The 55,602-nt window shown below is 63.0% G+C and carries 55 protein-coding genes and 1 riboswitch (1 of these 56 only partly in view); of the genes, 21 read left to right on the forward strand and 34 right to left on the reverse strand.

Features of this window, described 5'->3' with window-relative positions:
• Positions 1-6: 6 nt before the first annotated feature.
• From ampE to APH27_RS08140, 3 genes are all read right to left on the reverse strand, one after another.
• Complete coding sequence (gene ampE / locus APH27_RS08130; RefSeq protein ID WP_027918356.1) at positions 7-837, reverse strand: regulatory signaling modulator protein AmpE; 831 nt, start codon at positions 835-837, stop codon at positions 7-9.
• Complete coding sequence (gene ampD / locus APH27_RS08135; protein WP_027918355.1) at positions 834-1,406, reverse strand: 1,6-anhydro-N-acetylmuramyl-L-alanine amidase AmpD; 573 nt, start codon at positions 1,404-1,406, stop codon at positions 834-836. Before ampD ends, ampE begins: the two co-directional genes overlap by 4 nt.
• 89 nt (positions 1,407-1,495) lie before the next feature.
• Positions 1,496-3,640, reverse strand: a complete 2,145-nt coding sequence (locus APH27_RS08140) for a DUF1631 domain-containing protein (RefSeq protein WP_060484520.1) — start codon at positions 3,638-3,640, stop codon at positions 1,496-1,498.
• A 244-nt stretch (positions 3,641-3,884) separates the two neighbouring features.
• Here APH27_RS08140 and nadC point away from each other — a divergent pair, with 244 nt between their 5' ends.
• Positions 3,885-4,733 carry a carboxylating nicotinate-nucleotide diphosphorylase gene (gene nadC, locus APH27_RS08145; protein WP_027918353.1) on the forward strand — a complete coding sequence of 283 codons (849 nt, stop codon included), beginning with the start codon at positions 3,885-3,887 and terminating at the stop codon, positions 4,731-4,733.
• A gap of 55 nt (positions 4,734-4,788) precedes the next feature.
• Here nadC and trxB read toward each other — a convergent pair whose 3' ends face one another.
• Positions 4,789-5,751: a thioredoxin-disulfide reductase gene (trxB, locus tag APH27_RS08150; RefSeq protein ID WP_008097075.1), complete on the reverse strand. Its 963-nt coding sequence runs from the start codon at positions 5,749-5,751 to the stop codon at positions 4,789-4,791.
• A gap of 311 nt (positions 5,752-6,062) precedes the next feature.
• On the opposite strand from trxB, the gene cysZ reads away from it, so the two are divergent.
• Positions 6,063-6,794 carry a sulfate transporter CysZ gene (gene cysZ / locus APH27_RS08155; RefSeq protein WP_027918352.1) on the forward strand — a complete coding sequence of 244 codons (732 nt, stop codon included), beginning with the start codon at positions 6,063-6,065 and terminating at the stop codon, positions 6,792-6,794.
• Positions 6,795-6,877: 83 nt separating this feature from the next.
• The gene (locus APH27_RS08160; RefSeq protein WP_060484521.1) at positions 6,878-7,267 is read left to right on the forward strand and encodes a hypothetical protein; all 390 of its coding nucleotides are present in this window, start codon (positions 6,878-6,880) and stop codon (positions 7,265-7,267) included.
• Between the two features lie 66 nt (positions 7,268-7,333).
• Here the strand turns inward: APH27_RS08160 and APH27_RS08165 are convergent, their stop codons facing one another.
• Entirely contained in the window at positions 7,334-8,653 is a 1,320-nt protein-coding gene (locus tag APH27_RS08165; RefSeq protein ID WP_027918350.1) for a PAS domain-containing methyl-accepting chemotaxis protein, read from the reverse strand.
• A gap of 178 nt (positions 8,654-8,831) precedes the next feature.
• Here APH27_RS08165 and APH27_RS08170 point away from each other — a divergent pair, with 178 nt between their 5' ends.
• Positions 8,832-10,046, forward strand: coding sequence for a glycosyltransferase family 1 protein (locus APH27_RS08170; protein ID WP_060484522.1), 1,215 nt, complete (start codon positions 8,832-8,834; stop codon positions 10,044-10,046).
• Here the strand turns inward: APH27_RS08170 and APH27_RS08175 are convergent.
• From APH27_RS08175 to APH27_RS08185, 3 genes are all read right to left on the reverse strand, one after another.
• The gene (locus APH27_RS08175; protein WP_060484523.1) at positions 10,015-11,118 is read right to left on the reverse strand and encodes an NADH:flavin oxidoreductase; all 1,104 of its coding nucleotides are present in this window, start codon (positions 11,116-11,118) and stop codon (positions 10,015-10,017) included. The two genes, APH27_RS08170 and APH27_RS08175, sit on opposite strands and share 32 nt — an antisense overlap.
• A 187-nt stretch (positions 11,119-11,305) precedes the next feature.
• Entirely contained in the window at positions 11,306-11,788 is a 483-nt protein-coding gene (locus APH27_RS08180) for a glutathione peroxidase (protein WP_027918347.1), read from the reverse strand.
• A 145-nt stretch (positions 11,789-11,933) separates the two neighbouring features.
• Positions 11,934-12,419, reverse strand: a complete 486-nt coding sequence (locus tag APH27_RS08185; RefSeq protein ID WP_027918346.1) for a peptidylprolyl isomerase — start codon at positions 12,417-12,419, stop codon at positions 11,934-11,936.
• Here APH27_RS08185 and APH27_RS08190 point away from each other — a divergent pair.
• Entirely contained in the window at positions 12,418-12,720 is a 303-nt protein-coding gene (locus tag APH27_RS08190) for a DUF3565 domain-containing protein (protein WP_027918345.1), read from the forward strand. The genes APH27_RS08185 and APH27_RS08190 overlap by 2 nt on opposite strands.
• A gap of 31 nt (positions 12,721-12,751) precedes the next feature.
• On the forward strand, positions 12,752-14,839 hold the full coding sequence (gene pta / locus APH27_RS08195; protein WP_027918344.1) for a phosphate acetyltransferase: 2,088 nt from the start codon (positions 12,752-12,754) through the stop codon (positions 14,837-14,839).
• 136 nt (positions 14,840-14,975) lie between these two features.
• Here pta and APH27_RS08200 read toward each other — a convergent pair whose 3' ends face one another.
• The 8 genes from APH27_RS08200 to APH27_RS08235 form a co-directional block, all read right to left on the reverse strand.
• Entirely contained in the window at positions 14,976-15,701 is a 726-nt protein-coding gene (locus APH27_RS08200) for an OmpA family protein (protein ID WP_027918343.1), read from the reverse strand.
• Positions 15,702-15,810: 109 nt separating this feature from the next.
• The gene (locus APH27_RS08205; RefSeq protein ID WP_027918342.1) at positions 15,811-16,455 is read right to left on the reverse strand and encodes an MBL fold metallo-hydrolase; all 645 of its coding nucleotides are present in this window, start codon (positions 16,453-16,455) and stop codon (positions 15,811-15,813) included.
• Between the two features lie 329 nt (positions 16,456-16,784).
• Complete coding sequence (locus APH27_RS08210; protein WP_060484524.1) at positions 16,785-17,477, reverse strand: sensor histidine kinase KdpD; 693 nt, start codon at positions 17,475-17,477, stop codon at positions 16,785-16,787.
• Positions 17,474-19,081 (reverse strand): tetratricopeptide repeat-containing response regulator, encoded by a 1,608-nt coding sequence (locus APH27_RS08215; protein ID WP_027918340.1) that lies wholly within the window; start codon positions 19,079-19,081, stop codon positions 17,474-17,476. The genes APH27_RS08210 and APH27_RS08215 overlap by 4 nt, the downstream gene beginning before the upstream one ends.
• Positions 19,082-19,256: 175 nt before the next feature.
• Positions 19,257-21,974 carry a LuxR C-terminal-related transcriptional regulator gene (locus APH27_RS08220; RefSeq protein WP_060484525.1) on the reverse strand — a complete coding sequence of 906 codons (2,718 nt, stop codon included), beginning with the start codon at positions 21,972-21,974 and terminating at the stop codon, positions 19,257-19,259.
• Between the two features lie 252 nt (positions 21,975-22,226).
• Positions 22,227-23,591 (reverse strand): DUF1329 domain-containing protein, encoded by a 1,365-nt coding sequence (locus APH27_RS08225; RefSeq protein ID WP_060484526.1) that lies wholly within the window; start codon positions 23,589-23,591, stop codon positions 22,227-22,229.
• A 25-nt stretch (positions 23,592-23,616) separates the two neighbouring features.
• A complete protein-coding gene (locus tag APH27_RS08230) occupies positions 23,617-25,536 on the reverse strand; it encodes a DUF1302 domain-containing protein (protein WP_027918337.1) in 1,920 nt (639 codons plus the stop codon).
• A 329-nt stretch (positions 25,537-25,865) separates the two neighbouring features.
• The gene (locus APH27_RS08235; protein WP_027918336.1) at positions 25,866-27,548 is read right to left on the reverse strand and encodes a fatty acid--CoA ligase; all 1,683 of its coding nucleotides are present in this window, start codon (positions 27,546-27,548) and stop codon (positions 25,866-25,868) included.
• A 163-nt stretch (positions 27,549-27,711) separates the two neighbouring features.
• Between APH27_RS08235 and APH27_RS08240 the strand changes: the two genes are divergently transcribed.
• From APH27_RS08240 to APH27_RS08250, 3 genes are all read left to right on the forward strand, one after another.
• Positions 27,712-28,677, forward strand: coding sequence for a 2-hydroxyacid dehydrogenase (locus tag APH27_RS08240; protein WP_060484527.1), 966 nt, complete (start codon positions 27,712-27,714; stop codon positions 28,675-28,677).
• 53 nt (positions 28,678-28,730) lie between these two features.
• The gene (locus APH27_RS08245) at positions 28,731-29,729 is read left to right on the forward strand and encodes a class I SAM-dependent methyltransferase (protein ID WP_060484528.1); all 999 of its coding nucleotides are present in this window, start codon (positions 28,731-28,733) and stop codon (positions 29,727-29,729) included.
• 39 nt (positions 29,730-29,768) lie between these two features.
• Positions 29,769-29,889: riboswitch (yybP-ykoY riboswitch) on the forward strand.
• A 91-nt stretch (positions 29,890-29,980) separates the two neighbouring features.
• Positions 29,981-30,562: a TMEM165/GDT1 family protein gene (locus tag APH27_RS08250; RefSeq protein WP_177326694.1), complete on the forward strand. Its 582-nt coding sequence runs from the start codon at positions 29,981-29,983 to the stop codon at positions 30,560-30,562.
• A gap of 124 nt (positions 30,563-30,686) precedes the next feature.
• Here the strand turns inward: APH27_RS08250 and APH27_RS08255 are convergent, their stop codons facing one another.
• The 4 genes from APH27_RS08255 to APH27_RS08270 form a co-directional block, all read right to left on the reverse strand.
• A complete protein-coding gene (locus APH27_RS08255) occupies positions 30,687-31,502 on the reverse strand; it encodes a M48 family metallopeptidase (protein WP_027918332.1) in 816 nt (271 codons plus the stop codon).
• 79 nt (positions 31,503-31,581) lie between these two features.
• Positions 31,582-32,202, reverse strand: coding sequence for an SOS response-associated peptidase (locus tag APH27_RS08260; RefSeq protein ID WP_060484529.1), 621 nt, complete (start codon positions 32,200-32,202; stop codon positions 31,582-31,584).
• 15 nt (positions 32,203-32,217) lie between these two features.
• Positions 32,218-32,478 carry a putative signal transducing protein gene (locus APH27_RS08265; protein ID WP_027918330.1) on the reverse strand — a complete coding sequence of 87 codons (261 nt, stop codon included), beginning with the start codon at positions 32,476-32,478 and terminating at the stop codon, positions 32,218-32,220.
• Complete coding sequence (locus APH27_RS08270) at positions 32,478-32,660, reverse strand: CPXCG motif-containing cysteine-rich protein (RefSeq protein ID WP_027918329.1); 183 nt, start codon at positions 32,658-32,660, stop codon at positions 32,478-32,480. Before APH27_RS08270 ends, APH27_RS08265 begins: the two co-directional genes overlap by 1 nt.
• A gap of 123 nt (positions 32,661-32,783) precedes the next feature.
• Between APH27_RS08270 and APH27_RS08275 the strand changes: the two genes are divergently transcribed.
• The gene (locus tag APH27_RS08275) at positions 32,784-33,953 is read left to right on the forward strand and encodes a 1-acyl-sn-glycerol-3-phosphate acyltransferase (RefSeq protein WP_082435058.1); all 1,170 of its coding nucleotides are present in this window, start codon (positions 32,784-32,786) and stop codon (positions 33,951-33,953) included.
• 34 nt (positions 33,954-33,987) lie between these two features.
• On the opposite strand, the gene APH27_RS08280 is transcribed toward APH27_RS08275, so the two are convergent.
• Positions 33,988-34,248 (reverse strand): hypothetical protein, encoded by a 261-nt coding sequence (locus tag APH27_RS08280; protein ID WP_027918327.1) that lies wholly within the window; start codon positions 34,246-34,248, stop codon positions 33,988-33,990.
• Positions 34,249-34,408: 160 nt separating this feature from the next.
• On the opposite strand from APH27_RS08280, the gene APH27_RS08285 reads away from it, so the two are divergent.
• The gene (locus tag APH27_RS08285) at positions 34,409-34,615 is read left to right on the forward strand and encodes a hypothetical protein (protein WP_060484531.1); all 207 of its coding nucleotides are present in this window, start codon (positions 34,409-34,411) and stop codon (positions 34,613-34,615) included.
• Between the two features lie 69 nt (positions 34,616-34,684).
• Here APH27_RS08285 and APH27_RS08290 read toward each other — a convergent pair whose 3' ends face one another.
• Positions 34,685-35,269, reverse strand: coding sequence for a YajG family lipoprotein (locus APH27_RS08290; protein WP_027918325.1), 585 nt, complete (start codon positions 35,267-35,269; stop codon positions 34,685-34,687).
• A gap of 145 nt (positions 35,270-35,414) precedes the next feature.
• Between APH27_RS08290 and APH27_RS08295 the strand changes: the two genes are divergently transcribed.
• Both APH27_RS08295 and mqo read left to right on the forward strand, forming a co-directional pair.
• Positions 35,415-35,648 carry a hypothetical protein gene (locus APH27_RS08295; RefSeq protein ID WP_060484532.1) on the forward strand — a complete coding sequence of 78 codons (234 nt, stop codon included), beginning with the start codon at positions 35,415-35,417 and terminating at the stop codon, positions 35,646-35,648.
• Between the two features lie 604 nt (positions 35,649-36,252).
• Positions 36,253-37,758, forward strand: a complete 1,506-nt coding sequence (gene mqo, locus APH27_RS08300; RefSeq protein WP_027918323.1) for a malate dehydrogenase (quinone) — start codon at positions 36,253-36,255, stop codon at positions 37,756-37,758.
• A gap of 194 nt (positions 37,759-37,952) precedes the next feature.
• Here mqo and APH27_RS08305 read toward each other — a convergent pair whose 3' ends face one another.
• The 4 genes from APH27_RS08305 to APH27_RS08320 form a co-directional block, all read right to left on the reverse strand.
• Positions 37,953-38,243, reverse strand: a complete 291-nt coding sequence (locus APH27_RS08305) for a PA4642 family protein (RefSeq protein ID WP_027918322.1) — start codon at positions 38,241-38,243, stop codon at positions 37,953-37,955.
• Positions 38,244-38,310: 67 nt separating this feature from the next.
• Positions 38,311-38,781, reverse strand: coding sequence for a hypothetical protein (locus APH27_RS08310; protein WP_027918321.1), 471 nt, complete (start codon positions 38,779-38,781; stop codon positions 38,311-38,313).
• Between the two features lie 52 nt (positions 38,782-38,833).
• Positions 38,834-39,307: a WbuC family cupin fold metalloprotein gene (locus APH27_RS08315; RefSeq protein WP_060484533.1), complete on the reverse strand. Its 474-nt coding sequence runs from the start codon at positions 39,305-39,307 to the stop codon at positions 38,834-38,836.
• Positions 39,308-39,318: 11 nt separating this feature from the next.
• On the reverse strand, positions 39,319-39,876 hold the full coding sequence (locus APH27_RS08320) for a hypoxanthine-guanine phosphoribosyltransferase (protein ID WP_027918319.1): 558 nt from the start codon (positions 39,874-39,876) through the stop codon (positions 39,319-39,321).
• A 161-nt stretch (positions 39,877-40,037) separates the two neighbouring features.
• Here APH27_RS08320 and upp point away from each other — a divergent pair, with 161 nt between their 5' ends.
• Positions 40,038-40,676, forward strand: a complete 639-nt coding sequence (gene upp / locus APH27_RS08325) for a uracil phosphoribosyltransferase (protein ID WP_012316249.1) — start codon at positions 40,038-40,040, stop codon at positions 40,674-40,676.
• Between the two features lie 2 nt (positions 40,677-40,678).
• Entirely contained in the window at positions 40,679-41,953 is a 1,275-nt protein-coding gene (locus APH27_RS08330) for a uracil-xanthine permease family protein (RefSeq protein WP_027918318.1), read from the forward strand.
• A gap of 131 nt (positions 41,954-42,084) precedes the next feature.
• Here the strand turns inward: APH27_RS08330 and hemH are convergent, their stop codons facing one another.
• Together hemH and APH27_RS08340 are read right to left on the reverse strand one after the other, a co-directional pair.
• Complete coding sequence (gene hemH, locus APH27_RS08335; protein ID WP_060484534.1) at positions 42,085-43,098, reverse strand: ferrochelatase; 1,014 nt, start codon at positions 43,096-43,098, stop codon at positions 42,085-42,087.
• Positions 43,099-43,111: 13 nt separating this feature from the next.
• Positions 43,112-44,017 (reverse strand): TIGR01777 family oxidoreductase, encoded by a 906-nt coding sequence (locus tag APH27_RS08340; RefSeq protein ID WP_060484564.1) that lies wholly within the window; start codon positions 44,015-44,017, stop codon positions 43,112-43,114.
• Between the two features lie 187 nt (positions 44,018-44,204).
• Here APH27_RS08340 and APH27_RS08345 point away from each other — a divergent pair, with 187 nt between their 5' ends.
• The 5 genes from APH27_RS08345 to APH27_RS08365 all read left to right on the forward strand — a co-directional run bounded on the left by APH27_RS08345 (position 44,205) and on the right by APH27_RS08365 (position 49,284).
• Complete coding sequence (locus APH27_RS08345; protein ID WP_027918315.1) at positions 44,205-45,191, forward strand: NAD(P)/FAD-dependent oxidoreductase; 987 nt, start codon at positions 44,205-44,207, stop codon at positions 45,189-45,191.
• 107 nt (positions 45,192-45,298) lie between these two features.
• Positions 45,299-46,267 carry a DUF523 and DUF1722 domain-containing protein gene (locus tag APH27_RS08350; protein WP_060484535.1) on the forward strand — a complete coding sequence of 323 codons (969 nt, stop codon included), beginning with the start codon at positions 45,299-45,301 and terminating at the stop codon, positions 46,265-46,267.
• Positions 46,257-47,135 (forward strand): MerR family transcriptional regulator, encoded by an 879-nt coding sequence (locus APH27_RS08355; protein WP_060484536.1) that lies wholly within the window; start codon positions 46,257-46,259, stop codon positions 47,133-47,135. The genes APH27_RS08350 and APH27_RS08355 overlap by 11 nt, the downstream gene beginning before the upstream one ends.
• 11 nt (positions 47,136-47,146) lie before the next feature.
• On the forward strand, positions 47,147-48,568 hold the full coding sequence (gene phrB, locus APH27_RS08360; protein WP_060484537.1) for a deoxyribodipyrimidine photo-lyase: 1,422 nt from the start codon (positions 47,147-47,149) through the stop codon (positions 48,566-48,568).
• A 17-nt stretch (positions 48,569-48,585) separates the two neighbouring features.
• Positions 48,586-49,284 carry an SDR family oxidoreductase gene (locus APH27_RS08365; RefSeq protein ID WP_082435060.1) on the forward strand — a complete coding sequence of 233 codons (699 nt, stop codon included), beginning with the start codon at positions 48,586-48,588 and terminating at the stop codon, positions 49,282-49,284.
• 44 nt (positions 49,285-49,328) lie between these two features.
• Here APH27_RS08365 and APH27_RS08370 read toward each other — a convergent pair whose 3' ends face one another.
• The 6 genes from APH27_RS08370 to hemA form a co-directional block, all read right to left on the reverse strand.
• Positions 49,329-49,847, reverse strand: a complete 519-nt coding sequence (locus APH27_RS08370; protein ID WP_027918310.1) for an acyloxyacyl hydrolase — start codon at positions 49,845-49,847, stop codon at positions 49,329-49,331.
• 104 nt (positions 49,848-49,951) lie between these two features.
• Positions 49,952-50,749: a glutamate racemase gene (gene murI, locus APH27_RS08375; protein WP_060484538.1), complete on the reverse strand. Its 798-nt coding sequence runs from the start codon at positions 50,747-50,749 to the stop codon at positions 49,952-49,954.
• Positions 50,742-51,497, reverse strand: a complete 756-nt coding sequence (locus tag APH27_RS08380; RefSeq protein WP_027918308.1) for a molybdopterin-synthase adenylyltransferase MoeB — start codon at positions 51,495-51,497, stop codon at positions 50,742-50,744. Before APH27_RS08380 ends, murI begins: the two co-directional genes overlap by 8 nt.
• Entirely contained in the window at positions 51,491-52,321 is an 831-nt protein-coding gene (prmC, locus tag APH27_RS08385; protein WP_027918307.1) for a peptide chain release factor N(5)-glutamine methyltransferase, read from the reverse strand. The genes APH27_RS08380 and prmC overlap by 7 nt, the downstream gene beginning before the upstream one ends.
• The gene (gene prfA, locus APH27_RS08390) at positions 52,321-53,403 is read right to left on the reverse strand and encodes a peptide chain release factor 1 (protein WP_027918306.1); all 1,083 of its coding nucleotides are present in this window, start codon (positions 53,401-53,403) and stop codon (positions 52,321-52,323) included. The genes prmC and prfA overlap by 1 nt, the downstream gene beginning before the upstream one ends.
• On the reverse strand, positions 53,400-54,677 hold the full coding sequence (hemA, locus tag APH27_RS08395) for a glutamyl-tRNA reductase (RefSeq protein WP_027918305.1): 1,278 nt from the start codon (positions 54,675-54,677) through the stop codon (positions 53,400-53,402). Before hemA ends, prfA begins: the two co-directional genes overlap by 4 nt.
• A 457-nt stretch (positions 54,678-55,134) precedes the next feature.
• Here hemA and APH27_RS08400 point away from each other — a divergent pair, with 457 nt between their 5' ends.
• Positions 55,135-55,602, forward strand: partial view of a type VI secretion system tube protein Hcp gene (locus APH27_RS08400; protein ID WP_027918304.1) — the 5' portion only. The gene runs 21 nt beyond the window's last position; 468 of the gene's 489 nt are visible here — the first part of the coding sequence; its start codon is at positions 55,135-55,137; the stop codon falls past the right edge of the window.

The following is a 55,602-nucleotide window of genomic DNA, read 5'->3' on the forward strand; positions in this document are numbered from 1 at the left end:
AACCTACTACATCAAAACTGTCCACAGGGCGAAGCCTGCGTACCACAACACGGCACAACGCAGCAGCAGGTCCCACAGGCTGTCCAGTCGCCCCAACCCGCGCTGGGCATCTTCTTCCTCGGGGATGTCATCGGCAATGCGCCCGACCCTGGTCACCAGGTGCCCGGCGCTGATGTGCCAGTTGAGCAGCTCGTGCAGCATCACCCGCATTACCGCGACGAAATTGCCGACCAGCGCGAAGCTCATGGCGAGCACCCGCACCGGCAGCCAGTCCATGACATGCCGCAGCTGTTCGGCACGGGCCTTGAGCGCAGGCTGGCGGCTATGCTCCCCCGTCAGCGCCAGCAAGCGGTAGGCCAGCGCCGCGCCAGGGCCAAGCACGAAGTACCAGAAGATCACCGCGAAAAAGCTCTGATAGGCCTGCCACAACAGGTAACCCTGCACACGCACCAGCAAGCTGTGCGGCTCGTCGGCCGCCAGGCCCAGGTCGCGTTCGGCCACCCGCAGCGCAGCCTGGTCGTCGCCACGCCGCCAGGCATCGCGCAAGGGCCCGAGTGAAGCCTTGGCATCGCCGCGCCCCAGGCTGTAGATCACCACCAGCAAGTGCAGCGGCAAGGCCAGCAAGCCATACGCCACCGGGTCCAGTACGTGCAGCAACAGCACCAGCACGGCCACCGGCGCCAGCACCAGGATCGCCAGTGTCCACCAGGGGTGTACCTTGCCACTGCGCTCCAGGCGCACCAGTTCGCCCAGAAAGAAACCGTCCCGTTGTACCTGATGGCGCAGCGCAGAGAACTTCTCTACCCACAGCACCAGTATCAGCACCAGAAAACTCATGCGTTGTCCTCGTTATCCTTCATGGCCTTGCGGTAACGCGCCCAGTCGAACGCCGGGCCAGGGTCGGTCTTGCGCACCGGGGCAATGTCGCTGTGGCCCTGGATACGCTCAAGGTCGATCACTGGCCAGGCGGCCTGGATCTGCCGGGTGAGTTGCTCCAGAACGGCGTACTGGGCATCGGTATAGGGCAGATCGTCAGTGCCTTCGAGCTCGATCCCGATGGAGAAGTCGTTGCAGCCTTCGCGCCCGTCGAAACTCGACACACCGGCATGCCAGGCACGATCGAGCAATGACACGAACTGAGTCACCGCCCCATCGCGCTCGACAAACAGATGGGCCGAGACGGTCAGGTGGCTGATGCTGGCAAAGTAAGGATGTTCGTTCGGGTCCAGGCGGTTCTGGAAGAACTGCTGCACCTTGCCGCTGCCGAAGCAGGCCGGCGGCAGGCTGATGTTGTGGATCACCAGCAGGGAAATCGCTTCACCCTCTGGGCGGGCGTTGAAGTTCGGCGAGGGGCAGTGGGTGATTCCGTTTCCGTGGAACCAGCCAGTGGCACGGTCCAATTGCATGGGGCAGATCCTGAAAAGCGCCGGTACAGACCTGCAGTATGCCTTGCGCGTGGGGCGCTGTGCATGTGAATGATTGTAATGCCGCCGGCTCACTGCACCTGCGGCTGACGCAGGCCGTCAAGCACGGCTTGCAACGCTCGTTCGAACAGCAAGCCATCATCCAGCAGCCGTGCCGCACCGCGATGCAGCGCCTGCGCCAGCGCGACAGAGCTCCACTCACGCACCTTCATGCCGGTGCGGTTGGCGAAGACCAGCCGGTCGCTGCTGTCGATGCGTGCGACCAGCTTGCAGCGCAGCGGCTCGTCGTCATCGAGCATTTCCACCCAGGTGCCAATGCGCAAGCGCTGCACCAGGCGCAGCTCTGCCGCTTGCTCATCGAGTTGGCGCAGCGGTGCGCAGGCAGACTCTTCGGCGATGGCGAGCACGATGTCCTCGGCCACCAGGACTTCGGCCAGTTCATCGCTGCCAGCTGGCCATGCCGCCCCTTCGCACGCGCGCAAGTGCAGCTGCTCCAGTTGCTGGAAGAACCCGCGAGTAGCCGCTGAATCCACCGCCACGCTGGCCAGACCGTCACGCAGGGCCTTGAGCAGGCCTGGCACTTGTTGCAGCAATACCTGGGGCGGCTGGTGCGGGGCAATGCTGGCGAGCAGGGTATCCATGGTGGCCAGCGCCTGCTGCCAGGCCTGGGACGCCTCGCCCTGCTTGAGCCAGGCCAGCAACAGCACCTGGCTCCAGGCCTGGACCAGCATGTGCACCACCACCTGCGGCAGCGTGCGCCCGCGCAGGCGCTGGTTGAGCGCCTGCTGCACCTGTTGGCGGGCCTGCAAGGCACGGGCGCGGCCTTCTTCGGCATCGCGCGTGCGCTGCTCCAGCAGTTCGTTGCGCCGGCGCTCGTCCTGGTTGAAGGCAAGAAAGTCCTCCAGCAGCTCGGCGAACAGCTCGGTGTCTTCGGTGAAGTCATTGAGCAGGCGCTGGACGATGCGCTCGACACGCAGGTGCAGGCTGTCGCGCAGGCCCTCGCTGCCAGTGTCCCAGCCAATCGCGGCAGCAGCGATCTCGTTGAGCAGGCGCCGCGCCGGGTGGCTGGCTCGGCTGAACAGGCCTTTGTCCAGCAGCGCCACCTTGAGCAGCGGTATATGCAGGCGAACGAGCAGTGCGCGCAGGCTCAGTGGCAGGTTGTCGTCGGCTGCGATGTAGGCGAACAGCAGACCTACCAGGTTGATCATGTCCTCGTCGGCACACGCGATGCGCCGGCGGGTACCGCTGCGCACGCTGACCCGCAGCAGCAGTTGCTCAAGCTGCTGGCCCAGGTCGAATTCGTCATCGTCGGTCGTGGCCGGCACATAATGCTGCAGGTGCGAAAGCAACCGCAGCAAGTCGGCGGTGCTGATCGGCTGGGCGCTGGCGGCGGCTTGCACGCGCGGGGCGACCTGACCTCGGCACGGCGCCAACAGGCCTTCCAGCGAACGCATGAAAGCATGCCCGGCACTGTCTGCGCCCAAGGTTTCAGGCTCGCGTGTGGCCGACATGCGCCGCGCACTCAAGCGGCGGTCCTCGGCGCGCCGCCGCGGCGCTGGCTGCAGTTCCGGCATCACACCCGCTGCGGCCAGCAACTGGTTGGCCTCGGCATAGAGCACATCGATGTCACGCAGCACATAGCGCTCGAACAGCTTCAGCAAGATCAGCTTGACCCGCAGCCCCACGCCCAGGTTGCGCCCGGCATCGAGGAAGTAGAGACACAGCGCCGCAGGCCCGAACGGGTTCTGCTGTTCGTCGAAACTGCGCCCGAGCAGGCATTGCAAGCGCACGCCCAGTTGCTCGAGGGCGACGCCATCACGCGACAGCCCCCGTGCGACCATGCCGTCGACGGCGACGGCACGTTCCATGTCTGCCTTGCCTTTCGCCGCTTGCTGGCCCAGCGGGTCGAACTGGCCGATGCGAGCGAAGGTGTCGTAGAAGATATCGAGAAAGCCGCGCTCAATGCTCTTGCGCTTCAGGCGCAAGTCACGCATGGCCTCGAAGTACAGGTTCTGGTCGACGCGATCGGCCGCGCGGTCGGCCATTTCGAACAGCATATCGTCGGCATTGTCGAACAGCGCCTGCAGGCCTTGTCGCAGTTGCAGGGCCGCCTTGTCACGCACTTGCAGCAGCAATACCGGGAGGCAAGGTAAAGGCGTGCGTTCGCCTCGTTCCATGGCGGCAGCCAGGGGCACCACCTTGCCTTCTTTATGCATCCCGAACTCCTTGCTGGGTGACGTATTCGATAGGGCGAAAAATCGTCAAAGCTATGACGCCAAATGTTGGGCGCCATTATCGGTAAAAATACCGACAGCTACCAGCTTTCTTCGCCGGCGGGTAAGTGACTCTGTTTTCAGGCAAATGCTCATGTGCCCTGACCAATGGTCACCCGCAAGGCAGCTGTACACGGCGCCGCCCCCCTGCCCTATAATCGCCGGCATCTAGCTTGTGGAGCCGACCATGCCGAACCTACGCCTTGCCGACCTGACCGCCGAGATCGAAGCCAATGTGCGCCGCGCGCTGCTGGAGGACATCGGCAGCGGCGACATCACCGCGCAGCTGATCCCGGCCGAGCGCCTGGCCAAGGCCACCATCATCACCCGCGAAGACTGCGTGATTGCCGGCACTGCCTGGGTCGATGCCGTGTTCCGCCAGCTCGACCCGCGCGTGGCCGTGCACTGGCAAGTGGCCGATGGCGAGCGCGCCACTGCCAATCAGCCGCTGTTCCACCTCGAAGGCCCGGCGCGTTCGCTGCTCAGCGGTGAGCGCAGCGCACTGAACTTCCTGCAGATGCTGTCGGGGGTGGCCACCCGTTCGCGTTTCCTCGCCGACTTGGTCGAAGGTACCCAGGTGCAGCTGCTCGATACCCGCAAGACCCTGCCGGGCTTGCGCCTGGCGCAGAAGTACGCGGTCACCTGCGGTGGTTGCCACAACCACCGCATCGGTCTGTATGACGCCTTCCTGATCAAGGAAAACCACATCGCCGCCAGCGGTGGCGTGGCCGAGGCCGTGGCAGCGGCGCACCGTATCGCCCCCGGCAAGCCGGTGGAAATCGAAGTGGAAAGCCTGGATGAACTGCGTCAGGCGCTGAATGCTGGCGCCGACATCATCATGCTCGACGAGCTGACCCTGGATGAAATGCGCGAAGCGGTACGCATCACCGCTGGCAAGGCCAAGCTGGAAGCCAGTGGCGGGGTCAATGAAACCACCTTGCGGGTGATTGCCGAAACCGGCGTCGACTACATCTCGATTGGTGCGATGACCAAGGATGTGAAGGCCGTGGATCTGTCGATGCGCTTGAGCCTGTGACCGAATCGCAGGCATGAAAAAACCGGCCAGTTGGCCGGTTTTTTTGTCACCCGAATCAGAACGAGGCGTTGGCCAGGCCGTCCAGGTAGCGCTCGACGTCCAGTGCCGCCATGCAGCCGGCGCCGGCCGAGGTAATGGCCTGACGGTAAACGTGGTCAGCCACGTCGCCAGCAGCGAACACGCCTTCGACGTTGGTGGCCGTGGCGTTACCTTCACGGCCACCGTTGACCACCAGGTAGCCGTCCTTCAGGGTCAGCTGGCCTTCGAACAGCGAGGTGTTCGGGGTGTGGCCAATAGCGATGAACACGCCGTCGACCTTGATTTCGTCGCTGCTGCCGTCGTTGTTCTTCAGGCGCGCACCGGTCACGCCCATGTTGTCACCCAGTACTTCGTCCAAGGTGGCATTGAGCTTGAGCTCGATCTTACCTTCGGCAACGCGGGCGTTGAGCTTGTCGACCAGGATCTTCTCGGCGCGGAAGGTTTCGCGGCGGTGCACCAGGGTCACCTTGCTGGCGATGTTGGCCAGGTACAGCGCTTCTTCCACGGCCGTGTTGCCGCCGCCGACCACGGCGACTGGCTTGTTGCGGTAGAAGAAACCGTCGCAGGTTGCGCAGGCCGAAACGCCCTTGCCCATGAACGCCTCTTCCGATGGCAGGCCCAGGTAACGGGCGCTGGCGCCGGTGGCGATGATCAGGGCGTCGCAGGTGTACTTGCCGCTATCACCTTGCAGGGTGTACGGCTTGTTGGCCAGGTCGACGGCGTTGATGTGGTCAAAGACAATCTCGGTCTCGAAACGCTCGGCGTGTTCCTGCATGCGCTGCATCAGGGCCGGGCCGGTCAGGCCGTGGGGGTCGCCCGGCCAGTTGTCGACTTCGGTGGTGGTGGTCAGCTGGCCACCTGCCTGCATGCCGGTGATCAGCAGTGGCTTGAGGTTGGCGCGGGCAGCGTAGACCGCGGCGCTGTAACCGGCAGGGCCGGAACCGAGGATGATGACGCGCGAATGACGTACTTCAGACATGTCGAACTCCTGTCGAGCGGGCCACAGGGGCCGCCAGCTGGAAATTAAAAAGGACCCACGCAGCACTTGGGGAAGGCTACAACGCGCAGGCCCAGAAAGCGGAAAGTTGAGCGCACTGTAGCGAGGTCGCAAAGATTAAGGAAATATCCTTCGACAATCCACCTCATAGGCATCCTCTATCTGCGAATTTCACGTGCGCAAACGGCCCTGCCACATTTGTTACAGCCGGTTTCTTCATGTCTGCCTGCCTTTCGTCGGCGCGGCAAACTCGGTAAGGTCAGCGCGTTTTCCCTTCTCTGCGGAGTATCCCGATGCAAGCCCCTGTCCTCTCCGGCCCCCAGTATCTGCGCGAAGGCCTGAAACTGGTGCTGAGCCCCAACCTGCGGATGTTCGTGCTGCTGCCGCTGGCGATCAACCTGCTGCTGTTTGGCGGCCTGATCTATTTTGCAGGCCACGAATTCAGCCTGTGGCTCGACGCCCTGATGCCGACCCTGCCCAGCTGGTTGAGCTTCCTTTCCTACATTCTGTGGCCGTTGTTCGTCGCCTTGCTGGTGCTGATGGTGTTCTTCACCTTCACCCTGGTGGCCAACGTCATCGCCGCGCCGTTCAACGGCTTTCTGGCGGAAAAGGTCGAGGTGGTCGTGCGTGGTGAAGACCCGTTCCCGGCCTTCAGCTGGGGCGAGCTGATGGCGATGGTGCCACGCACCTTCGGCCGCGAGATGCGCAAGCTCGGCTACTTCCTGCCACGGGCGATCGGCCTGTTCATCCTGTCGCTGATCCCGGGGGTCAACGTGGTGGCCGCGCCGCTGTGGCTGATCTTCGGTGTATGGATGATGGCCATCCAGTACATCGACTACCCGGCGGACAACAACAAGATGAGCTGGCAGGACATGCTCGCCTGGCTGCGCAGCAAGCGCTGGCAGTCGCTGGGCTTTGGCGGCATCACCTACCTGGCGCTGCTGATTCCGGGGGTGAACGTGCTGATGATGCCGGCGGCGGTGGCAGGTGCCACGCTGTTCTGGGTGCGTGAACGCGTTCAATAAACATCTACCGCTCACCATCGCCCCGTTCGAACTCCAATACGTTTCAGGCCGCAATACCGTGGCCTGAAACCTGGAGAACGATCATGGAATTCTACGACGTAAAACGTAAGGACTACATTGAACTGGCGGGTATTGCCGAGCACCACCAAGGCACAGAGGTCGCTAGACATCGTGTGAAGTGGCGGCTGCGCGAGGCACTGGAAAACGCAGGCGTTTCTCACCCCTACGATCAGATTTTCTATTCGGCCGCCCAAGACGGTACGGTCATTTTCAGCAAATCGCTGGTGCAAATGCTGACCGAGGCAGTACTGAACAACGAGCGACACAGCATTCAGGTCGGGACCGGTGGCGATTTCTACGCTGTTCAGTACACGATGTCAGAAGAAGCCCGCGTAGACATTTCGGTCGAAATCGCCAACGACGTCATGGCCCTGGTCTACGAACACATCAAAGAGACTGAAGCCAAAGGCTGACAGCACGTTCCAAGGCCTGTGCATCCATCCTGCAGGGGCTGCCATGCAGCCCCTTTCACTGCTCGATCATGCGTGGCTGAGCCGGTTTGAAAACTGCCCCACCGCATCCACCACTTTCTTCGCGCCTTCCTGGATCTCGACGATCACCCCACCGGTATCCGCGGCCAGCGCCAGCCCCTGTTCGGCCTGGCGCTTGCTGGTGTCGATGATATCCACCGCCGCCTGGGCCAGCTGTTCGTTCTGCTGCACCACCTTGGCAATCTCCTCGGTGGCGCTGCTGGTACGCGAGGCCAGCTGCCGCACTTCGTCGGCGACCACGGCGAAGCCACGACCTTGCTCGCCGGCGCGGGCTGCTTCGATGGCGGCGTTGAGCGCCAGCAGGTTGGTCTGCCCGGCGATGTCGCTGATGGTCTTGATGATTGCGCCAATCACCTTGGACTGCTGGTCCAATGCCTGGATACCCTCAGCAGCGTTCTGCATGGAGCCTTCAAGGCCACGCATCACGTCCACGGTCTGCGTCACCACCTCAGTGGCCTTGCGGGCGCTGTTGTCGGTTTCCAGTGAGGTGTTGTAAGCAATGTCGGCGGCCTGCGCCACGGCTTGTTCCTGATTGACCTGATCGGTGATCACGGTGGCGAACTTGACCACCTTGTACAGCACGTCATGGGCATCGAAGATGGGGTTGTAGGAGGCTTCCAGCCAGACCGTGCGGCCATGGGCGTCGACCCGTTTGAAACGGTCGGCCACGTACTCGCCGCGGCGCAGCCTGTCCCAGAAGGCCTGATAACCGGCAGAGCTGGCTTCTGCCGGGTCGCAGAAGATGCGGTGATGCTTGCCACGCACCTGCTCCAGGCTGTACCCCACCGACTGCAGGAAACGGTCGTTGGCGGTCAGTACCTCGCCGTCGAGGTTGAACTCGATCAGTGCGGTGGAGCGCATCAGCGCCTTGATCAGGCTTTCGTGCTCGCGCGATGCTTCGATGGTGCGGGTCAGGTCACTGGAGTGCATGGAGAAATGCCTGATCCGACCATCAACGTTCTTCACCGGCTGCAGGATCGAACGCAGCCAAGCCTCCTGGCCGTTGCCCCGCAGCAGGCGGAAGGCGCCGTTGAGGTGCTCGCCACGGCTGATGGCGTTTTTCATGCGCTGGTAGAAATCGAGCTTTTTCACGTGCGCGGGCACGATGTCTTCGATGTTGCGGCCAATCAGCTGCTCGGCGCGGTAGAGCATTTCGCTCTCGAAATTACCGTTGACCTGCTCGATACGCCCCTGAGGGTCGAGCTGCAGCACCAGCATCTCGCTGTCGAGGCTGCTCTTGACCTGCTCGACGGCCATCAGCTCTTCGCGCAGTTGCTGGATTTCTTTCTTGAGCTTGCTGTTGAACATCACCGCACTCCCGGAGCGCATCAACCGATTCGGATGCATCTTCATCGGCTGCGCCTCGTGCCGCTTGAGCGCCCTGAAAAGAAATATTCACAAAGCCGAAACTGCCGGAAATCAGGCGTCACCTGCGCGTCACAAGGCTGTCATGTGAGCGCAACGCAGCAGGCGGACACTTTTTGTCATGAATACACCCGCCCTACGCATCTCTCTCGTCAGCGAAACCTTCCCACCCGAAATCAACGGCGTGGCCAACACCCTTGGCCGCCTCAGCGAAGGTTTGCGACAGCGTGGCCATCACGTGGAAATCGTTCGCCCGCGGCAAGCCAACGAAGCACCGACGAATGATGAACAGGACCTGTTGCTCTGCCGTGGCTGGGCGCTGCCCGGCTATCCCGGCCTGCAGTGGGGCGAAGTGTCGATGCACACGCTGCTGCGTCGCTGGCGCCGGCAGCGCCCGGACGTGCTGTACATCGCAACCGAAGGTCCATTGGGCCTGAGCGCCCTGCGCGCAGCCCGACGCCTTGGGGTTGCCGTGGTCAGTGGCTTTCACACCAACTTCCCGCAATATTCCGGCCAATACGGCCTCGGCCTGCTGGCGCGCCTGCTCACCCATTACCTGCGCTGGTTCCATCGGCGCACCGCCGCCACGCTGGTACCCAGCGTCAGCCAGCGCCTGGAGCTGGAACGGCGCGGGTTCGAGCGCCTGGCCTTGATGGCCCGGGGTGTCGACGCCAACCTGTTCACCCCAGCCCGCCGCAGCCAGCCGTTACGGGAAAGCTGGGGGCTCGGCGCCGACGACATCGCCGTACTGCACGTCGGGCGCCTGGCCGCAGAAAAGAACCTGGGGCTGTTGCAACCCTGCCTGCAAGCCTTGCAGAAAACTTATCCACAGCGGCGTCTGCGGCTGGTAGTGGTAGGCGATGGCCCGCAGCGGGCAGCCCTTGAGCAGCAAATGCCGGATGCGCTGTTCTGCGGCGCTCAGCGCGGCGAAGCGCTGGCCGAGCATTACGCCAGCGGTGACCTGTTCCTGTTTCCGAGCCTGACCGAAACTTTCGGCAACGTAGTACTCGAAGCCATGGCCTCTGGCCTGGCCGTAGTCGCCTACGACGAAGCCGCCGCAGCCCAGCATATCCGCCATGGCCACAGTGGCGCGCTGGCCATGCCTGGCGACCAGTGCGCGTTCGTCGATGCCGCCTGCTGGCTGCTGGAAGAAGACGAGACCCTGCGCCGGGTCCGCCTCAACGCCCGCCAGCACGCCAGCCGTCAAGGCTGGCCAGCGATCGTCGAGCAATTCGAATCACATCTGTTGAACGCCTGCCATACGGCGCCAGCCAGCACCCGGCCGACAGGCGCCGCGCTGGCGATCAAGCCAGGGTCGTCAACGCCTCGCGGCTGAACGGCAGCACATCCGCCTCACGCCCTTCACGCACCTTTTGCGCCCATTCGGCATCCACCAGCAGCGCGCGGCCAACCGCCACCAGGTCGAACTCTTCATCGCCCAAACGACGCAGCAAGCCTTCCAGGCTGGCTGGCTTGGCCACCTTGTCGGTGGCGACCATGAACTGCAGGAACTCGCCATCGAGGCCCACGCTGCCGACCGTGATGGTCGGTTTTCCGGTGAGTGTGCGGGTCCATCCGGCCAGGTTCAGCTCGGAACCTTCGAACTCTGGCTCCCAGAAGCGTCGGGTCGAGCAATGGAAGATATCCACACCTGCCGCCGACAGCGGCTCAAGGAACGCGGCCAGTGCTTGCGGGCTTTCCACCAGGCGCGCGCTGTAGTCCTGCTGCTTCCACTGCGAGAAGCGAAAGATGATCGGGAAGTCCGGCCCCACCGCAGCGCGCACGGCCTGGATCAGCTCGAGGGCGAAGCGCGAGCGGCCGGCCAGGTCACCACCATACTCGTCGCTGCGGCGGTTGCTGGCCTCCCAGAAGAACTGGTCGATCAGGTAGCCGTGGGCGCCATGGATCTCCACGCCATCCATGCCAATGGCCTTGGCGTCGCGGGCCGCGTCGGCGAAGGCGGTGATCACTTCGCGAATATCGTCATGGGTCATGCCGTGCACCAGCACCTGCCCGTCCTTGAGCTTCTCGCTCGGCCCGTAACCCGGCACGCTGGCGTCCGGTTCGGTGCCCAGGCGGCGCACCGAGCCCACGTGCCACAGCTGCGGCACGATGCGGCCACCTTCGGCATGCACTGCGTCGACCACCTGCTTCCAGCCGGCCAAGGCATCTTCACCATGAAAGCGCGGCACATTGGGGTAACCGTTGGCGGCCTTGTGACCAACCGTGGTGCCCTCGGTGATGATCAGCCCCACGCCTGCTGCGGCACGGCGGCGGTAGTACTCGACCACGCCGGCGTGCGGCACACCACCGGGGCAAAAGGTACGGGTCATGGGCGCCATGACGACGCGGGTCGGCAGCTCGAGCGCGCCGAGGGTGAAGGGTTGGAACAGTGGATTGGTGGACATTGGCGCTTCCGTCTGATGGAGGAAATGCGCCTGAGGGTAGGGGCAGCGCGGGGCTGGGCCCAGCATTATTGATTTGAGTGATTCGCAGGTATCGTGGTGAACAACTGTAGGAGCGGGTTTACCCGCGAAGGCGCCGGCATGGCCACTGCAGCATCCGCGGGTAAACCCGTTCCCACAGGGTGTGGAGTCAGCTCAAGGCCTTCTCGATTGCCTGTACTACAGACGGATCATCCGGTGCGGTACGCGGGGCAAAGCGCGCCAGCACCCGGCCATCCTTGCCCACCAGAAACTTCTCGAAGTTCCAGCTGATGTCCCCAGGGAATTCAGCGCCCTCGCCCGCCAGCAGGCGATACAGCGAGTGGCGCTGCGGCCCGTTGACCTCGAGCTTGGCACCGAGCGGGAAGCTCACGCCATAGTTCAGGCTGCAGAAATCCTGGATTTCCCTTTCGCTGCCAGGCTCCTGGCCGGCGAACTGGTTGCAAGGCAGGCCCAGCACATTGAACCCCTTGCCCTTGAACTGCTGCTGGAGCTTTTCCAGCGAGGCGTATTGCGGCGTCAAACCACACTTGGAGGCAACATTGACCACCAGCACCACCTGGCCCTTGAACGGTGCCAGGGGCAGATCCTCGCCGTTCAGCGCCTTCAACGTCAGGTCGTGAAATGCACTCATGATGAATCCCCTCTCAAGTTCCCGGTTGCCGCAGGGGCGAATTGCGCCCACTAAAAAGGCGCTCTTCCAAGCCGCGCACCTCCCGTTGGAGAGGCATGCCGGCTTGTCCGAGCGCCTGGCGACTTTCTGAGCTTAGCGCAGAAAATCAGTGGTGATGGCCACCTTCACCGTGGATGTGACGGTGAGCGATTTCTTCTTCGCTGGCGTCACGCACGTCGACAACCTTGACCTTGAAGTTCAGGCGCTGGCCAGCCAGCGGGTGGTTGCCGTCGACGGTGATGTCGTCGCCGTCGATATCGCGGATGGTGACGATCTGCATCTGGCCATCCGGCGCCGAAGCGTGGAACTGCATGCCGACTTCCAGCTGGTCGACGCCTTCGAACAGGCTGCGGTTCAGGGTGCTGACCAGCTCGGCCAGGTACTCGCCGTAGGCGTCTTCCGGCTCGATGGCAACTTCCAGCTCATCACCGGCTTGCTTGCCTTCCAGGGCTTTTTCCAGGCCCGGGATGATGTTGGCGGCACCGTGCAGGTAAACCAGCGGCGCACCACCGGCGGAGCTGTCGATGGTCTCCCCGGCGTCGTTGGTCAGGGTATAGTCGATGGAGACAGCCTTGTTGGCGGCGATCAGCATGGGGCAAGACCTTTTGCAAAAGTATGTAGAGCGGACAAGTGTAACCAAGGCATCGCCCGATTGCGACCGCAGCGCGGACGAGGGGCGACCCATCAGTCGGATCACCGGCTTCCACCAGGACGAAGAAGGCCACTGGGTGGTCGAGCTGTCCTGCGGCCACACCCAGCACCTGCGCCACCAGCCACCATGGCAGGCACGGCCGTGGGTACTCGACGCCGGGCAGCGCGCCCGGCGCATCGGCCAGGCATTCGCCTGTGGCTGGTGCGCACAAGGGGCCGATAGCGCTACCCTTGGGCGTTGATTCCTTGCACCGCTTATTTCGAGAAGCACGCATGCAGACTTTTTTCATTGCGCCGACCGACTTTGGTGTCGGCCTGACTTCCATCAGCCTGGGCCTGGTACGTACCTTGGAGCGTGCCGGGCTCAAGGTCGGCTTCTTCAAGCCGATCGCCCAGCCCCACCCCGGCGACACTGGCCCGGAGCGCTCCACCGAACTGGTTGCCCGTACCCACGGTATCAAGCCACCTGTGCCGCTGAGCCTGGCCCATGTCGAGCGCATGCTCGGCGATGGCCAGCTGGACGAGTTGCTCGAAGAGATCATCCGCCTGTATCAGCAAGCCTGCATCGGCAATGACGTGGTGGTGGTCGAGGGCATGGTGCCGACCCGCCACGCGAGCTATGCGGCGCGGGTCAACCTGCACCTGGCCAAGAGCCTGGATGCCGAAGTGATCCTGGTCTCGGCCCCGGAAAACGAAGTGCTCAGCGAGCTGTCCGGGCGGGTCGAACTGCAGGCCCAGATGTTCGGCGGCCCACGCGATCCAAAAGTGCTCGGGGTGATCCTCAACAAGGTGCGCACCGACGAAAGCATGGCCGACTTTGCCACCCGCCTGCGCGAACACTCGCCGCTGCTGCGTGGCAACGACTTCCGCCTGCTTGGCTGCATCCCCTACCAGCCCGAGCTGAACGCCCCGCGCACCCGCGACGTGGCCGAACTGCTCGGTGCACAGGTGCTCAACGCTGGCGACTACGAGCAGCGGCGGATGAACAAGATCATCATCTGCGCCCGCACCGTGGCCAATACCGTGCCACTGCTGACCCCAGGCACCCTGGTGGTGACCCCGGGCGATCGCGACGACATCATCCTCGCCGTGAGCCTGGCCGCCATCAACGGCGTGCCCCTGGCCGGCCTGCTGCTGACCAGCGACAGCAAGCCCGACGCACGCATCCTTGGCCTGTGCCGGGGCGCCCTGCAGGCCGGCCTGCCGATCCTGTCAGTGAGCACGGGCTCCTACGACACCGCCAACCTGCTCAACTCGCTGAACCGCGAAATCCCCGTGGATGACCGTGACCGGGCCGAGTTCATCACCGACTTCGTCGCCAGCCACCTGGATGCCGCCTGGCTGCACCAACGTTGTGGCACGCCACGGGAAATGCGGCTGTCGCCGGCGGTGTTCCGCTACCAGCTGATCCAGCGGGCACAACAGGCCAACAAACGCATCGTCCTGCCTGAAGGCGCCGAGCCGCTACTGGTCCAGGCCGCTGCAATCTGCCAGGCGCGCGGCATCGCCCGCTGTGTGCTGCTGGCCAAGCCCGAGGCAGTCGAAGCCGTGGCCCGTGCGCAAGGCATCACCCTGCCGCCGGGCCTGGAAGTGCTCGACCCCGAGCTGATTCGCGGGCGCTACGTCGAGCCGATGGTCAACCTGCGCAAGAGCAAGAACCTCAATGCGCCCATGGCCGAGCAACAACTGGAAGACCCGGTAGTGATCGGCACCATGATGCTGGCCCTGGACGAGGTCGATGGCCTGGTCTCGGGCCTGGTGCATTCCACCGCCAACACCATTCGCCCCGCCCTGCAGTTGATCAAGACCGCGCCCGGCGCCAGCCTGGTGTCGTCGGTGTTCTTCATGCTGTTCCCCGAGCAGGTGCTGGTGTATGGGGACTGCGTGATGAATCCACACCCCAGCGCCAGCGAGCTGGCCGAAATTGCCCGGCAGAGCGCCGAATCGGCACAAGCCTTCGGCATCGCGCCAAGGGTGGCGATGATCAGCTATTCGAGCGATTCGGCCAGTGACGAGGAAGTTGGGAAAGTGCGTGAAGCCACCCGCCTGGCACAGGCTGCGGAGCAAGGGCTGCTGATTGACGGGCCGCTGCAGTATGACGCCGCTGCCAACCCGCAAGTCGCTCGCCAGCTGGCGCCAGATAGCCAGGTGGCCGGGCGTGCAACGGTGTTCGTGTTCCCGGACCTGAACACTGGCAACACCACCCACAAGGCGGTGCAGCGCAGCACTGACGGGGTCAGCCTGGGGCCAATGCTGCAGGGGCTGCGCAAGCCGGTGAACGACTTGCCACGCGGGGCGCAGGTGGACGATATCGTGCATACCATCGCCCTGACTGCGATTCAGGCGAGCGTAGTGCGGTAAGTACTGGGGGCGCTTTGCGCCCCTATCGCGACACAAGGCCGCTCCTACCGGGGACCGCATAGTTCTGAAACTGCGCGATAGCCTGCGAGAGCGGCCTTGTGTCGGGACAGGGCCGCAAAGCGGCCCCGGCGATCAATTATGGGTACTGCTGAACCTGGCCCTGCTGCTGGTCATACTGCTGACCCGGGATAGGCTTCAGGTTGACCTCCACACGGCGATTCTGTGCGCGGCCATTGGCGTCGGCGTTGCTGGCGATCGGCTGGTCCGGGCCCATGCCACGTACCGTCACACGCGAAGCATCCACACCCTGCGAGGTCAGGTAGGTGCTGACTGCCTGAGCGCGGCGCTGCGACAGGTCCATGTTGTGCTGGCGGCTGCCGGTGCTGTCGGTGAAGCCCACCACTTCAATGGTGTTCTGGTTGAACGACTTGAACGAGTTGGCCAGGTTGTTCAGCGGGTTGTAGAAGCTCGGCGAAATATTGGCCGAGTCGGTGGCGAAGGTGATATTGCCCGGCATGATCAGCTTGATCTGGTCACCCTGGCGCTGTACTTCGACGCCGGTGTTGGCCATTTTCGCGCGCAGCTCGGCTTCCTGCTTGTCGGCGTAGTAGCCGTAACCAGCGGCGGCGGCACCCACTGCGGCGGCGCCGATCAGCGCGCCCTTGCCACGGTTGTTGTGGTCGATGGCGGCACCGGCGATAGCACCGGCCAGGGCGCCCAGGCCGCCGTACTTGGCGGTCTTGCTCATCCCCGTGGACTCGCCCTGAGCCTGGCCTTGGCTGTCATAAGGGTTCTGCCCGGCGCAACCGGTCATCAGGGCTGCAGCGGTTGCGACGATAATCAGGCGACGCATGGTGAACATGGACAAGCTCCTACAAAAATTCGTGTGTGCGGCAGACCATGGAGGGATCTATGCCAGCCTTGGATTGCCAGGATACGGAAAAATTCCATGAAAGGCTTTTCATGCCAGCTCAGGCCCGTACGAAAGGGTTCTCGCGCATCTCGTCGCCCAGGCGGGTGTCAGGCCCGTGGCCGGTGACCACGATGGCATCTTCGTCCAGCCGATACAGCCGCTCCTTGATCGATCGCACGATAGCGCGCTGATCGCCGCCCCACAGGTCGGTACGGCCGATACCACGGCGGAACAGGGTGTCACCGGCGATCAATAGCTTGGCGTCGGCGAACCAGAAACTCATCGAACCTGGCGTGTGCCCTGGCGTGTGCAGGGCAACACCACAGCCGCAGGCAAGCTGCTCATCATCGCCGAGCCAACGGTCTGGCGACGGCACCGGGGTGTAAGGCACGCCGAACATCTGGCATTGCATCTCCAGGTTGTCCCACAGCGGCTGGTCCTGCTTGTGCAGGTGCAAGGTAGCGCCGGTGAGCTCCTTGAGCTTGCCCGAAGCGAGGAAATGGTCGAAGTGTGCGTGGGTGTGGATGATGCTCACCAGGGTCAGGCCATGGGCCTGCAGGCGGGCGAGGATCTTGTCCGGGTCACCACCCGGGTCGACGACGATGGCCTTCTTGCTGACCGGGTCGCCGATCAGCGTGCAGTTGCACTGCAGGGGGCCTACGGGGAAAGTTTCGCGGATGAGAGTGGTTGGGGCAGTGTTCATGGGGACTCCTGAATACTGTCGCAATGGTAGCGTGGTCTGGAGTGCATGTCTTGGGAGATGCAGCGCCTGTGAGATCGAGCGCCGCCCGCGCGGCGCATCGCGGATAAATCCGCTCCTACATCTGTTGCAACGTGCCGAACCTGTTAAGCCATGGTCGCCTGCCCTGGCGCATCTCTTGAGCCGTGTAAACCGACTGACAACCATGGCCTCACAGGCGTGGCCACGTTGCAACAGATGTAGGAGCGGATTTATCCGCGATGCGCCGCGCGGGCGGCGCTCGATCTCATAGGCGCTGAAGATGCTGTGGCGAACACATGGCGGCCCTGACGCTAAGGCAAATACAACCTGAACAACCCGCCCCCAAGCGCCCCACCATTGGCAATCTCGATCCGGCCGCGCACGCCATTACGCGCATGCAACGCCGCAATCCGCGCCGCGAAGTACAGCCCGAGCCCGGTACTGCCGCTCTGCGAGTCGATGCCCTGCACGTAATCCTGCTGACGCTCGAGCATCTTCGCCGGATAGCCCGGGCCGTCGTCGTTGACGCTGATGACCAGATGCTCGTCTTCCTCGCCTATGCTGACCAACAGCGCATGGCCTGCATAGCGAGTTGCGTTGGTGATCACATTGGCGATCACCGAGGCCACCAGCTCGCGGTCGAAGAAACCCAGCGGGTTGTCGGTGTCGACACGCCAGGTCGCCAGAATATCGTTGTGCTGCAGCACTTCCTGGTGGGCCGCCAGTTGGGCTTCGATGAAGTCATCCAGCTCATGGTAGTCCGGGCATACCGGCAGCTGGTTTACGCCCAGCTTGTATAGCCCCAGCAATTGCACCAGCATGCCGTTGAGGTGGCGAAACTCATGCTCGATCACCCCCTGCTCGGTACCGCTGCGCCATTCTTCAGGTAGCCGTGCCAGCCACTGGTCATGGGACTGGATCAACGCTGACAGCGAGTTCTTCAGGTCATGCACGGTGGAGGCGATCACCGTGGAAAAATCCAGCCCCTGATTATCCTGGCTCATGCGCCGAAGACCTTGATGTGCAGTTTGCGGTAACGGTCGTAGCGGCTGTCGCTGGTCGGGATACCGGCCACGCGGGTCAGGCAGTCGCGGCATTCCTGCAGGATCACCGGCGGGGTCACCTCGCCACCGATACGCAGCAAGGCCTGCGCCGTATTAAGCGCGATGCTGATGTTCTTCGGTTGCAGCGACAGGGCCTTGCGGAACATCTGCAAGGCTTCGTTGAGCTGCCCCGCCTGGTAGCTGCGCACGCCTTGGCGGTTGAGGTCGACCGCTTCGGTGACCGCGCCCAGCACGGCCGGGTCGTCAGTCAGTGTGGCCACACTCTGCATGACCTTGGGGTCGTCACCGTAGGTTTCCACGCAAGCCTTGAGAATGCTGCCGCCGGCCGCTTCCTGGCCGAGCGTCTGCAGTTGCCTGGCCACAGTCAAGGCCGCCTCGACCGAGAAGAACTGGTCCATCTTCTCCAGCCGCTGCATGGCCTGTTCGGTAAGCTTGGCGGCAGTCTCGGGGTCGCCTGCCTGCTGCAGACTGGCGGCCTTCATCAGCCGGGCACGTACTTGCAGGCCCTGGTCTTCGATGTTGTCCTTGGCCACTTCGCTGAGCACGGTGTTGATTTCGACCCGGGCGCGGGCATCCAGGCCAAAGCCTGCGTTCTTGCTCATCAGGGCCTGAACCAGCCCAAGGTTGCTTTCGGCATCCTTGTAACGCGAGCTCTGCCCCTGATTCACCGCATGGCGGAAGGCCTTGGAGGCACTTTCGAAGTCGTCGTTGCCCAGCGCCAACTTGCCCAAAGCAGCCTGCCGCCGCACCGCCAGGGGTGACAAGCGTACCGCCTCCTCGAGCATGCTCTGGGCACGCCTGGTTTCGCCCTGAGCGACCAGCACTTCGGCCATGCCATCGTACAGCCCGGGCATGATCGGGAATGCCTTGAGCGCCTGCTCGTAGACGCCCTGGGCCTGGGCGTTCTGCCCACGCTTGTGCATCAGGCTGCCCAGCGCCGAATACACCCAGGGTTGCGGGCGGCTGGCGAGGATGCTCTTGAGAAACTTCTCCAGTTCATCGAAGCGGTTGAGGTCGCGCAGCGCGTCGGCGCGGTAGCGCAGGCACAACGGCGCAAAACGCGGGTCCTTCTTGCACAGCTCGGCGCACGCCGCCAGCACTTCGGCCGGGCGACCACGGTCGAGGGCCTGCAAAATCGGCTTGAGCAAGGTCTTGCGCTGGGTCAGCTTGTCCAGGCGCTGGGCCAGGCCCACACGGTTGAACGGTTTGGTCAGGTAGGCGTCAGGCTCGTGCTCCAAGGCACTGAGCACGATGGCCTGGCTGCTCTCGGCCGTGACCATGATGAATACGCATTCATGGCTGATCAGTTTGTCGAGGATCAAGTCTTCGAGGACCTGCTGGCCGTTCTTCTTGCCGTCGCCGAGGTGGAAGTCCTGGAGGATATAGTCGTAGCGCTTCTGCCCGCACATGCGCAGGGCCTGCTCACCGCTGTCGGCGGTGTCCACATCACGCACGCCCAGTTCGCGCAGCATGGAACGGGTCGACGTGCGGAAGTCGGTGAAGTCGTCGACGATCAGAAAGCTTTTTTGCCCGTACTGCAGCATCAACTCGACCTGTATTGGGTAGATGGGTGGATGGCGCGAGGCGATGCATATCGCCGAAACCTGTATCGGCAACCGGCCTGGAAAGATGAGGGTGGAGAATGCAGCGCAATCACGACATGACAGCATAATGGCCTATAGCCATCATTTTATAGTGCCATGCCGATTGCGGCTACCTTCAGGCCAGCAAGCCCAGCGATTTGGCCCGCGCCACTGCCTGGGTGCGACGCTCCACCCCCAGCTTGCTGTTGATATGGCTGGCATGGGTCTTGACGGTGTGCAGGGAGATGAACAGGCGCTCGCTGATCTGCTGATTGGAACAGCCTTGGGCGATCAACTCGAGCACCGCCAGCTCCCGACCGCTCAGTGCTTCAGCAGCGCTACCAGCAGATGCCGCTGGCTCGGGCAGGCGAGCCAGCAGTTCAGCCTGAGCCTGACAGGCTGGTTGCGCCAGCAGTTGCTCACGTAGCCACGCAGGGTGCGATTCGATCAGCCGCTGGAAGGGTTGCAACACCCCACCCCGGGCTGCACTCAACGCCATGGGCAGCAACTGCGCTGCCTGTGCATCACGCCCCTCGCTCAACAACAGGTCGACCCACTGCGACAGTGCATGCAGGGTGAGCATCATGCCGCCACTGGCCTGCCCGCGTTCGGCCAAGGCGCTCAGGCGCGCCAAGGCGTCTTCGCTGCGCTGCTGTACACGCTCGAGCAGTGCCTGCTGCAATTCGATATGCAGTGGCAACAACGGGTGGAACTCTGGCGCCGCCGCAGGGTGCTCACCGCCGTACGTCTGGCCCAGGCGCAGCAACCAGGATTCGGCCAGGTCAATTCGGCCCTGGGCGAGCCACAGCTCGCACTTCACCAGGGTAATCATTGCCAGGTAGAAGATCGGTGGCACATCCCAGATGTGCATCAACCGCTCCGCCTCGGCCAGCTCGGCGAACGCCTCGGCAAACTGGCCCTCACGGCCATCGAGCGAGGCGATCACACAATGGCCGATCAGCACGCTGATATCGCGGCAGGCACGCGCCTCGCCCAGCCCTGCGCGCAAGCGCGCACGACCTTGCGCGGGCTGCAGGCGCGCCACCAGCAGGTAACCTTCGTACAGGGTCAGGCGCGCCCGCACCGCGTACAGCCGCTGTGCCGACAGCCCCTGCAGGCGCTGCAACCCCTGACGCACTTCATCCAACGCCCGCAGAACCTCGCCGCGGGCATGCAGCACCCGCGCACGATCGTAATGCGCCAGCGCCTCGAACAATGGGTTACCGACACGCTGCGCCAGTTCCAGCGCCTCGCGGTTCCAGCCGCGCGCACGCCAGAAGTCGCCATCGGCAATGGCCAGGTTGGACAGCGTCGACAGGCACACCAGGCGTTGCCCATAGCGTTTGCTCGGCAGGCTCTGCAGCGCTTCGCCGCAATAGGCCAGCGTGCGTTCGCGGTCACCGCGGCCACGGGCGATGACCCCGCTCAGGGCCAGCCATTGCGCCAGCATCGACTTCTGCGCGGTGGCTGAAGGCGCGGGCAGGAAGCGGCTGAGGTAACTGGCCAACTCCTCAGCGGCATCCAGCTGGCAGGCCAGGCCAAGCGCCCAGCTGTACAGCACGATCAACCGTGGCGTGCTGATCAGCAGGCTGTCGGGCAGGTCCATCTTCCAACGCAACAGCATGCCGACGTTCTGCTCTGCCAGCAGTTGTTCCTCGGACAGGCTCTGCACCAGGTCGGCAGCAACGTCGAGGTGGCCGGCGCGCAACGCCTGCTCCACGGCCTCATCGAGCAAGCCCTGGCCCTGGAACCAGCGGCTGGCGCGCAGGTACAGGCGCGCCAGCGGTTCGCTGGACTGGCGGCTGCGCAGCAGGTCGGAGAACAGGTGATGGTAGCGATACCAGTGGCCATGCTCGTCCAGTGGTACCAGGAACACCTGATGCGCCTGCAGATAACGCAGGATCGCGGCACTGTCGCTACGCTCACGCAGCGCATCGCAGAGCGCTGCACAGAAGCGCTCCTGGCAGGCCGTATCGAACAGAAACGCCTGCACATCTGCTGGCAGCATCTCGATGACTTCTTCCAACAAGTAGTCGCGGATCAACCCTTCGCCCCCGTGCAGGGCTTGAGGCAAAGCATTCTCGTCACCGGCTTCGCTGGCTGCCAGCTGCCAGAACCGCAGCCCGGCCACCCAGCCGTCACTGCGTTGAATCAGGTTGTCGAGCGCCTGACCGCGCAGCCCCGTAGGTTGGCGGCCAATTACCGACAGGGACTCCTCCGGGGTCAGGCGCAGGTCCTGCTCACTGAGTTCGGTCAACTGCCGTGACAAGCGCAGCCGGGCCAGGTGCCAGTCCGGGCGCTGACGGCTGGTCACCAGCAGTACCAGGCCAGCAGGCAAGTGATTGAGGAAGAATTGCAGGCAGCGATCGAGTACCGGCCCCTGGGCCAGATGGTAGTCGTCCAGCACCAGCAGCAAGGGCGTGTCGGCCTGGAGGTAGAGCCCCAACTCGTCAAGCAGGCTGTCGAGCCACTCTTCGAACGCAAAGGGCTGGTGGCGCTGACGCATCTTCAGCAGGCCCATGGCCTGCCCGCCCAGAGCCGGGCAGTACTGCTGCAGGCCTTCGAGCAGGCGTTCGAGGAAGCGACCGGGGTCAGCATCCCGTTGGCTCAGGCCAAGCCAGAGGCTGCGCCAATGGCTCGGCAGTGACTCGCAGAACTCGATGGCCAGGGAGCTTTTGCCAAAACCGGCGGGGGCGTTGACCAGCAGCAAGCGCCCGCCAAGACCGCCCTGCAAGCGCTGGCACAGGCGTGCACGCGGCACGTGGCCGTCCGGCTGCGGTGGCCGGAAGAAACGCCCGTCCAGCGGGCCCAGGGCCTGGCTGGCGAATCCATGCGTACGGGACAGATCTGTCATGGCCGGCTCGTTCTGTTGGGAAAACTACGGCGGTACGGATGTTTGCGAGACTAGCGGGTAATGCAACGCATTTGAAGACAATGGGCGCCACTTGTCTGGAAAAGTCTGCGACAAAAAGCAACATGGCTGATGGGCAGGGGCTGGGGCGCGGCTGTGACGCAGCATTCAGCGGTTTTATCGGCCGGGCAAACAGAAACACCCCGGCAAGCCGGGGCGTTCTGGGAGGGTCACACGGAGTTGCGGCTTTTCAGCTCAACGGATGCCCGACTGGCGCAGGGCGGCTGGCTGGAAATCGGCTTTGCTGGCAGTGAAGCCGAAGTCGTAAGCTTTTTTCTCTTCGTTCTTCATGCCCAGTGCCAGATAGCGGCCCGACTGCAGGTCGTAGATGGCTTCCAGGGTGTACCACGGTACCTGGTTGTTGTAGTACGGCTGGGCATGCGCTTCGGAGATCCGCCACAACTGACCGCGCCCGTCATACTGGTCGATCACCGCAGCCTGCCAGGTGTCCTCGTCGATGTAGAAGTCACGTTTGGCGTAGATGTGCCGCTGGCCCGGCTTGAGCGTCGCGACCACATGCCATACCCGGCGCAACTCATAGCGGGTCAGGTCCTGGTTGATGTGCCCGGCCTTGAGGATGTCGGCGTACTTGAGCTTGGGGTCATCCAGCTTGAAGGCGTTGGAGGCGATGTACATCTCCTTCTTGCCCTCGAGCTTCCAGTCGTAGCGGTCCGGCGCGCCGTTGTACATGTCCAGGTTGTCCGAGGTGCGCAGGCCGTCGGCCGCAGTACCCGGGCCGTCGTACGACACTTGCGGGGCCTGGCGCACACGACGCTGGCCGGCGTTGTAGATCCATGCCTTGCGCGGTTCCTTGACCTGATCGAGGGTCTCGTGCACCAGCAGCACGGTCCCGGCCAGGCGTGCCGGCGCGGTCACTTCCTGCTTGAAGTAGAACAGGATGTTGCCTGGGTTGTTCGGGTCGTAGTCCTTCATCTTGTCGCGGAAGACGAAGTGGTCGGCGAAATACACCAGGCTGTAGGAGCCGTTCTGCTGCGGGGTTGCCTGGGTCACCAGGCGGCTGACACTGCCGCCGCGGTACCGGGTGATGTGGTTCCAGATCACTTCCAGGCCGCTTTTCGGGATCGGGAACGGCACGGCAGTCTGGAAGTTGTTCAGGCCGTTGCCACCTTCGACCAGGGTGGTCGCGGTAGCGTTCTTCTTGATGGCAGCGAACACATCGTCAGGCACCGTGGAACCACGGTGGGTCTTGAACACCGGGATCTTGAAGGTGTCCGGGTAGCGCTTGAGCATCGCCAGCTGGCCAGGCGAGAGCTTGTCCTTGTACTGCTCGGCATTCTGCGCGGTGATGGTGAACAGCGGTTTTTCGCTGCCGTACGGGTCAGACAGGAAACCTTTGGCATCGACGCTGCCAGCGGTTTTCGACAGTGGCTCCCACGGGCCGATCGAACCATCGGCGTTACCGGCCTTTTCCGCGCCCATCGGGGTGAGGGTGCTGCCAAGTTTTGCCGCTTCATCGGCGGATACCGCAGCCATGACGCTGGTCGCCAGCAGGGACAGGCCCAGTACACCGGCTTGCAGCAGACTTCTGGTCTTGTTCATCTCGTGTCGTCCTGGATCAATGTTCTTAGAAGTTCACGCCGAAGCTGAGGGCGACGAAGTCGCGATCATCCACGGTGCTGTACTTGCCGTCGAAGAAGTTGGTGTACGACAGGCTGGCGGTGTAGGTTTGCTGATACTCCGCGTCCAGGCCGAGGCTGATCGCCTTGCGCCCTTCTTCGAAGTTGCCGCCCGGGCCCGGCGAATAGCCATCGACGTCATGCGACCAGGCCACGCTCGGGCGCAGGTTCACCCCGGCGAAGACGTTGTTGTAATCCCAGATCGCACGCACGCGGTAACCCCAGGAATCCGCAGTGGTGTAACCATCGTTTTCGCAGTAGCGCGACACGTTGTTGGCATTCGAGGTGCCGAGCGTGCTGGTGTTGAGCGCCTCGCACTGGCCGTTGGGCAGCGGGCCCGGGCCGAATACCGGGTCACGCCCGTACCGCGCCTTGGAAGTGCTCTCCAGGCCGCCGACGTGGGTCCAGCCGACTTCGCCGACCATGGTCAGCCGCTCCGCGCCCATCACCTGGTCGAAGAAGTGGGTGAACGTGGTCTGCAGCTGGGTGACTTCCTTGCGGCGGTAGCCAGGCTGGTCCGCCCCCGGCGTACCTTGCAGCACGGATACGTTGGGGTTGAGCGGGGTCAGGCCCGAATAGAGGATGTCGGTGGTATTGAGCTGCACCGGGGCATTCGGCCGATAGCTGATTTCCCCGCTCCAGGCAGTGCCGGTGGGCAGTGTGGTCGAGAAGCTCAGGCCATACAGGCGGATGTCTTCCGGGTACTCAACGTAGTAGCTGGAGTTACCGGCCACCTGCAACGGCATCAGGCTTGGTAGCAGGTTGGCCAACGCGGCGGCCGGCACGCCCGCTCTGACCAGCGCAGCGCCCAGGCCGCTGGTGCTGTAGAACTGAGCGTCTGCGCCACGACCGCTGAAGATTGGCGCGCGGCTGTGATAGTTCATGAAGTAGCCACCGAACTCGGTGTTGAGCGGCTCGAACATGTAACGCAGGGCAACACCAAACTGGCCGCTGTCGCGTGCATCGCGGTCCGCGCCACGGCGCACGATAACCCCTTCATCCGGGTTACCGTAGGTCACGCCCCGGGCGGCCAGGGTGTTGTTTACCGGAGTCGCCAGCGGCCCAAGCCGGCTGCTCAGCGAGTTGCGTGTGGCGAGCACCGCCAGGTTGTTGTTGCAACCGTCGGCGATCACGTCCGGCTGGGAGAAGAACGTCCCGCAGTTGTCGACAACTGTCTGGTCCCATTCAATCTGATAGAAGCCTTCGGCCGACAGGTTGTCGGTCAGGCTTTGCGACACGTAGAACATGTTGACCGGGATCAGGCCTTCCTTGATCTCGGCACCAGGGCGGCGGAACGCCGACACATCGATCGGGTTGATCGAGTTGATGCCACCGCCGATGAAGGTACTTTCGCCCCAGCTCACCACCTGCTTGCCCAGACGCACCGAGCCTGGCTGATCGCCGAGCGCGTAGTTGTGGTAGACGAAGGCATCGAGCAGCTCCGAGCCCGCCGACTTGGCGCCTTCCTTGCGGTTGGAGTCGCTGATGTCCTTGAATTCGCGGTTTTCGTCTTTCAGTTCGAAGTCGTACCAGTACTTGCCGCGCACGAACACACCGGTGTCGCCGTACTTCAGTTCGAGGTCATGGATGCCTTTGAAGATCTTCGAGAAGGTTTCGCCCTTCTTGAAGTTCAGGTGGCCATCGTCGGAGGTCTGCGACAGGCCCTTGCCGCCGTTGTTGGCCCCGATCAGGTTCTTGTTGGGGTTGGCAGTGGACCAGCTGGCGCCAACGGAGAGCGACGAGTCGAACTGGCCTTCGATTTCACCAATGTTGAAACTGACAGCGAAAGCAGGACTTGCGAGCGTGGAAGCAAGGCTGACGGCCAAGGGCAACTTGGCCCGCCGCCAGAACGGATATGCAGATTTCATCGACGCTACTCCATGTACTTTATTGTTATGGCAGTGAGTCCTTTCAGAAACGGCCCGAGCGACCGGTGTGCAGGTTTCCCCTGCAGCGGCACGTCTTGCGCGTGCCGCCCTCCCCCATTCCTGAAAATCCCCTGACCCCGACTATAGCCAGCAGGCTCAGGTGCTTGATCCCTCTAAAGTGTGATTTGCGCACCAGCTGCCAAATTGCCCCGGCGTTTCCCGGGCAGCGCATTGGCCGTGCTGAAGCATGGCCGATATTTTTCGTTTGGCAAGGTTTGAACCTGTCTAGCATGCGGGCCGCACTGTGTCGTGCGCAGCCCGCGGCGTGCCTACAAGGTAGACAGGAAGGCACTGTTACTGGCCTGCCACTGCACGATGTCCTGGCGGATGCGCTTCTTGTCGAGCTTGCCGACGCTCGTCTTGGGAATTTCAGTAACAATGGCGATCTGGCTTGGAATGGCCCATTTGTTGATGTGCCCTTCCTCGACGAATGGCTTGAGGTGCTCCTTGAGCGCCTTGGCATCGATCGCCTTGTCGTCACGCACCACCAGCAGGGCGAACGGGCGCTCGCCCCATTGCGGGTCGGCTACCCCTACCACTGCCACTTCGCGCACGGCCGGATGACGGCTGATCAGGTCTTCGAGGTCGAGCGAGGAGATCCACTCGCCGCCGGTCTTGATCACGTCCTTGATGCGGTCGCGGATGTCGATGTAGCCCATGCCGTCGAGGGTGGCGACGTCACCGGTGTGCAGCCAGCCACCCTGCCACAGCTCCTCGCTCTTTTCCGGCTCCTTGAAGTACCCCATGGTCAGCCATGGCGCACGCAGCACCAGTTCGCCCTGGGTCTCGCCATCGGCCGGCAGGAATTTGCCATCGCCATCGACGATCGCCGCTTCCACCAGCGGCACCGGCACACCGGCCTTGATGCGATAGGTGACGCGCTCATCCTCGCTGCCGGCCTGCAGCTCGTCATTCAGGTGCGCGGCGGAAATCAGTGGGCAGGTCTCCGACATGCCGTACGCCGCCGTCAGCTGGATACCCCGGGCCAACGCCGCTTCGTACAACGCCCGGTTGAGCGCGCTGCCGCCGATGATGATCTTCCAGCCAGCGAAGTTCTCGCCCTGGGAGGACGGGCAGTTGAGCAGCATCTGCAAAATGGTCGGCACACAGTGTGAAAAAGTGACCTTCTCTTCGCGCCACAGCTTGACCAGCATGTCCGGCTCGTAGCGGCCCGGGTAGACCTGCTTCATGCCAAGCATGGTGGCCGCATAGGGGATGCCCCAGGCATGCACGTGGAACATTGGCGTGATCGGCATGTACACGTCGTTGCTGCCAAGCAGGCGCACGCTGTCGATGCTGCCGGTCACCGCGGCTTCGGCCAGGGTATGCAGCACCAGCTGGCGGTGGGTGAAGTAGACACCCTTGGGGTTGCCGGTGGTGCCGGTGGTGTAGAAGGTGGTGGCCACCGAGTTCTCGTCAAAATCCGGGAAGTCGTAGCGCGGGCTTGCAGCGGCGAGCAGTTGCTCGTATTCGCCGATCAGGTTCGGCAGCTCGGCAGTCTTGTCCGGGCCATCGGTGATCAGCACGGTCTTGTCGACCGTGGTCAGCTGCCCGGCAATGGCCTGATAGAGGCCGACGAAATCGCTGTTGACCAGCACGAAGCGGTCTTCGGCGTGGTTCATGGTGTAGAGGATCTGCTCGGGCGAGAGACGCACGTTGATGGTGTGCACCACCGCGCCGATCATCGGGATGGCGAACATGCACTCCAGGTAACGGTGGCTGTCCCAGTCCATCACCGCCACAGTGTCACCCGCCTTGACCCCGGCTTCGGTGAGCACGTTGGCGAGGCGGGCGATACGCTCGTTCAGCTGCGGATAAGTCAGGCGCAGCTGATCGCGATAGACGATCTCGCGGGTCTTTTCGTAGCGGCTGCCGGACATCAGCAGGCGCTTGATCAACAGAGGGAAGGTATAGGCGCCCTCGGCGGGCTTGATGATGCGGGTCTGCAACATGGTGATCCCTTTTCTGAAAAGCATGCCGAACAAGTCTGGATCTACTGTAGTAGCTCAATGTGACGGTCAAATCAGCCGAAGGAATGATTTGGCGGTGCAAGGTATGAGTGGCATTGTGCGGGTTGATGGATCAACCCCTGCCCTGCCACCGGAGCTTCCCGTGATGCCCAGCTTGCGCCGTGCCGTGTTTCTCGATCACCAATCCCTGGACCTTGGCGACCTCGACCTGTCGCCGTTGCAGCAGCAGTTCGACGAATTCGAGCTGTTTGCCGCCACCCGCCCGGAGCAGGTCGCCGAACGCCTGCAGGGCGCTGTCGCGGTGGTCAGCAACAAGGTCATGCTCGATGCCGCCGCACTGGCCGCCAACCCGCAGCTGAAGCTGATCCTGGTGGCCGCGACCGGCACCAACAATGTCGACCTGGCCGCTGCCCGCGCCCAGGGCATCACCGTCTGCAACTGCCAGGGTTATGGCACGCCATCGGTAGCCCAGCACACCCTCGCCCTGCTGCTGGCCCTGGCCACGCGCCTGTGCGACTACAACCAGGCGGTGGCAGACGGCCAGTGGGCCAAGGCCAGCCAGTTCTGCCTGCTCGATTTCCCGATTGTCGAACTGGAAGGCAAGACCCTCGGCCTGCTCGGCCATGGCGAACTGGGTGGCGCAGTGGCACGCCTGGCCGAAGCCTTCGGCATGCGCGTGCTGAGCGGGCAGATCCCTGGCCGCCCGGCCCGTGATGACCGCCTGGCGCTGGACCAACTGCTGCCGCAGGTCGACGCGCTGACCCTGCACTGCCCACTCAACGAGCACACCCGGCACATGATCGGCGCCCGCGAACTGGCGCTGCTGAAAAAAGGCGCGCTGGTGGTCAACACCGCCCGTGGCGGCCTGATCGACGAACAGGCCTTGGCCGACGCCTTGCGCAATGGCCACCTGGGCGGCGCCGCCACCGATGTGCTGAGCGTCGAGCCGCCGGTCAATGGCAACCCGCTGCTGGAAAAGGACATCCCGCGCCTGCTGATTACCCCGCACAGCGCCTGGGGCGCGGTGGAGTCGCGCCAGCGCATCGTCGGCCAGCTCAGCGAAAACGCCGAGGCTTTCTTCAAAGGCCAGCCCCGCCGCGTGGTCAGCTGAGTCAAGAGCCCGGCTCTGCTACACTGCGCCACTTTTTTCAGGAGGCGTCGTCCATGGACCCGCGCAGTGAAGTATTGCTCCGCCAGGCAGAGCTGTTCCAGGGCCCGCTGCTGCTCGCTGGCGCCCCCGCCGACGGCCTGCTTGGGCAACTGCCCCGGGCCCATGGCTGGGCCTGGCATGCCGGTGACCAGGCCATGCTCGACAGCCGCTTCGCCGGGCGCAGCCACTATGGTGTCGACGTGCCGCCGGTGGCTTTCGAGGCGGCCGTGCTGTTCCTGCCCAAGTCGCGCGAACTGGCGGCTTACCTGCTCAATGCCCTGGCCTCACGCCTGGCCGGCCGAGAGCTGTACCTGGTGGGGGAAAAGCGTGGCGGCATCGAAGGCGCAGCCAAGCAGCTGCAGGCGTTCGGCAAACCACGCAAGCTCGATAGCGCACGGCATTGCCAGCTGTGGCAGGTGACCGTGGACAACGCCCCACAAGCCAAACCACTGGAAAGCCTGGCCGAGCGCTTCACGCTCGACCTCGAAGACGGCCCACTGCAGGTGGTGAGCCTGCCAGGGGTGTTCAGCCACGGCCGCCTTGACCGCGGCACCGCCCTGCTGCTCAAGCACCTGGACAACCTGCCGGTCGGTCACGTGCTCGATTTCGGCTGTGGTGCTGGCGTGCTGGGTGCCACAGTAAAACGACGTTACCCACACAGCCGGGTCACGCTGCTGGATGTCGACGCCTTTGCCGTCGCAGCCAGCCGCCTGACACTGGCGGCCAACAGCCTTGAGGGCGAGGTCATCAGTGGCGATGGCATCGATGCCGCGCCCACCGACCTGAGCCTGATCCTGAGCAACCCACCGTTCCACACCGGGGTGCACACCAATTACCAGGCGTCGGAGAACCTGCTGAAAAAATCCGGCCAACATCTGCGAAAAGGTGGAGAAATGCGCCTTGTAGCGAATAGCTTCCTGCGCTATCAGCCATTGATCGAGGGCGCCCTTGGCAACTGCCAGACCTGCGCCGAGGCCGATGGCTTCCGTATCTATCGCGCCACACGCGGATAAAAACAGGGCTTGCCGAAACCGATTCGGCTAGGCAGAATCCGCACCGTCCTAGGGGAGTAGTCTCCCGCGAGCGCCCTGCTCGCCCGGTACGCGTCAACATACTTGGCCCACAGGCCATGGCGCGTGCGACCCAGCGACCTGCACAGACAGGTCCGGGGTTTGACAAGACCTATGACACGCACACCTTACCCGGGGCGGGGAGGCTGTACGTGTCATAGCCGTGTCGACCCGCCCCCGTAGGAATCCTGATGCTGGAATCTCTGTTGGTCCCCACCGCAATCGTTGCCTTGGCTGAAATCGGCGACAAGACGCAATTGCTCGCACTCATCCTCGCCGCACGCTTCCGCAAGCCTTGGCCAATCATCGCCGGCATCATCGCCGCCACCCTGGCCAACCATGCGGCCGCCGGTGCAGTGGGTGCCTGGGTCGGCAGTTTCTTCACCGAGTCGGTGCTGCACTGGGTGCTTGCCGCAAGCTTCACCGCCACTGCGCTGTGGACCTTGGTACCCGACAAGATGGACGATGACGAGAACCCGGCACGCCGCTTCGGCCCGTTCCTGACCACGCTGATCGCCTTCTTCCTGGCCGAGATCGGTGACAAGACCCAGGTCGCCACGGTGATGCTGGCTGCCCAGTATCCGCACCTGATCCTGGTCATCCTCGGGACCACCTTGGGCATGCTGATTGCCAACGTGCCGGTGGTGCTGGCGGGTAACTTCGCCGCTGAGAAACTGCCACTGACGCTGATCCGTCGCCTGGCAGCTGCCGCGTTCTTCGTGCTGGCGATCGTGGCCGTGTACTCGGCGATGAAGACCAGCGGCTGGGTGGGATAAAAAAGTTGAAAGCAGCGGGCGCTTCGCGCCCTTTTCGCGACACAAGGCCGCCCCTACAGGTTATTGCATTCTCTTGTAGGAGCGGCCTTGTGTCGCGAAGGGCTGCAAAGCAGCCCCAGCGAGCTTACTTCTTGGCCGCTTCGTACAGCGGCATCACCTTCGGAATGGCTGCCTGCAACGAGGCAATCCGGCTGCTCGACGCCGGGTGAGTGCTCATGAACTCAGGCGGCGCACCTTCCGAAGCCTTGCTCATCTTGTTCCACAAGGTGATCGCGGCATTTGGGTCGTAGCCGGCACGCGCCGACAGCTCAAGGCCGATCAGGTCGGCCTCGTTCTCGTTGGCGCGGCTGTTGGGCAAGGTCATGGCGTAGTTCACCACGGTGTCGGCCATGGCCATGCTGTTCTGGCCAAGGCCAAACAATGCACCCGCGCCCTGGCGCGCCATCTCTACGCCATAGGCCTTGGACATCGCTTCGCGGCTGTGCTCGCGCAAGGCGTGGGCGATTTCGTGCCCGACCACAGCGGCAATTTCCGCATCGGTGAGCTTGAGCTGATCGATCAGCCCGGTGTATACGATGATCTTGCCGCCCGGCCCGCAGTTGGCATTGAGCTCGTCACTCTTGATGACGTTGACTTCCCAGTTCCATTGCGCGGCATCAGGGCGGAACTGCGGCGCCTGGGCGATCAGCCGGCTGGCGATGGCCTGCACGCGCTTGGCGTCAGCACTGGATTTGTCGAGCACGCCCTTGCTCGACGCCTCACCGAGGGTCTGCTGGTACGACTGGGCGTACATCTGGTTGACCTCATCGGTCGAAAGCATGCTGAACATGTATTGCTGACGCTGGACGCCGACAGCACCGCCACTGGTGGTATTCACCGCCTGGCAGCCAGCCAGCAGGATGCCAGCACTCAACAGGCTGACGACAAAAGACTTACGCATGAAAACACTCCCTTTTTACATGCGCCGTATCCTAGGCCGAGTCACCCGTACCCCGCCATAGCCGCAGGGAAGATTTTACCTAAGCCGGTGTAAGGCACTCCGGCGCGTCCAGTTTCGGGTCGTTGACGAAATTCGCCAGGGCCCGCTCACGCAGTGTCGCCGGCGGGCTGGCGAGCAGCTCATGCAGGCGCGCCAGCGGTGTGTCCGGGTCCAGCCAGGCGGCTTGGCCGGCCTCGTCGAGAATCAACGGCCGGCGCTGATTCATCGCGGCCTGGGTCACCACCGCGCAGCTCAGCCACACCTGGTCCTGCACCGGATAGGCTTCCCACACGGCGGCAAAATACAACGATGCGCCCTCCCCCGGCGTCAGCCAGTAAGGCCGCTTACGCACCGAACCGCGCCACTCGTAAAAACCGTTAGCCGGCATCAGGCAACGGCGCAGACGAAACGCTTCGCGGAACATCGGCTGCTCGACCAAGGTCTCGGCCCGGGCATGGGCGGGGGTGCGGGAAAGGTCGGTGAGCCAGGCCGGGGTCAGCCCCCAGCGCGCCTTGGCCAGTTGCTGCTGGCCATCGAGCTGGCGCTGGATCAGCACCGAGGCACCGGGCGCGATATTCCATTGGGCCGGCTGGCCGGCAGGGAAGCCCGGCAGGCTGGCCAGCGCCTGGGGCCAGCGAAACAGGGCGTAACGTCCACACATGGGCGATTTCAGAACCTAGCAGATCAAGGTACCGGGATGACTCTCCGGCTCGTCGCCGGCAAGCGGCTGGGCACCATTGTACGCATCGATCAGTTGCCGTGCGTACTCGGCCTGCTCGTCGGGCACCGCAAGCCCGAGCAGGCCCTGCAACGGCAATTCGCCGGCAGCACCCATCAGGTCGCGACCGGCCAGGTGCACTTGAATGCCCTCGCTGGCGAGCATGCCCAGCAACATTTCAGCTTCCAGCAGGTTTTCAGGTTCGTAGATCCGCCGCATCAGTCGTTCTCACCGTAGACATCCAGCATCCATTCGTCGCCATGAACCTGCAGCACAAAGCGGATAGGCTTGCAGCACACCTGGCAGTCCTCGATGTACTCCTGGTCCCCCCCGGACAGGTCCACTGTGGTTTCGACTTCCTCGCCACAATAAGGGCAATCGTAGAACGCTTGTTCGAGCATCGCGGCCTCCGAGGTGACTTGTGCGTATAATTGCCGGTCTGTTTACAGGGCTTGAGTGTGCCCGAGCCGTTTTTCGGGCCCCACCCCTTACCTTATTACCCTAGCCGTTTCCAACAAGAGAGCATGATGGGCGAATTCGATGCCATCCGACCGTACGACGACGCTGAGGTCCCTGCCGTTCTGGCACGCCTGCTCAGCGACCCGGCATTCCTCGATATCCTCACCCACTTCAAATTCCCACGTACCGCTGGTGCCCTCGGCTGGTTGCTCAAGCCGCTGATCGCCCGGCGCCTGCGCAAGGAATTCGCCGGCGTCACCTGCGTGTCGACCCTGCAGGACAAAGTCGAGTACTACGTCGACCAGACCATCGAACGTGCCACCGACGGCGTCACCTATTCTGGCGTCGAACAGCTCAAGTCGGGCACGGCCTATCTGTTCCTGGCCAACCACCGCGACATCGTCATGGACCCGGCCTTCGTCAACTACGCGGTGTACCACGCCGGCCTGCCGACACCCCGCATCGCCATCGGCGACAACCTGCTGCAGAAGCCGTTCGTCAGCGACATGATGCGCCTGAACAAGAGCTTCATCGTGCACCGCTCGATCAGTGGCCGCCGCGAAAAGCTCGCGGCCTACCAGTTGCTCTCGGCCTACATCAACCACTCGATCCGCAATGACGGCACGTCGATCTGGATCGCCCAGGCCGAAGGCCGCGCCAAGGACGGTGACGACCGTACCGATTCGGCGATCCTCAAGATGTTCCACATGAGCCGCAAGGATGAGCCGTTCGGCGCGGTGATCCAGAGCCTGAACCTGATCCCGGTGTCGATCAGCTACGAATACGACCCGTGCGACCAGGCCAAGGCCCGCGAGCTGTACATCCGCGCCACCACCGGCACCTACAAGAAAGCGCCGGGCGAGGACGACAACAGCATCGCCAAGGGCATCACTGGCTACAAGGGCCGGGTGCACATCAACTTCGCGCCACCGGTAACCGAGTACTACGAGGACACCAAGCAGCTGGCACAGGAAACCGACCGGCAGATCCTCGGCGGCTACCGCCTGTTCCCGGTGCATTACCTGGCCTATGGGATGTGGAGCGAGAAGGACGAGGCACTGCAGGTGCCGAGTGCCGAGCAGGTGTTCCCGGCTGAAGAACTGGCCAAGGCCAGGGAAGAATGGCAACGCCGCCTGGACGCCTGCCCTGAGGAACAGCGGCCGTATCTGGTGTTGCAGTATGCGACGCCGGTGCGCAACCAATATCAGGTCAAGCAGCAGGCGCCGGTTGCCTGACCGAATTTGGGGCTGCTTTGCAGCCCCAGGCATTTCAGATCCAGGTGCTGAACCAGGACAGCAGCAGGGCCATGGCCAGGCACGAAAACCCGAGGATGTAGTAGTAGCGCGGCACACGCTGGTCGAATGTATCCACTGGCCCCTCTTCCAACGCCAAACTTTCGCGGCTGATCGCCTCACGCCGCCGCGCATTCTGCAGCAGCAGCCCGCCTGGGCAGGTCAACAACAGCGCCAGCAGATTGATCAGCTTGGTCGGGTGGGCGGAAAGAAACCCCCAGAGCACTTGCAAGGACATCACGCAACCTCGGTCATAGCCACAGCGAAGCCCGGCATTCTACCGAAGTGCGACCAACCCGCCCGGTCTTGGCGACAAAGTGTCACTTAATTTCATCTGTCACGCTCTCGTCATCAGGGCAGGCCACTCTATCGGCCTTTTCCCGAACCGGAGCTTGTTGATGCTGCACGCCGAAAACCAGGACCGCCTCTATCTCGTGGCTCAAAGTGATGAGCAACAGGCGTTGATCGATGGTTTTGCCATCAATGTCCAGGACCGCCAGTGGCTGGTCTACTGCGCACTGGGTGGCCATGTGCACGAGGACCTGCCCGAGGTGGATGCCAGCACGGGTGTCAGCTTGCTGGACTTCCACATAGAAGCCGCCTAGTTCGGTACCGACAACAAAAAACCCGCTACCTGGCGCTCAGGTAGCGGGTTTTTCATTGCGGCGGAAGACTTATTCGCCCAGCACCTGACCGATGGTCGGGTCCTTGAACAGGCGGGTCAGCGCATCACTCAGTACATCACTTACCAGGGTGGTGTTGGTTTCCTGGTTCGGCGCCATGCCGAAGCGTTGGTCCAGCGAAGCACCGTAACGGCCGCTGTAACGGCGGTTGGCATTCGCCACATCGGCTCGGAAGGTGGCGCCGATGGTAGCTTCGGTCACGTACAGCTTGTCCTTCGGCGACTGGTACTTCAGCTCGGCCAGGGTCACGGTCAGTTGCGGTGCGTTGTAGGCGTTCGGCGTCGGGGTGAAGCCGAGCAGGCGCACGGCGGCTTCGGCCTGGGCCTGCAGCTTGGGCACGACATCATTGCCACTGACGCTGATGGTGCTGGTCTCGGGGTACATGCCACCGCGGGTGCCCAGGGACTGCGAAGCCCGCCCATCGACCACCTTGACCACCACCGGCTGGCCGTGGCCGACAGGAGCGAGCTGAGCCTTGAGCGTGGGTTGCGGGCTGAGTTGTTGCGGGCTGTGGGCACAACCGACCAGGCTGAGGCTGGCCACGGCGATCAAACCGAACAACAGACGTTGCAACATGCGCGTTTCTCCAGAAAATACGGCAAAGGCCCACAGTATACCCAGCCAGGCACAAACCAGTCATCGGTCCGGCCCGCTTGTCACAATCGTTTCATGGCCACGCCCTTATCCTTGCGCCAAGCCCCAACGCACAGGACGCACCGCCATGGCTTCGCTCTGGACACTGCTCGGCCAACGCCCGCGCCACAATGCCTATGCACGCCTCGACGCCGACGGCAAATGCCTGGCTTTCAAGCAGTGCAACCAGGCACCAAGCGGCAGCGGATGGGTGCGTATCAGTGAAATCCAGCTCGCCTGGCTGGGCCGTGAGCTGCCCGCCGAAGCCCGGGTTTGCGCTTCTGCAAGCCGCCGCTGGCACCAGCGCATCCTCGCGGCCTGACAAACGCTGCAATAAAAACCACGAATAACGACCTTTCTGCCCGCGACATCGTTATAATCTCCCCCCGATTATAAGGACGTCTCCTGATCGGGCCCCGCATTTGCCGATTGACCCCGGCACCTTCACCCGCTTCGCCCACAGAGAGCCTTCCACTCAGGTCTTGCATCGGCTGTCGTGCCTGCTTTTCCGGCCCTTCGCACTGCATGAACCTGCGGGTTGCCATCGCGCAGTCCCCTTTTGAGGTTCACGACTCCAAAAGAGCGTGAAAAAACGGTTTTCACTACTTCACAAGAGTGTGGCGAGCAAATGAACAGTCTGGCATGTGCAAAAGCGGCAGATGTGTCCCGAACAGCCCTGAACAGGCGGCTGAAGCGCTCATTTCGGATGAGTGCCTGAGGTCGTTCCATAGCGCACGCACGACACCTTGACCATAAGTCGAATTGCCGCACCCGTGGCAATCAGGGTTCAATATCGCAACCCAAAGACTGATTGGCGGTGTCCGCGGAAGTGGCAAGAACTGCGAAGAGTCGGACATGGCGATCCTGGCAACCCCAGTGGTCCTATGCTGTCAATTAGGTAGCTGTAGATTGTGGAGACGCGTTAAATGGCGCAGAACGAATCGGTTGATGTGGTACTGGTAGGCGCGGGCATCATGAGTGCCACCCTGGCCGTACTGCTCAAGGAGCTTGACCCGACCCTGAAGCTTGAGGTCGTCGAGGCAATGGACTCCGGAGCCGCGGAAAGCTCCAACCCCTGGAACAACGCAGGTACCGGCCACGCCGGCCTGTGCGAGCTGAACTACACGCCCCAGGCCGCCGATGGCAGCATCGACATCAAGAAGGCCGTGCACATCAACACCCAGTTCGAGGTCTCGCGCCAGTTCTGGGCTTACCTGAGCAAGAAGAGCACCTTCGGCTCGGCACGTGCTTTCATCAACCCGGTCCCGCACCTGAGCTATGTCGAAGGTGACAAGGGCGTGTCCTTCCTCAAGAAGCGCTTCGAGCTGCTCAAGCAGCACCACGCCTTCTCCGAGATGGAATACACCGAAGACAAGGCCGTGATGAACGAGTGGATGCCGCTGATGATGCCAGGCCGCCCAGCCGACCAGCGCATCGCTGCAACCCGCGTGGCCAAAGGCACCGACGTCAACTTCGGCGCTCTGACCAACAAGCTGCTCAAAGTGCTGGGCGACAGCGCCGACGCGCAGGTCAAGTACAGCAAGAAAGTCGTCGGCCTGCGCCGTAAAGGCAGCGGCTGGACCGTGAGCATCAAGGACGTCAACAGCGGCGGTGCCCGCGAAGTCGACGCCCGCTTCGTCTTCCTCGGCGCTGGCGGCGCCGCCCTGCCGCTGCTGCAACTGTCCGGCATCCCGGAAAGCAAAGGCTTCGGCGGCTTCCCGGTCAGCGGCCAGTGGCTGCGTTGCGACAACCCGGAAATCGTCAAGCAGCACCAGGCCAAGGTGTACAGCCAGGCTGCCGTCGGCGCACCGCCGATGTCGGTGCCGCACCTGGACACCCGCGTGGTGGACGGCAAGACTTCGCTGCTGTTCGGCCCCTACGCCGGCTTTACCACCAAGTTCCTCAAGCATGGCTCGCTGATGGACCTGCCGCTGTCGGTACGCATGGGCAACATTGGCCCGATGCTGGCTGTGGCCCGCGACAACATGGACCTGACCAAGTACCTGGTCAGCGAAGTGATGCAGTCGATGGAGCAGCGCCTGGAATCGCTGCGCCGCTTCTACCCACAAGCCAAAGCCGAAGACTGGCGTCTGGAAGTGGCCGGCCAGCGCGTGCAGATCATCAAGAAGGACCCGAAGAAAGGCGGCATCCTGCAGTTCGGTACCGAGCTGGTCTCGGCACAGGACGGCAGCCTGGCGGCACTGCTCGGCGCTTCGCCGGGTGCTTCGGTGACCGTGTCGATCATGCTTGAACTGATCGAGCGCTGCTTCCCCGAGCAGGCCAAAGGTGCCTGGGCTGCCAAGCTCAAGGAAATCTTCCCGGCTCGCGAGAAGGCCCTGGCCGCCGATGCCGCCCTGTACCGCAAGATCAGTGCCGACAACGATGCGGCGCTGGAACTGGTGGAAGATAGCCCGGCCAAGCATTACGCCTAAGCCGGCCTGAAACGAAAAAACGCCCCTCGGGGCGTTTTTTTGTGCCTGAAATCTCTATCAGCCTGTGCCGGCCCTTTAGCGGGTAAACCCGCCCCCACAGAGACTGCGCTGCTCTCGAGGGCGGCGCAATTGCTGTGGGAGCGGGTTCATCGAAGCGTCGAACCGCCGCGAAGAGGCCGGGACAAGCCTGCGGATCAGCCGCGGGCCTTGGCGATGATCTCGACGTATTCCGGAGCGTTGCGCTGGTCGGCGATCACTTCAACGAAAGTCTTGCCGTGCTCGTCCTTGCCATCCAGGTCCAGGCCGGCTTCGACGAAGAAGCCTACGAAGCGCTCGAAGTCATCGACACGCAGGCCGCGGTAGCCTTTGATCAGCTTGTGGTGCGAAGGCGAGGTCACGCCATCGGCCGGCTCAAACTGTAGGAACGACTTGATGTAGTCGTCGCTGATTTCGTCACCAATCACCTGCTTCTTGTCTTTGCGCATTGCCGGCTCCAACTGACCATCATGGAATTTCGAAGGCCGGCAGTGTACCCCCCACAGGCGGCACGCCTCAACGCGAACGTACGGTGCCGGTGTGCAGGTCGGCCCAGATATGGCCGTTGGCGTAGGTCAGGAACTGCACATAGACCGTCTCGTTACGCAGCAGGTCCATGATCACCCGATAATCGCTGACCGGGTAATTCAGGCTCAAGGTTCGGGTCTTGTCGTCGTACACCGGTTTCTTCAGGCTTTTGCCAGCCTCCCCGTCGAAGTTGAGCAGCACCTGGCCGATTGTCGCGCCCTTGCTCAGCGGCTTGCCTTTGAGGCGCATCTGCAGCGAAGCGGTGATCGGGATCGGTTGCTGGTCAGACTGGCGCTGGGCCCCTACAACCACCGAGTAGTCGGTGACTTGCAGCAGTTGCTGGCCGGTCGGTGCTTCCTGGCGCAGGGACTGGTCATCGGGCGGGAGGAACTGGCTGTGCAGCGGTGCGGCGGCGATGGGCAAGCTCACCGCCAGCAGCAGGGGAAGAATCGCACGCATGTGAGGCTCCTTGGCATGAAGGAGCACTCTAGCACGCTGGCAACAGCAGATCTCAAGCGAACTGCGCGAGCATCCAGGCCTGGTATTCAGCCACGCCGGCCTCACCCTCACGTGGCGCCCATGGCGCATGCTCACCCTCGGCCAACTGGCGGTATGGGCCGGCCTTGCACTCGAACATGATGGTGTCGGGCTCGAGTGCCACCAGGCCATGGTAGACGCCAGGCGGCAGGTCTACACCCATGCACTCGCCTCCGGCTTCAAGAATGCGTGTACTGACCAGCGCGCCCTGCTCATCGAACAGCAAGAGGCCGATGCGGCCTTTGAGCGCGAGTAAGGTTTCGGCCTTGTCGTCACTCAGGTGCCGGTGCGGGGCGATGTAGGTCGATGGCTGCAGGCCGATCGCCAGGCGATGGCAAGGGTCTTCCATCTCATGGAAGTTGTGATGGTGCCGCAGACGTGGAGCATCGGCGGCTTTTTGCGCCAGCCCGGTAAACAATGCTTGATCGATAAATGCAGGCTGACTCATGGTTACTATCCTTACAGTCCCTTGACCGCGAAAATGCCGTTAGCGTTACGCCAGTAGCCTTTATAGTCCATTCCGTAACCGAAGATATAGCGATCGATGCATGGCAGGCCGGCATAGCTGGCCTTCAGGCCCGGGCTGGCCTTGCGGTCGTGGTCTTTGTCGATCAGTACGGCGGTGTGTACCGCGCGCGCACCGGCATGCTTGCAGAACTCGATGATGGCGCTAAGGGTGTGGCCCTCGTCCAGGATGTCATCGACGATCAGCACGTCACGGTCGATGAACGACACTTCCGGCTTGGCCTTCCAGAACAACTCGCCACCACTGGTCTGGTTGCGGTAACGGGTTGCATGGATGTACGAGACCTCCAGCGGGAACTGCAGGTGGGTCAGCAGTTTGCCGGCGAAGATCAGGCCGCCGTTCATCACGCAGAACACCACGGGGTTGGTATCGTGCAGATCCTTGCAGATCTGCTCGCCGACCTTGGCGATGGCCGCTTCGACTTCAGCTTCGTTGTAAAGGCAGTCTGCCTCGCGCATGACGTGACGGATGTGCTCGAGATCGGCGGACATGGCGCTCTCCAGGGGGGGCATTTTGGAAAAGCGGGCAAAGGTACGCATCCGCTCGTCACAGATCAAGCATTTATGGACTAACGTGCAAAAGGACTACACGACAGCAATGGCTGAATAGATTAATCTAGCGCGGTTTTTTTGCCCGCCTTTCGGAGCCCCCCATGCCTACTCGTGAGATCCGCCATCCGCTGATCCGCCACAAGCTCGGCCTCATGCGCCGTGCCGATATCAGCACCAAGAATTTTCGCGAACTCGCCCAGGAAGTCGGCGCGCTACTGACCTACGAAGCTACCCAGGACCTGCCCCTCGAAACCTACGAGATCGACGGCTGGTGCGGCAAGGTGCAAGTTGAAAAGATCGCCGGCAAGAAGATCACCGTGGTACCGATCCTGCGCGCCGGCATCGGCATGCTCGATGGCGTGCTCAGCCTGATCCCGGGCGCCAAGGTCAGCGCCGTCGGTGTTGCCCGCAACGAGGAGACCCTCGAAGCGCACACCTACCTGGAAAAGCTCGCGCCGGACATCAACCAGCGCCTGGCCCTGATCATCGACCCGATGCTCGCCACCGGCGGCTCGATGGTCGCCACCATCGACCTGCTGAAGAAGGCCGGTTGCAAGGAGATCCGCGCCATGGTGCTGGTCGCCGCGCCAGAAGGCATCGACGTGGTGGAAAAAGCCCACCCGGATGTACAGATCTACACCGCCTCGATCGACCAGCGCCTGAACGAGCATGGTTACATCGTCCCAGGCCTGGGCGATGCCGGTGACAAGATCTTCGGCACCAAGCAGAAGGACGCCTGACCATGCAGGACGGCTTCAACGACCCGCTCTGGCGCCAGGTCGTCTCGGGCGCGCAGATGCTCTTCGTGGCATTCGGCGCGCTGGTGCTGATGCCGCTGATCACCGGCCTCGACCCGAACGTGGCCCTGTTCACCGCCGGTATCGGCACCCTGCTGTTCCAGCTGGTCACCGGCCGTCAGGTACCGGTATTCCTGGCTTCGAGCTTTGCCTTCATCACCCCGATCATCCTCGCCAAGGGCCAGTTCGGCCTGGCCGAGACCATGGGCGGCGTGATGGCTGCAGGTTTCGTGTACACCTTCATGGGCCTGATGGTGAAGATCAAGGGCACCGGCTTCATCGACCGCATGCTGCCACCCGTGGTGATCGGCCCGGTGATCATTTCCATCGGCCTGGCCATGGCGCCGATCGCTGCCAACATGGCGATGGGCAAGGCCGGTGACGGCAGTGTGCTGCTGCCGTACAAGACGGCAATGCTGATCTCCATGCCAGCGCTGTTGACCACACTGATCGTGGCCGTGTTCGGCAAGGGCATCTTCCGCCTGGTACCGATCATTGCCGGCGTGCTGGTGGGCTTTGCCCTGTCGTTCGCCTTTGGCGTGGTCGACACCGTCAAGATCGCCGCCGCACCGTGGCTGGAAATCCCCAACTTCACCGCACCAGCCTTCAACTGGCAGGCCATCCTGTTCATCGTTCCGGTCGCCCTGGCGCCGGCGATCGAGCACATTGGCGGGGTGATTGCAGTCGGCAGCGTAACCGGTCGCGACTACCTGAAGAAGCCCGGCCTGCACCGTACCCTGCTGGGTGACGGCCTGGCCACCACCGCAGCTGGCCTGTTCGGTGGCCCGCCAAACACCACTTACGCCGAAGTGACCGGCGCGGTGATGCTGACCAAGAACTACAACCCGAAGATCATGACCTGGGCGGCGGTATTCGCCATCACCCTGGCCTTCATCGGCAAGTTCGGCGCGCTGCTGCAGAGCATCCCGGTACCGGTGATGGGGGGCATTCTGTGCCTGCTGTTCGGTTCGATCGCGGCGGTGGGCATGAATACCATGATCCGCCACAAGGTCGACCTGGCCGAAGCGCGCAACCTGGTGATCGTTTCTGTCACCCTGGTGTTTGGTATCGGCGGCGTGTTGGTCGGCAGTGGCGACGGCCCGGACGACTGGGGCCTGAAGGGTATTGCCCTGTGCGCCATCGTGGCGATCGCGCTGAACCTGATCCTGCCCGGCAATGATGCCTGGAAGCACAAGAAGCTGGATGATCAGCAGCACTGACCCGGCATTGGCCTGATCCGGCCCCTTCGCGGGTAAACCCGCTCCCACAGATTCCCCACTGCCCCAAGGCATGTGACCTATCTGTGGGAGCGGGTTTACCCGCGAAGAGGCCGGTACTGATTAACTAAAAATCAGACCTTCTCGCACATCCCCGCCAACACCTTCACCCACTCCGGGTGGTCATTCAGGCACGGCACCAGCACCAACTCCTTGCCGCCCGCCTCGATAAACTGCTCGCTGCCACGCATGCCAATCTCTTCCAGCGTCTCGATGCAGTCGGCAACGAACGCCGGGCACATCACCAGCAACTTCTTCACGCCGGCCTTGGCCAGCTCATCCAGGCGCGTCTCGGTGTAAGGCTCGATCCATTTGGCCCGCCCCAACCGCGACTGGAACGACACCGACCATTTGCCATCGGGGATGCCCATCTTCGTCGCAAAGGCCTTGGCCGTCGCCAGACACTGCCCGCGGTAGCACACCGCTCGCATCTCGGCGCTGGCGTCCTTGCAGCAGTCTGCCGCCTGGAAATCATGCTTGCCGGTGGGGTCGAGCTTCTTCAGATGGCGCTCTGGCAAGCCATGGAAGCTCAGCAGCAGGTGGTCGTAATCCTGCTGCAGATAGGGCCTGGCACTGGCCACCAGGGCTTCGACGTACGCTGGGTGGTCGTAGAACGGTTGCAGCACCCGCAGTTGCAGCGGCAAGTGGCGCTCGGCAACGCTCTGCTGCGCCAGCGCCACCACGGTGGTCACCGTGCTGTCGGCAAACTGTGGATAAAGTGGCGCCAGGGTCACCTTGCGCACACCTTGTGCCGCCAGGCGCGCCAGCACCTCGGGCAGCGCCGGCTCACCGTAGCGCATGGCAACTTCCACCGGCCCGTGCGGCCAGTGCTCGACCATCGCCGCCTGCAGGCGGCGGGTCAGCACTACCAGCGGCGAGCCTTCATCCCACCAGATCGAAGCATACGCATGCGCCGACTGCTCCGGGCGCTTGACCAGGATCAGCGACACCAGCAGCCGACGCACCGGCCAGGGCAGGTCGATCACGTAGGGGTCCATGAGGAACTGGTTGAGGTAGCGGCGCACATCGGCCACCGAGGTGGAGGCCGGGGAGCCCAGGTTGACCAGCAACAGAGCGTGATCGGTCATGCAGCGTCCTATGTCAGAGGCGGCTGGACAAGTTGCCCAGCGCCGATTGCAGATCGTTGAAGCGGAAGGTGAAGCCTGCCGCCAGCAAACGCACCGGGCGCGCCCGCTGGCCGCCAAGCAGCAAGGTCGACAGCTCGCCCAGGCCAGCCTTGAGCAGCAAGCCGGGCATCGGCATGAACGCTGGCCGATGCAGCGCACGCCCCAGCGCCTTGGCGAAATCGCGGTTGCGTACCGGTTCTGGCGCGCAGGCATTATAAGGACCGCTGGCATCCTTGTGCTGCAAGAGGAAATCTATCAGAGCGATCTGGTCGTCGATATGCACCCACGGCATCCACTGCCGGCCATCACCCAACGGCCCGCCAAGCCCCAGCTTGAACGGCAGGCGCAGGCGCGACAAAAAGCCGCCGTCACTGGCCAGCACGAGCCCGGTGCGCACCAGCACCACGCGAATGCCAAGCTGTTGTGCGCGCTGGGCGGTTTCTTCCCAGGCGATGCACAACTGGCTGGCGAAGTCTTCGCGAACCGGCGGCGAGGCCTCGGTCAATTCCCGCTCGCCGCCATCGCCATACCAGCCCACGGCGGAACCGGAAATCAGCACCTCGGGGCGCTGTTCACGGCTGCCCAGCCAGGCCAGCAGCTGTTCGGTAAGGGTGATACGACTGGCCCATAACAGATTGCGCCGCGAGCCCGACCACGGCCGATCGGCGATCGGCGCACCTGCCAGATTGACCACCGCATCCACCTGCTCATCGGCGCCCAGATCCTCCAGCCGGCCTATGCCACGCACCCCGCTGCCACACAATCGCGGCACCTGGTCAGGGCGCCGGCTCCACACGGTGAGGCGATGGCCCTTGCCGAGCCAGTATTGGCAAAGGTGCTGGCCGATCAACCCGGTACCACCTGTCAGCAATATATGCATGGCTGTGTCCTCGCAGCGTGCGGCCATGGTCTATTTTTAAGAACAAGGCACTTTTCCAGACCCATCGCTCTCGGATAAACATAGGCCAACATGGCTATGAAGCGGAATAACCTTATACAAAGTTTTTGCATTGTACAGGTTTGCCAGACAGCGTAGTCTGCCTACAGCAAGGTTCGAAGAGGCCATCATGACAGTACCTATTGCCATCATCGGTGCCGGTATCGCCGGCCTTTCCGCCGCCCAGGCCCTGCAAAAGGCCGGGCAGTCCGTTCACTTGTTCGACAAAGGCCACGGCAGTGGCGGGCGCATGGCCAGCAAGCGCAGCGAAGCCGGCGCGCTCGACCTTGGCGCGCAGTACTTCACCGCCCGTGACCGACGCTTCGTCGAGCAGGTGCAGCAGTGGGTAGCCGCTGGCTGGGCCGAGCAATGGAAGCCGCAGCTGTACAACTACCGCGATGGCGAACTCACCCCCTCCCCCGATGAACAGACGCGCTGGGTTGGCGTGCCTCGCATGAGCGCCATCACCCGCGGCCTGCTCAAGGACGTCACGGTCAACTTTGGCTGCCGTATCGCCGAGGTGTTCCGCGGCAAGCAATTCTGGCACCTGCAAGACACTGAAGGGTGCAGCCATGGCCCATTCAGCCGCGTGGTGATCGCCGTGCCCGCGCCCCAGGCCACCCAGCTGCTGGCGGCCACGCCCAAGCTCGCGGCAGTGGCGGCCGGTGTGCAGATGGAGCCTACCTGGGCAGTCGCCCTGGCATTCCAGACAGCGCTGGATACGCCGATGCAAGGCTGCTTCGTGCAGGACAGCGCGCTCGACTGGCTGGCCCGCAACCGCAGCAAGCCCGGCCGTGAAGAGCACCTCGACACCTGGGTGCTGCACGCCACGTCCGACTGGAGCAAGCAGCACATCGACCTGGCCAAGGAAGAAGTCATCGAACAACTGTGGGGGGAATTCGCCGAGCTGGTCGGCTGTGTCGTTCCGGCACCCAGTTTCGCCCTGGCCCATCGCTGGCTGTACGCAAGGCCGGCCGGCAATCACGAATGGGGCGCACTGGCCGATGCAGACCAAGGGCTGTATGCCTGCGGCGACTGGTGCCTGTCAGGCCGCGTCGAAGGTGCCTGGCTCAGCGGCCAGGAAGCTGCGCGACGGCTGCTGGAACATCTCGAATAACATCGGTTGGCAACGCTATACAGAAATACTAGTTGCATAACTTTCTGGCTGTGCTGGAATAAACTTGTACGCGCTTTCTTCCATGTACAAGTTTTCCGGAGACAGCCATGCACGAAACCGCCCCCGCGCATAAGCCCCGTATCGCTATCAGCGCCTGCCTGACCGGCCACAATGTGCGCTACAACGGCGGGCACAAAGCTTCCGATCTGTGCCGTGAGCAGCTGCAAGCGCACTTCGAATGGCTGCCAGTGTGCCCCGAGGTCGCAATTGGTCTGGGTATACCACGCGAGCCTATTCGCCTGGTCGGCGACCCCGAGCGGCCAACCGTGGTTGGCACGCGCAACCCGGGCACGGACCTGACCGGCCCCCTGCGCAACTACGCCGAACAGATGGCCGATGAGCTCGATGACATCTGTGGCTACATCTTCATGCAGAAGTCCCCCTCCTGCGGCCTGGAACGGGTCAAGGTCTATCAGGACAACGGCCACCCCGCGCCGCAAGGCGGCACGGGGGCGTATGCCGCAGCCTTCTGTGCCCGTCGCCCGGATCTGCCGGTGGAGGAGGAAGGTCGCCTGCATGACCCGGTGCTGCGCGAGAACTTCATCAGCCGCGTCTATGCGTACGCCGACTGGCAGCAATTGCTGGTGCAAGGTTTGAGCCGAGGCGCGCTGGTACACTTCCATTCACGCTACAAGTACCTGCTGATGGCCAACAACCCCCAGGCCTATCGCCAGCTCGGCCGCCTGCTGGGCAGCATGAGCCGCGAAGATGACCCCGAACAGATCGGGCCACGCTATTTCACCCAGCTGATGCAGGCCCTGCGCCGCTGCGCCAGCCGTGGCACCCACTGCAATGTGCTGCAGCACCTGAGCGGCTACTTCAAAGACTCGCTGACACAGCAGGACAAGGCCGAACTGCAGCACATCATTGGACAGTACCAGCAAGGCGAGGTACCGCTGGTGGTGCCGCTGACCTTGCTCAAGCATCACCTGCGCAAGCATCCGGATCCTTACCTGCAGCAACAGACCTACCTGCAACCGCACCCTGCCAGCCTAGGCTTGCGCAATGCTGTCTGAAGCACTCCTGCCGATCGGCGAACTGGCCCGGCGCACTGGGGTAAACCCTGTCACCTTGCGTGCCTGGGAGCGGCGGTATGGCCTGCTTAAACCACAACGTACCGCCAAAGGGCACCGCCTGTACGGGCAAGACCAGCTCGTGCGCGTGCAGGCGATTCTTGCCTGGCTTGAACGCGGCGCTTCAGTCGGCCAGGTTCGCGAACTGCTCGACCAGCCGCCAGAGCGGGCACCGATGGGCGACTGGCAACCGCGTCAACAGCAGCTGATAGAGGCCATCGCCAACCTTTCCCAGCGCGCCCTCGACCAGCAGCTTAACCAGGTCATGGCCTTGTACCCCGCCGTCACCTTGTGTGAACAACTGCTGCTGCCCTTGCTGCAATCCCTCGCCGCGCGCTGGCGCAACCACTTCAACGCACGCCTTGAGCAAGTGTTTTTCCACACCTGGCTGCGCAGCAAGCTCGGGGCCAGGGTGTATCACGACAATCAATCGTTACAAGGGCCGGCCGTGCTGCTGTGCGAAGACAGTGAGCGCCCGTTCGACCCAAGCCTGTGGCTGTGCGCCTGGCTGCTGAGCAGCAACGGCATCCCAGTCGAGGTTCTTGAGCAACCGGTGGCCAGCGCGCAGCTGCAACGTGCCGTGACCGCCCTGCAACCGCGGGCCGTGCTGCTGCACCTTGGACCACGTATCGATGCCAGTGCCTTGCAGCGTACCTTGCAGGGTATTGCCGGGACCAAGCTGCTGGGCGGCGCCACCATCGCCCTGCACCAGGCGCAGCTGCACGCTTTGGACCTATCCGACCTTTTCCTGTTCGATACCCCGCAGGCGGCATTGCGTGTGCTGCAAGGCAATGACCGCCGGCCTGTATAGACGAGTACCCCATGCAACTGATCTGGCTGCGCAGCGACCTGCGCATTGATGACAACTCCGCCCTCAGCGTCGCCTGCGAACGCGGCCCGACTGTGGCCTTGTGGCTGGCCAGCCCCGGCCAATGGCAGGCCCACGACGACGCCGCCTGCAAGGTCGATTTCTGGTTACGCAACCTGCGCCAGCTGCGCCAGTCGCTGGACACGCTGAACATCCCGCTGCTGGTGCGCAAGATCGATACCTGGGACCAGGCACCGGCCACCCTGCTCGAAGTCTGCCGCCAGCACAACATCGACGCGGTGCACTGGAACGACGAATACGGTATCAACGAAGAGCGTCGCGATGCCGCCACGCGCAAGCTGCTGGAAGACTCCGGTGTCCGCGCCCACAGCTACCTTGACCAGTTGTTCTTCCGCCCGGGCACCATCTTGACCCGCAGCGGCGACTACTTCCAGGTTTTCAGCCAGTTCAAGAGAGTCTGCCTTGAACACCTGCACCGCAGCCTGCCGTCACTGGCCAGGCGCGTGAAACCCCAGCAGCCACTGGATATCACCAGCGACCCGATCCCGCAGCATATCGATGGCTTCGACAAGCCTGCCCGCGCCCTGAGCGATCACTGGCCGGCCGGTGAACGCGAAGCACAGGTGCGGCTGGGCCGTTTTCTCGATGAAACGGTCGAGGACTACGAGCACCTGCGCGACCTCCCGGCCAAGCCCGGCACCAGCCAGCTATCTGCCTACCTGGCCGCAGGCGTGATCTCGCCCCGGCAATGCCTGCATGCTGCCCTCGCCCGCAACCGCGGTGAGTTCGACAGCGGCAGCAGCGGCATTCAGACGTGGATCAACGAACTGCTGTGGCGTGAATTCTACAAACACATCCTGACGGGTTATCCACAGGTCTCCCGACATCGGGCTTTCCGCGCACAGACCGAAGCTCTGCCGTGGCGCAATGCGCCAGACGACTTCAAGGCCTGGCAGGAGGGCCGCACTGGCTTCCCGATCATCGATGCGGCCATGCGCCAACTGCTGCACACCGGCTGGATGCACAACCGGCTGCGCATGATCGTCGCCATGTTCCTCAGCAAGAACCTGCTGATCGACTGGCGGCTGGGCGAACGCCATTTCATGCGTCACCTGATAGACGGCGACTTGGCGGCCAACAACGGTGGCTGGCAGTGGAGCGCCTCGACGGGCACCGACGCAGTACCCTATTTCCGTATCTTCAACCCGGTTTCGCAGTCGCAGCGTTTCGACCCCGAGGGCCGGTTTATTCGCCACTGGCTGCCGGAGTTACGGGGTCTGGATGAAAAATCTATCCATCAACCGTTAAAGCACACTAATCTCTTTGCCGATAATCAGTATCACAGTCCAATTGTCGATCTCACCAGCAGTCGCCACCGTGCGCTGGAGGCATTCAAGAGCCTTCCACGCCGATAGGCTTAGAGGGCAGTAGCTTGAATCACTCGCGTCGTTTCTGGGTTACGGGGGCCAGCAATGGACTGGGTTTGGCCCTGGTGGAGCGCTTGCTCAATCAAGGACATCGGGTTGCAGCAAGTGGCAGGGAAAGCGAGGCGTTCGAAGCATTGGCAGTGCGCCATGGTAGTCGGCTGTTGAGCCTGCCTTGGCAATTGAATGAAAAAGGAAAAGCCACCAGCGCGGCAGAGCAGATATGCCATGCCTGGTGCTCGCTGGACGTGTTGATCATCAACGCCGGGACCAGTGACTACCTGGCCGATGGTGTCGCGGACAGCGAGTTGTTCGAGGCCATCGTCCATGGCAACCAACTGGCCGCCGAGCACTGCCTGGCCAATGCTCAACCGTTGCTGGCGCAGGGGCATGAGCCGCAGGTCATGGCGATCCTCAACCGTTATTCGGCCTTACAGCTTTACTCACCGACGCACGTGTCGGCAGGTTGGAACACTGTGCCGCAGTGGTTGCGCGAGCAGCGCAAGGTACTGAAAGACCAGGGGATTGACCTGACCGTGGTGGCGCCGCATTCGCTGAAGACGCCGGTGACTTCCGTACATGCCGTTCCCGATGCCTGGACGCCGCAAAGCGCGGCAGATGAACTGCTGGAGCGACTGGCGTTGCGCGAACCAGAGTTGGTGCTGGAGGTGCTGGATATCAGCAGTTTGTGGCCCCTGCCGCGCTAAATGACAGTCAGGCCATGCCCTGTGACAGGGCATGGCCTGGATATTCAGAGCGCCATGCGGTAATGCAGGCTGTAGCTCTCGACACCATCGTTGGGTTCTTTGATGCCTGCATTGGAGTAGTGGATCGCTCTCACGCCGACTTCATGCCCCCCGGCAAAACGCAAGCCGAAACCAATTCGGTCCTCGAACTGGAACGATGAGCCCAGCTCATTGCTTTCAAGTTCGGTACTGGAAAATGCCGCCACGCCAATGCCCGCCTCGATATACGGTTTCACCGACTGGCCAGAAAATTCATAGACGAACACGGGTGCAAAAGACAGGCTGTGATTGCTCGCTGTCTCGTCGCCATCCCAGTAGGTATAGGCCCCGTCCCAGTATCCGGTCAGCCGGCCAACACTACTCTGCCACCAGCTCGAATCCCAGTTCGACTGAAGCCCCAGCCGATAGACCATGGTGGAGTCGCCGGTCTGGCCTACCGAAAAAGAAACATCGGCCGCTTGCGCAGCCATCACTTGCCCCAGAGTAACTGCGGCAGCCGCCGCCAAACCGAGCAGTTTCTTCATGAGAAACATCCTTCTTTCCATACTGTTGTTAGTACTCACGTGCCATCAGGCATGCGGTAGAAATCGGCAGCAGCAAGATAGTTCAGCTTCTATTCACGTTTTTTTCACAACGCGAAAGGTTGCACACTGTCAGAGCTTTGCCACAGCACAGGCAGGATTTGCTTCAACGCCAGCGGGTCGCCGCTGCTCCAGAAGCTTGCTTCGCGAGCCGGCCCGTCGGCCAGCAGCTCGCGCGCAGCCAGCAGGCGTTGCAACTGGCGCGCCACGGCTGCACCGGTATCGATGATGGCCACCTTGGCGGGCACCATCTCGGCCAGCAGTGGGCGCAGGAAGGGGTAATGGGTGCAACCGAGGATCAGCGTGTCGCAGCCGGCGGCCAGCAGCGGCTGCACATAACCCAGCAGTAACTGGCGCAACTGCGGGCTCCCAAGGTCACCGGTTTCGATCAGCTCGACCAGCCCCGGGCAGGGCTGGGTGACCACTTGCACATCATTGGCGAAGCGGTCGAGCAAGGCGGCAAACTTGGCGCTCTGCAAGGTGCCCGTGGTGGCCAGCACACCTACAACGCCCGAGCGGGTGGCAGCAGCAGCAGGCTTGACTGCCGGCTCCATGCCAACCAGTGGCCAGTCGGGGTACAACTCGCGCAGGTCGGCGACTGCAGCCACGGTCGCGGTGTTGCAGGCCAGGACCATCGCCTTGGCACCTTGTGCCTGGAAGAACTCGGCTATGCGCCGGCAGCGCTGGCGGATGTAGTCTGGGGACTTCTCGCCATAGGGCACATGGCCACAATCGGCCACGTAAAGCAGCGACTCGTTGGGCAGCAGGCGCTGGATCTCGGCGAGCACCGACAAGCCGCCGACCCCCGAGTCCATCACGCCGACCGGCGCCCAGCGCTCAGCCATCGCGCTTGCCGCACACGGCGCAGGCCGGGTCACGCTTGACCCGCAGCTCACGCAGGCGCGTGCCAAGGGCATCGATCAACAGCAGGCGGCCAACCAGTGGCTCGCCAAAGCCTGCCAGCAGCTTCATCGCCTCCAGTGCCTGCAAGCTGCCAACCAGGCCTACCAGCGGGCCGATCACGCCGGCTTCGCTGCAGGTCAGTTCGTCTTCGCTGCCGTGGCCGTACAGGCAGTGGTAGCAAGGGCTGTTGTCACGGCGCGGGTCGAATACCGACAGCTGGCCTTCCAGGCGAATTGCCGCGCCGCTCACCAGCGGTTTGCCAGCCGCGAAGCAGGCCGCATTGACCGCCTCGCGCGTACCGAAGTTGTCGGAGCAGTCCAGCACCAGGTCGACCGCTGCCACGGCGGCGGCCAGGGAGTCTTCATCCAGTGCGTGGCGGTGGGCGACCAGGGTGATCTCAGGGTTGATCGCCTGCAGCCGCTGCAGCGCCGAATCGACCTTGCTCATGCCGACGCTGTCGCTGTCGTGGATGACCTGGCGTTGCAGGTTGGTCAGGTCGACGGTGTCGAAGTCGGCCAGGTGCAGTTCCCCCACACCAGCGGCCGCCAGGTACAACGCCACCGGCGAGCCAAGGCCACCAAGGCCGACGATCAATGCCTTGCTGTGCTTGAGCCGCAGCTGGCCGTCGATGTCCACCTGGGCCAGCAGGATCTGCCGGCTGTAACGCAACAGTTCCTGATCGGTCAGCATGGCAGGCGCCCCAGTGAAATACGCTCATGGCCACCCAGGTCCTTGCGGCTGGCCACCTCGGTGAAGCCTTGTGCGCTCAGCAGGGCACGCACATCGGCGGCCTGATCGTAACCGTGTTCGAGCAGCAACCAGCCCCCCGGCAGCAGATGCTGCGGCGCCTGGGCGACGATCACCCGCAGGTCATCCAGGCCATCGGTACCGGCCACCAGCGCGCTGCTGGGCTCGAAACGCACGTCACCTTCGACCAGGTGCGGGTCTTCGGCGCGGATGTACGGCGGGTTGCTGAGAATCAGGTCGAAGCGCTGCCCGGCCAGGCTGTCAAACCAGTGGCTGGCAAGCACCTGAACGTTATCCAGGCCCAGGCGCTGGCGATTGCGCTCGGCCAGGGCCACGGCTTCCTCGACGCGGTCCACGGCCGTCACTTGCCAGGCCGGGCAATCGCTGGCCAGGGCCAGGGCAATGGCGCCGGTACCAGTACCCAGGTCGAGGACCTTGGCGGGCGATGCGGGCTGCAACTGCAGGGCCGTTTCGACCAGCAACTCGGTATCCGGGCGCGGGATAAGCGTATGAGGCGCCACTTCCAGGTCGAGCTTCCAGAAGCCCTGCTGCCCCAGAATGTAGGCCACCGGTTCACCGCCACGGCGACGCTGCAGGTAGCCGGCGTAGGTTTCGGCATCCTCGCTGCTGACAATGCGCTCGGGCCAGGTGTGCAGGAAGCTGCGCGACTTGCCGATGGCGGCAGCCAGCAGCAGTTCGGCGTCCAGGCGCTCGCTGGGCGAATCGGGTAGCTGCGCGTTGCGCAAGAGGCTGGCAATGATGGTCATCAGTCCCCCAGGGCAGCCAGTTGGTCGGCCTGGTATTCGGCCAGCAACGGTTCGATCACGGCCTCCACGCCACCGGCGAGGATGTCGTCGAGGGAGTACAGGGTCAGGTTGATGCGGTGGTCGGTCACCCGCCCCTGTGGATAATTGTAGGTACGAATGCGTTCGGAGCGGTCACCGGAGCCGACCAGCAGCTTGCGCTCACTGGCGATGGCGTTCTGCGCGGCGCTGGTCTGCATGTCGTTGAGCTTGGCCGACAACCAGGACATGGCGCGGGCGCGGTTCTTGTGCTGCGAACGCTCTTCCTGGCACTCGACCACGATGCCGGTGGGCAAGTGGGTGATGCGGATCGCCGAGTCGGTCTTGTTCACGTGCTGGCCGCCGGCGCCCGAGGCGCGGTAGGTATCGACGCGCAGGTCTGCCGGGTTGATCTCGATGGCCGCTTGCTCGTCGGGCTCGGGCAGCACGGCCACGGTGCAGGCCGAGGTGTGGATACGGCCCTGGGATTCGGTTTCCGGCACCCGTTGAACACGGTGCGCGCCGGACTCGAACTTGAGCTTGCCGTACACATTGTCGCCTTCGACTCGGGCAATGATCTCTTTGTAGCCGCCGTGCTCGCCCTCGTTCTCGGACAGGATCTCCAGGCGCCAGCCACGCTTTTCGGCATAGCGCGAGTACATGCGGAACAGGTCGCCAGAGAAGATCGCCGCCTCGTCGCCGCCAGTGCCGGCGCGGATCTCGAGGAACACGTTGCGGCCATCGTTCGGGTCCTTGGGCAGCAGCATGCGCTGAAGGTTGGACTCCAGCTCGACCAGCTGTTCCTTGGCTTCGCGCACTTCCTCCACGGCCATCTCACGCAGGTCGGGGTCGGCGTCCTTGAGCAGCGCCTGGGCGCCTTCGAGGTCGTCCTGCACCTTGCGCCATTCTTTATAGGCGGCGTACACCGGCTCGACTTCGGCATATTCGCGAGAATAGGCGCGGAAGCGGGTCTGGTCGGATATGACTTCGGCGTCACCAAGCAGCGCGGTGAGTTCCTCGAAGCGGTCCTGGAGAATCTCCAGTTTGTTCAGCAGCGACGCTTTCATTGCGGGGATTTGTCCGTCGAGCCCTCATTGAGGGCAAAGAGTTCCTGGGCCATGGCCAGCGCATCGAGGCGGCCCTCGGCCGAGAGCTTTTTCAGCTGCACGCTGGGCGCATGCAGGAGTTTGTTGGTCAGCCCCCGGGCCAGTTGCGCCAGTACATCCTCGGGGTTGCCGCCATTGGCCAGCAGACGCTGGGCCTTTTGCAGTTCTTCGTCACGCAGGCGCTCGCTTCGCTGGCGGTAAGCGCGCAACACATCGACAGCGGCCAGTTCGCGCAGGCGCAGCATGAAGTCTTCGGCGCCCACCGAAACCAGATCCTCGGCGGCCTGGGCCGCGCCCTGGCGGCTCTTGAGGTTTTCCGCGACCACTTCGTGCAGGTCATCGACGGTGTACAGGTAGACGTCGTCGAGTTCGCCAACTTGCGGCTCGATGTCGCGCGGCACGGCGATGTCGACCATGAAGATCGGTTTGTGCCGGCGCTGCTTCAGCGCGCTTTCCACCGCGCCCTTGCCAAGGATCGGCAGCTGGCTGGCGGTGGAACTGATGACGATATCGCTGTTGGCCAGTTCCTGCGGAATGTCGGCCAGCAGCACGGCATGGGCACCAAACTGCTCGGCAAGAATGCTCGCCCGTTCCAGGGTGCGGTTGGCCACGACGATGCGGCGCACGCCTTGCTCATGCAGGTGGCGGGCGACCAGAGTGATGGTTTCACCGGCACCGATCAGCAGGGCCTGGCTGCGGCCCAGGTCGGTGAAGATCTGCTTGGCCAGGCTGACTGCGGCGAATGCCACGGACACCGGGTTTTCGCCGATCGCGGTGTCGGTACGCACCTGCTTGGCAGCACTGAAGGTGGCCTGGAACAGGCGCCCCAGCAGCGGGCCGATGGTACCGGCCTCACGCGCCACCGCGTAGGCGGACTTCATCTGGCCGAGGATCTGCGGTTCGCCGAGCACCAGCGAGTCGAGCCCGGAGGCTACCCGCATCATGTGCTTCACCGCATCGTGCTCTTCGTGGATGTAGGCGCTGGCGCGCAACTCATCCAGGCTCAGCCGGTGATATTCGGCCAGCCATTGCAGCACGGCGTCGGCGGACAGGTGGTCCTGCTCTATGTAAAGCTCGCTACGGTTGCAGGTCGACAGGATCGCCGCCTCACGGCTGGCGGTCAGTCGGCAGAGCTGCTGCAGGGCGTCGACCAGCTGCTCTGGGGTAAACGCCACGCGCTCGCGTACGTCTACCGAGGCAGTCTTATGGTTGATACCAAGTGCAAGAAAGGCCATGCAAGGTCGCTGGTTGTGACGGGAAGCCGATAATTGTCCTCTTTCGCAGGTTTTAGAACAACCACCGTTCGCTATTGTCGTGATAGGCCGGGCCGACCCGGCCCCGGGGAGCCCCGGTCCACGGCCGAGGCAAGCACGAAACCTGTGGGAGCGGGCTTGCCCGCGAAGAGGCCAGCGCAGGTTAAACCAATTTCTCGTGAGTCCCCCTCCCTCACCAGTCTGCTCGCCCCAAGCGATTGCACTGCTGGCACGTAATATTTCCTACAAAAACACCTTTCAATGAAATCTTTCGACAATATTCACAGCGGAGTTATCCACAATCTTGTAGTCCATTTCCCAAATACTGCCCTTTCTATTGCCTTCCCAGATATCGGTGCCTAGCCTTGCCAATCACTGACCGGACCAAGTTACCCGTCAGCATTTTACACCCTGAATAGATTGCCAAGGAGAGGTAAGCATGGCATTTGATGCGTATATAAAAATCGACGAAATACCAGGTGAGGCCCTGGATGAAAAATATAATAAATGGATTGAGGTTACCGGCTACGAGTTTGGCGTCAGCCAAAGCACCTCAGCCACTGCAAGCTCTGCCGGTGGCGCCACCTCAGGCCGCACCGCCGTCAGCAACTTCAGATTCACCAAGTTTCTCGACAGTGCCAGTTGCAAACTGATGGAAGCCAGTTGTGCCGGCCTGCATCTGAAAGAAGTGAAACTCGCGTTGTGCCGCGCAGGCGGCGACAAGCTCAAGTATTACGAGGTCATTCTCGAAGAAGTGATCATTGCCGACTACACACAGAGCGCTGCCGATGGTGTGCCGATCGAGGTAGTGCAACTCGATTACGGCCGAATCAAGACCACCTATACCCAGCAGAAACGCATCGACGGCTCTGGCGGCGGTAACATCGCTGGCGGCTGGGACCGGATC

Source organism: Pseudomonas sp. NBRC 111123 (assembly GCF_001320205.1).
Classification (GTDB): Bacteria; Pseudomonadota; Gammaproteobacteria; order Pseudomonadales; family Pseudomonadaceae; genus Aquipseudomonas; species Aquipseudomonas putida_J.

Excerpts from the sequence above, each read along its gene's own strand:
- APH27_RS08370 (WP_027918310.1), bottom strand. The coding sequence starts at position 49,847 with ATGAAGAAACTGCTCGGTTTGGCGGCGGCTGCCGCAGTTACTCTGGGG.
- murI (WP_060484538.1), bottom strand. The coding sequence starts at position 50,749 with ATGGCTGAGCGCTGGGCGCCGGTCGGCGTGATGGACTCGGGGGTCGGC.
- APH27_RS08340 (WP_060484564.1), bottom strand. The coding sequence starts at position 44,017 with ATGCATATATTGCTGACAGGTGGTACCGGGTTGATCGGCCAGCACCTT.
- APH27_RS08220 (WP_060484525.1), bottom strand. The coding sequence starts at position 21,974 with ATGACAGATCTGTCCCGTACGCATGGATTCGCCAGCCAGGCCCTGGGC.
- APH27_RS08380 (WP_027918308.1), bottom strand. The coding sequence starts at position 51,497 with ATGCTGACCGATCAGGAACTGTTGCGTTACAGCCGGCAGATCCTGCTG.
- APH27_RS08230 (WP_027918337.1), bottom strand. The coding sequence starts at position 25,536 with ATGAAATCTGCATATCCGTTCTGGCGGCGGGCCAAGTTGCCCTTGGCC.
- APH27_RS08275 (WP_082435058.1), top strand. The coding sequence starts at position 32,784 with ATGATGGGCGAATTCGATGCCATCCGACCGTACGACGACGCTGAGGTC.
- APH27_RS08265 (WP_027918330.1), bottom strand. The coding sequence starts at position 32,478 with ATGCGGCGGATCTACGAACCTGAAAACCTGCTGGAAGCTGAAATGTTG.
- APH27_RS08280 (WP_027918327.1), bottom strand. The coding sequence starts at position 34,248 with ATGTCCTTGCAAGTGCTCTGGGGGTTTCTTTCCGCCCACCCGACCAAG.
- APH27_RS08180 (WP_027918347.1), bottom strand. The coding sequence starts at position 11,788 with ATGAGTGCATTTCACGACCTGACGTTGAAGGCGCTGAACGGCGAGGAT.
- APH27_RS08160 (WP_060484521.1), top strand. The coding sequence starts at position 6,878 with ATGGAATTCTACGACGTAAAACGTAAGGACTACATTGAACTGGCGGGT.
- APH27_RS08295 (WP_060484532.1), top strand. The coding sequence starts at position 35,415 with ATGGCTTCGCTCTGGACACTGCTCGGCCAACGCCCGCGCCACAATGCC.
- APH27_RS08185 (WP_027918346.1), bottom strand. The coding sequence starts at position 12,419 with ATGCTGATCGCCGCCAACAAGGCTGTCTCCATCGACTATACCCTGACC.
- ampD (WP_027918355.1), bottom strand. The coding sequence starts at position 1,406 with ATGCAATTGGACCGTGCCACTGGCTGGTTCCACGGAAACGGAATCACC.
- APH27_RS08225 (WP_060484526.1), bottom strand. The coding sequence starts at position 23,591 with ATGAACAAGACCAGAAGTCTGCTGCAAGCCGGTGTACTGGGCCTGTCC.
- APH27_RS08290 (WP_027918325.1), bottom strand. The coding sequence starts at position 35,269 with ATGTTGCAACGTCTGTTGTTCGGTTTGATCGCCGTGGCCAGCCTCAGC.
- APH27_RS08175 (WP_060484523.1), bottom strand. The coding sequence starts at position 11,118 with ATGTCCACCAATCCACTGTTCCAACCCTTCACCCTCGGCGCGCTCGAG.
- APH27_RS08330 (WP_027918318.1), top strand. The coding sequence starts at position 40,679 with ATGCAGGACGGCTTCAACGACCCGCTCTGGCGCCAGGTCGTCTCGGGC.
- nadC (WP_027918353.1), top strand. The coding sequence starts at position 3,885 with ATGCCGAACCTACGCCTTGCCGACCTGACCGCCGAGATCGAAGCCAAT.
- APH27_RS08345 (WP_027918315.1), top strand. The coding sequence starts at position 44,205 with ATGACAGTACCTATTGCCATCATCGGTGCCGGTATCGCCGGCCTTTCC.
- APH27_RS08310 (WP_027918321.1), bottom strand. The coding sequence starts at position 38,781 with ATGCGTGCGATTCTTCCCCTGCTGCTGGCGGTGAGCTTGCCCATCGCC.
- APH27_RS08240 (WP_060484527.1), top strand. The coding sequence starts at position 27,712 with ATGCCCAGCTTGCGCCGTGCCGTGTTTCTCGATCACCAATCCCTGGAC.
- APH27_RS08235 (WP_027918336.1), bottom strand. The coding sequence starts at position 27,548 with ATGTTGCAGACCCGCATCATCAAGCCCGCCGAGGGCGCCTATACCTTC.
- APH27_RS08350 (WP_060484535.1), top strand. The coding sequence starts at position 45,299 with ATGCACGAAACCGCCCCCGCGCATAAGCCCCGTATCGCTATCAGCGCC.
- APH27_RS08255 (WP_027918332.1), bottom strand. The coding sequence starts at position 31,502 with ATGCGTAAGTCTTTTGTCGTCAGCCTGTTGAGTGCTGGCATCCTGCTG.
- hemA (WP_027918305.1), bottom strand. The coding sequence starts at position 54,677 with ATGGCCTTTCTTGCACTTGGTATCAACCATAAGACTGCCTCGGTAGAC.
- APH27_RS08170 (WP_060484522.1), top strand. The coding sequence starts at position 8,832 with ATGAATACACCCGCCCTACGCATCTCTCTCGTCAGCGAAACCTTCCCA.
- phrB (WP_060484537.1), top strand. The coding sequence starts at position 47,147 with ATGCAACTGATCTGGCTGCGCAGCGACCTGCGCATTGATGACAACTCC.
- APH27_RS08190 (WP_027918345.1), top strand. The coding sequence starts at position 12,418 with ATGGGGCAAGACCTTTTGCAAAAGTATGTAGAGCGGACAAGTGTAACC.
- pta (WP_027918344.1), top strand. The coding sequence starts at position 12,752 with ATGCAGACTTTTTTCATTGCGCCGACCGACTTTGGTGTCGGCCTGACT.
- APH27_RS08315 (WP_060484533.1), bottom strand. The coding sequence starts at position 39,307 with ATGAGTCAGCCTGCATTTATCGATCAAGCATTGTTTACCGGGCTGGCG.
- hemH (WP_060484534.1), bottom strand. The coding sequence starts at position 43,098 with ATGACCGATCACGCTCTGTTGCTGGTCAACCTGGGCTCCCCGGCCTCC.
- APH27_RS08260 (WP_060484529.1), bottom strand. The coding sequence starts at position 32,202 with ATGTGTGGACGTTACGCCCTGTTTCGCTGGCCCCAGGCGCTGGCCAGC.
- APH27_RS08305 (WP_027918322.1), bottom strand. The coding sequence starts at position 38,243 with ATGCGCAAAGACAAGAAGCAGGTGATTGGTGACGAAATCAGCGACGAC.
- APH27_RS08285 (WP_060484531.1), top strand. The coding sequence starts at position 34,409 with ATGCTGCACGCCGAAAACCAGGACCGCCTCTATCTCGTGGCTCAAAGT.
- APH27_RS08205 (WP_027918342.1), bottom strand. The coding sequence starts at position 16,455 with ATGAACACTGCCCCAACCACTCTCATCCGCGAAACTTTCCCCGTAGGC.
- APH27_RS08200 (WP_027918343.1), bottom strand. The coding sequence starts at position 15,701 with ATGTTCACCATGCGTCGCCTGATTATCGTCGCAACCGCTGCAGCCCTG.
- APH27_RS08165 (WP_027918350.1), bottom strand. The coding sequence starts at position 8,653 with ATGTTCAACAGCAAGCTCAAGAAAGAAATCCAGCAACTGCGCGAAGAG.
- cysZ (WP_027918352.1), top strand. The coding sequence starts at position 6,063 with ATGCAAGCCCCTGTCCTCTCCGGCCCCCAGTATCTGCGCGAAGGCCTG.
- APH27_RS08140 (WP_060484520.1), bottom strand. The coding sequence starts at position 3,640 with ATGCATAAAGAAGGCAAGGTGGTGCCCCTGGCTGCCGCCATGGAACGA.
- APH27_RS08270 (WP_027918329.1), bottom strand. The coding sequence starts at position 32,660 with ATGCTCGAACAAGCGTTCTACGATTGCCCTTATTGTGGCGAGGAAGTC.
- prmC (WP_027918307.1), bottom strand. The coding sequence starts at position 52,321 with ATGACCATCATTGCCAGCCTCTTGCGCAACGCGCAGCTACCCGATTCG.
- ampE (WP_027918356.1), bottom strand. The coding sequence starts at position 837 with ATGAGTTTTCTGGTGCTGATACTGGTGCTGTGGGTAGAGAAGTTCTCT.
- APH27_RS08210 (WP_060484524.1), bottom strand. The coding sequence starts at position 17,477 with ATGAGCCAGGATAATCAGGGGCTGGATTTTTCCACGGTGATCGCCTCC.
- trxB (WP_008097075.1), bottom strand. The coding sequence starts at position 5,751 with ATGTCTGAAGTACGTCATTCGCGCGTCATCATCCTCGGTTCCGGCCCT.
- mqo (WP_027918323.1), top strand. The coding sequence starts at position 36,253 with ATGGCGCAGAACGAATCGGTTGATGTGGTACTGGTAGGCGCGGGCATC.
- APH27_RS08355 (WP_060484536.1), top strand. The coding sequence starts at position 46,257 with ATGCTGTCTGAAGCACTCCTGCCGATCGGCGAACTGGCCCGGCGCACT.
- APH27_RS08320 (WP_027918319.1), bottom strand. The coding sequence starts at position 39,876 with ATGTCCGCCGATCTCGAGCACATCCGTCACGTCATGCGCGAGGCAGAC.
- prfA (WP_027918306.1), bottom strand. The coding sequence starts at position 53,403 with ATGAAAGCGTCGCTGCTGAACAAACTGGAGATTCTCCAGGACCGCTTC.
- APH27_RS08245 (WP_060484528.1), top strand. The coding sequence starts at position 28,731 with ATGGACCCGCGCAGTGAAGTATTGCTCCGCCAGGCAGAGCTGTTCCAG.
- APH27_RS08215 (WP_027918340.1), bottom strand. The coding sequence starts at position 19,081 with ATGCTGCAGTACGGGCAAAAAAGCTTTCTGATCGTCGACGACTTCACC.
- upp (WP_012316249.1), top strand. The coding sequence starts at position 40,038 with ATGCCTACTCGTGAGATCCGCCATCCGCTGATCCGCCACAAGCTCGGC.